Here is a 56723-nt window from a genome sequence, read left to right as displayed (position 1 = left end):
CGCGCCCGCATCGGCGCCGTCGCCTGAGCGCGCCGGCAAGCCCGACCCACCGAGAATTTCGCCAAGCCCGGGCCGCAAGGTCCGGGTTTTTCGCATGGGCTGTCCACAGCGTGGCGCCGCGCCCCTTGGTGGTCGGCTTGGCCGCGCGCTATGGTGGCGGATGGTTCGCCTCTCCCCGCTTGCGGGGAGAGGCCGGATCGCATCGCCAGATGCGATCCGGGTGAGGGGGACTCTCCCCGAGTCCGTCTGCAACCTCCGTTGCGGAGACTCCCCCTCACCCCGACCCTCTCAGGGCGAGCGTAGCTCGTCCCAACCCCGCAGACGGGGAGAGGGACAAGGATAAGGGGGCTGAATGCTGACGCCAGCCGAGCTGGTCGGGTTGATTGAGGCGGTGGCGAAGGGCGATCAGGCCGCGTTCGAGCGCCTCTACGCCGCCACGCGCGCGAAACTCTATGGCGTCGTGCTCCGTATCTTGCGCAGGCAGGATCTCGCAGAGGAGGTCATTCAGGAGACCTACGTCAAGATCTGGAACAACGCAGGCGGGTTCAATCCGGCGCTGTCCTCGCCGATCACGTGGATGGCCTCGATTGCGCGCAACCGCGCCATCGACATCGTGCGCAAGAAGTCGGAGGTCTCGATCGAGGAGGAGCCTCAGGCGATGGAGGTGGCGGCCGACAGCCCCGACCCGCTGGCGCGCCGGGAGATGACCGAGGAGCTGAAGCGGCTATTGGAATGCGTCGGCCGGCTCGAGCCGGACCGTCAGCGGCTCGTGCTGCTCGCCTATTACAACGGCTGGAGCCGCGAGCAATTGGCGGAGAAGTTTTCAGCGCCCGTCAATACGGTGAAGACGTGGCTGCGGCGCAGCATGTTGGATATCCGGGAGTGCCTCGGACTATGAATGCTCGAACTGTGAAGGTTTGGACTGTGAAGGTTTGGACTGCGAGGATGGTGCTGGACCGCAATTGATGGCCTATTCGGAGGACCATATCGCGCTCGCCGCGGAATATGCGCTCGGTACGCTCGATGCCGACGAGCGCGCGCAGGTCGAGACCATGATGGCGGTGGACGAGGCGTTCGCCGACATCGTGCAGGCCTGGGCCTTCCGGCTCGGCGTCCTCAACCAGATGGTCGGCTCGGTCGAGCCGCGCCCGATCGTGTGGGAGAACATCAGGTCCGAGATCGCGCGCACGGCGCTGGCGCAGCAGCCGCCTGTGCTTGCCGAGGCATCGCCGCCACCGCCTCCGCCCGCACCGGAGCTCCCCGCTTCGGAGGCCGTGGAGTCCGCCGGCGATGCGCCGCAGGCTGCCATCGTGCCGCATGCCGAAGCCGCACCGCCGGAGACGCCGCGTCCCGAGCCCGACGTGCTTCCCGACGTCGCGCCGCAATTCATCCCGCAGGTCCACGCGCCGGATCTCGCCGTCGCGCGCGCGCCGCAGGCGGCGGTCGCCGACGACGGCAACGTGATCCGTCTCGAGGGCCGGGTGAAGCGCTGGCGCTCCGTCGCGTCCGCCGCCGGCGCGCTCGCGGCCGCGCTGCTGATCACGCTGTCGCTCCAGATCTTCCTGCCCGACGCGCTGCCGGGGGCCTTGCGTCCCGCGCCGCGCATCCAGACCGTGGAGGTGAAGATTCCGGCCGCGCCGCTCGCGGCCTCGGCGCAATATGTTGCGCTGCTGCAGGGCCAGGCCGGCGGGCCCGCCTTCATTCTCACGGTCGACGGCGCGAGCAAGAACTTCACCGTGCGCAAGGTCGGTGCGTCGCCGGAGCCCGGCAAGAGTTTCGAGCTCTGGCTGATCTCCGACAAGCTGCCGCGTCCCCGCTCGCTCGGCGTGATCGGCGCCGGTGATTTCACCGCGCGTCCGCTGCTCGCCGGCTACGATGCCGACGTCGTCAACGGCGCCACCTACGCCGTCACCGTCGAGCAGGCCGGCGGCTCGCCCGACGGCAATCCGCACTCCGCGCCGGTCTTCACTGGCAAGCTGATCGAGACCGTTCCGCCCGCCCAGCCGCAGGCGCCCGCGAAGAAGTAGGGACCTCTGTTCCCGCATATTGCTGGCGCTCATGCGGGGTACGAAACTGTCGCCACCGTCCATCCCGCCGTCGCATCCGGACAAATCCCCCTGAATCGCCCCCCGATTTGAACCTCGCCGCAGTCCGGGGCGTCAAATTCCCGGAAATTGCAGTCGGCGCCGCCGATCGCGGAGCCGGAAGAGGGGCTGGAAATCAGATGGATGCAGCGAAAACGCCGGGCATCTTCGTTCACCAATATACGGGCCTGCCGCAAGGTGCGGCGTTCGAGCATTGGCGCGAGCGGGCCTTGGGAGCCTGCGGCCTCGATATCGGACCGAGCCGTGGCGACAGCATCGATTGCCGGCTCCAGATCAGCGTGGTCGACAACATCGCGCTCGCCATTCCCGAAGGCGCCTCCGCGCAATATTCCCGCACCCAGAGCCATCTTGCCGACGGCAGCGACGACTTCGTGCTGATCGCGGCACATGCCGGCCTCGTTCGCGTCGGGCAGAACGGTCATACCGTGGAGCTCGCGCCCGCGCAGATGGTGCTCGTCGACATGGGCATCACCGGCAGCGTCGGCCACACCATTGAGGACCGCTTCACCACCATCCGCATGCCGCGCCGGGCGCTGCTGGAGATCAATCCGCGCGCCGAGGACAAGCTGTCGCAAGTGCTCAGCGACGGCGCGGTCGCCGAGACCATCTTCCGCTACCACGCGCTCGCCGCCAATCACGCGCCGCATCTGGACGCCGTCGGCCAGCGCCTGACCGCGCAGCATATGGTCGATCTGGTCGGCCTCCTGCTCGGCACCGACGCCGAGCATGCAAGCCTCGCCCGCGGCCGCGGCCATGCGGCGGCGCGCCTCGACCTCATGCGCGCCGACGTGATGGCCGCCCTCGGCCGCAACGATCTCTGCCTGTCTGAGATCGCGACGCGCTCGGGCCTCAGCCCGCGCCAGGCGCAGCGCCTGTTCGAGCAGGCCGGCACCACCTTCACCGAATTCGTGCTGGAGCAGCGCCTGCTGCAGGCGCGAAAACTGCTCGGCGATCCCCGCGCCAGGACGCGCAAGATCAGCGACATCGCGCATTCCTCGGGCTTTTCCGACCTGTCCTATTTCAACCGCGCCTTCCGCAAGCGTTTTGGCGCGACACCGTCGGAACTGCGCGAGGCGTGAGCAGCATTGCGCTTCGGCTTTACGATTTCGCCCGGCGGTCGTTGCCGCCGCGGTTGGTCCGTTCTCCCTGATAGGTTATATTGACCCCTACGGGCAGGCTGCTCGATCGCCTGTCGTTGTCTCGGGAAATGCAGTCAACGGACATGGCGCGTATCGTCGTGCTCGGCGCCGGATTTGCAGGCCTGTGGGCGGCCATCGGTGCCGCGCGCAAGCGCGACGAGATCGGCGCGAACGGCGACATCGAGATCCATCTCGTCGACCGCAATCCCTATCACAACATCCGCGTGCGCAATTACGAGGCCGACCTCGACGAGGTCGCGCTTCCGCTTGGTCGATTGCTCGATCCGATCGGTGTCAGCCACGGCCTCGGCGAGGTCGAGGCCATCGACCCCTTGCATCGCCGGATATCGCTTCTCACGAGCGGCGGCGAGGAGGTGCTGGCCTATGACCGCCTCGTGCTGGCGCTCGGCAGCGAAGTGATGCGGCCCGATATTCCCGGGCTCGCCGCGCACGCCTTCGATGTCGATACCTATGCCGCGGCGCTTCGGCTCGAGGACCATCTCGCCTCGCTCGGACGCAGCGCGCCGTCGCCGGGGCGTTCGACGGTCGTGGTGGTCGGCGCCGGATTCACCGGCATCGAGGTCGCGGCCGAGATGGCGGACAGGCTGGCGCGTGCCGGCATCACCGGCAGCCGGCGCGTCGTTCTGGTGGATTCCAATCCGGCGGTGGGCGCGACCATCGGTGCGCACGCGCGCCCCGTCATCGAGACGGCACTGGCGTCACTGGAGGTCGAGACACGGCTGGGCGTGCGCGTCGCCTCCGTCGAGGCGGCCGGCGTGCATTTGAGCTCGGGCGAATTCGTCGCGGCGCAGACCGTGATCTGGTGTGCCGGAATGCGCGCGAGCCCTCTGGCGGCAAGCTTTCCGGACGCGCGCGACCGGCTCGGGCGCCTCCTGGTCGATCCCTTCATGCGGGTTGCCGATGTCGGCGGCGTGTTCGCGGCCGGTGACGTCGCCTCGAGCGTGGTCGACGGCCTGCATCCGACGGTGATGTCGTGCCAGTTCGCGCGCCCCATGGGCCGCTTTGCCGGTCACAACGTCGTTGCAGATCTCGTCGGCCTGCCGATGCTGCCGCTGCGGATCGACTGGTACGTGACCGTGCTCGATCTCGGCGGCTGGGGCGCGCTCTATACGGAGGGCTGGGACCGCGAGGTCAAGACGACCGGCGCGGCCGCGAAGGCGACCAAGCAGACCATCAACCGCCAGCGCATCTATCCGCCGCTCTCCGGGCGCAAGGACGAGCTGTTCGCGGCGGCCGCGCCGACGGTGCAGGCGCCGCCGCCGACCTATGGGGCAAGGTAGTCGCCGGGTATTCAGTGTGATCGTCCGCCTTGTGCGCAATTGCGCACGGGAGCGGACGATCCAGGTTTCCAGAGACAGTCGTGAGTCCGGAGAAGCCGCGGCGTGCTGGATTCCCCGCCTTCAGGGAATGGCGACGGCCATCGCGTGGGACAATCCCGCGACCCAACCACAAGCCCTTGCGTTGCCTGACGGGCAAAACACCCAAATGCTCGGTCAATCCGGGCGATCAAAAATATTCAACTTTACCGAAATTCGGAAAGGGCGTATCCATCGCGGCAACCCGGCCCAAGGAAGAGGGGCGTATCGCGATCGTCACGAACGCGGGCCGGGCGGCGGTGGACGCAGGTCACGTCGGCGCAAAGGATTTTGCAGGGCGGGCAACCGTGAGCGAAACACCTGGCGCATACGACCGGTGTGATTGGCGTACGGCAAAATCGTGTGGTCCTGGCGCCCGGGGTCTGTGCGCCAAGTTTTGTGGTGATGCATGTCGTTCAACCGGACGCACGCATCAGCCATCCGCAAGGCGACGGGGGCAATAGTGCAACGCTCCCCGGGGAGATCACGACATAAGCCGTAAAGCCACTGCGCAGGGAAGGCCGGGATGTCCTGGCTACACCTGTATGCCGCTGTGCAGCTTCTTGTCACGCAGGATTCGCACAGTGGACCGCGGGTGCCAGCCGGCGCCCGGTCTTCCCTGCGCCCTCGTTCAGGAGGGTGAAGAGGACGAAGCAAAGCTCGGGCGAGATGCGCCGCGAGGATGCGAAGGTGTGTCTGGACGTCGAAAGCGAATACCGAATGCGGCCGCAAGCATCATCTAAGACCGTCACCCTTCGAGGCTCCCCGTGGGACGCGTTGCGTCCCACGGCTCGCGCCTCAGGATGACGGAACGGATACTGTCATGCGGAAAGATTGTGGATGGCTTGACTTCGCGCGCCCAACCACCGCTCGTGCCCCGGACGCGCTGCAACGCCTTTCGCGTTGCTGCGCAGAGCCGGGGCCCATGTTACAGCGCGTGCTGTGGCCTGCCGGGTCCCGGCTCTGCGCAGCAGCGTAAGAACGCTGCAGCGTGTCCGGGACGCGAGAGGGAAGACCGTCGTCACCGCGCCCGCATCGGGCTCACTCGCCCTGGATCCATTCCGCCACCCCGCGCCACAGCGTGTCGCGGTGATCGGGACGGAAGAAGCCGAAATGACCGATCGCCTTGGCGCCGACGTCGGACGGCCTCACCGTCAGCACCTCCGGCTTGACCCCGGTGAATCCGCTCGCGAGCAGCTCGACCGCCGGTCGCGTCGCCCAGGGATCGTCGGAGAAGCACAGCGCCCGCAACTCGCCCTTGAACTTTGTGAAATTCTCCAGCGCCGGCAGTTTTGAATCGAACAGATAACGCGGGCTCGAAACCCACTCGGCCCATTGCAGGAAGACGCCCTTGGGCAGATCCTCGCCGACCCCGGCCCAGCCCGGCGCATAGCCGAGCGCATGGACCAGTGGCACGCCGACAAAATTCATGAAGGCGAAGACGCGATATTTTTCCGGCGAGGTCATCAGTCGCCAGGTCGCCGCCTGCGAGGCCACCAGGGCCGCGCGCGAGATGTCGGTATTGTTTTCGATCAGCCCGAGCGCCTGGCCGCCGAAGGAATGGCCGATATAGGCCAGCGGCAGACCCTGATAGCGCTCGCGCATCCAGCGCACTGCCGCGGTGACGTCCTGCGCGGCCCAGTCCGACATCGAGGCCTTGAAGCCGACCAGCGATTTCGGCTGGTTGTAGCCCACCATGGCCGGAAGCCGGCTGTCACCAATGCCGCGATAGTCGTAAGTCAGCACGGCGCAGCCGCGATGGGCGAGGTAGGAGGCAAAGCCGCGATAGATCTTGCGCGGGACGGCGGTCGCCGAATTGATCAGCACCGCATGGCGCTTGGTGCCGCGCGGCAGGAACAGGGTGCCGCTCAGCCCATACCCGTCGGTCGCCGGGAAGCTGATTTCGTCGATGAAAACGTCGTCCAGTGCCACGTCCATGGCAGAAGGTATCCCTGCCGGTTTCCTCGCCGTTTCCTAGCAAATGCGAATTTGGCTTTGCCCGCAAGGGTTTGCGATCCGAAGCGGATTTACAACTGGCGATGTCGTGCCAGCCTGTGTATAAGGCGGCCCTCGCAACCCCCAGATCAGGTTGCACTTTTTTGCTTCACGGAGAGATTGCGATGTCCGAGCGGTGGACGCCCGAGTCCTGGCGCAGCAAGCCGGTGCTACAGGTGCCCGACTATCCCGACGCCAAGGCTCTGGCTGACGTCGAGGCGCAGCTTGCGACCTTTCCGCCGCTGGTGTTCGCGGGCGAGGCGCGCAATCTGAAGAAGGCGCTGGCGCGGGTTGCGGCCGGCGAGGCCTTCCTGCTCCAGGGCGGCGACTGCGCCGAGAGCTTCGCCGAGCACGGTGCCAACAACATCCGCGATTTCTTCCGCGTGCTGCTGCAGATGGCGGTGGTGCTGACCTATGCCGGCGCGGTGCCGGTGGTGAAGGTCGGCCGCGTCGCCGGCCAGTTCGCCAAGCCGCGCTCCTCGCCGACTGAGAAGCTGAACGGCGTCGAGCTGCCGAGCTATCGCGGCGACATCGTCAACGACATCGCCTTCACCAAGGAAGCGCGAATCCCCGATCCGCAGCGCCAGCTGATGGCCTATCGCCAGTCGGCCGCGACGCTCAACCTGCTGCGCGCCTTCGCCACCGGCGGTTACGCCAATCTCGGCAGCGTGCATCAATGGATGCTCGGCTTCCTCAAGGACTCGCCGCAGTCCCGCCGCTACAAGGAGCTGGCCGACCGCATCTCGGACGCGCTCAACTTCATGCGCGCCTGCGGCCTCGACCTCGAAGCCCATCCCGAGCTGCGCGCCACCGATTTCTACACCAGCCACGAGGCGCTGCTGCTCGGCTACGAGCAGGCGTTGACCCGCGTCGATTCCACGACGGGCGACTGGTATGCGACCTCGGGCCACATGATCTGGATCGGCGATCGCACCCGCCAGCTCGATCACGGTCATATCGAATATTTCCGCGGCATCAAGAACCCGATCGGCCTGAAGTGCGGCCCGTCGCTCAAGCCCGACGAGCTGCTGAAGCTGATCGACGTGCTCAACCCCGACAACGAACCGGGCCGGTTGACGCTGATCGGCCGCTTCGGCTCGGACAAGATCGGCGAGCATCTGCCGAACATGATCCGCGCCGTGAAGCGCGAGGGCAAGGTGGTGGTCTGGTCGTGCGATCCCATGCACGGCAACACCATCACCTCCACGTCGGGCTACAAGACGCGGCCGTTCGACCGCATCCTGTCCGAGGTGAAGTCGTTCTTCGCGATCCATGCCGCCGAAGGCACCCATGCCGGCGGCGTGCATCTGGAGATGACGGGCCAGGACGTCACCGAATGCCTCGGCGGCGCCCGCGCGATCACCGACGAGGACCTCAACGACCGCTACCACACGGTCTGCGATCCCCGCCTCAACGCCGAGCAATCCATCGACATGGCCTTCCTGATCGCAGAGCTCCTCAAGCAGGAGCGCGCGGGCAAGGCCCAGCCGATGCCGGTCGCAGCGGGGCTCTAGGATCTTGCTGCGGATCTGGAAGGCCACGATCAATTCCCGTAACGGTCTGGCCTTTGCGATTGGTTCGGAGCAGGCCGTCCGCGAGGAAATCTTTGCGCTCCTCGTGTCAGTGCCGCTTGCCTGGTTGATCGGCGCGACCGCGATGCGGGCCGTCGAGCTGGTCTGTGCCGTCGCGTTCGTGCTGGTCGTCGAGCTGCTCAACACCGCGATCGAAAAGCTCGCCGACCGCCTGACCATGGACCACGACAAGCAGATCGGCCGGGTCAAGGACATGGGCTCGGCGGCAGTCGGCGTGGCGCTGCTGATGGCCGGCGCGTTCTGGATCTTCGCCATCGTCGAGCGGTTGGGATTCATCTGATCGGAGCGCGGCGGCCATGACCGAACGTCTCAACGCATTCGCGGTCACGCTCGCCCAGCTCAATCCTGTCATGGGCGACATCGAGGGCAATGCCGCCAAGGTGCGCTCTGCGCGCGCGCGAGCCGTTGCCGACGGCGCCGATCTCGTGCTGTTTCCGGAACTGTTCATCGCCGGCTATCCGCCGGAAGACCTGGTGCAGAAGCCGGCGTTCCAGGCGGCCTGCCGCGCCGCGATCGAAGCGTTGGCGCGCGAGACCGCCGACGGCGGGCCGGCCATGCTGGTGGGCACGCCCTGGGTCGAGGACGGCAGGCTCTACAATGCCTGCGCGCTGCTCGACGGCGGCCGCATCGCCGCACTGCGCTTCAAGTGCAATTTGCCGAATTACGGCGTGTTCGACGAGAAGCGGCTGTTTGCGCGCGGGCCCGCCGCGGGTCCCGTGACCGTGCGCGGCGTGCGGATCGGCGTGCCGATCTGCGAGGACATCTGGCTGGAGGAGTCCGAGGATTACGAGAACGTGGTCGAGACGCTGGCCGAGACCGGTGCCGAGATCATCCTGGTCCCCAACGGCTCGCCTTACGCCCGCGACAAGAACGACGTGCGTCTGTCGGTCGCTGTCGCGCGCGTGACCGAGAGCGGGCTGCCGCTGGTCTATCTCAACCAGGTTTGCGGCCAGGACGAGCTGGTGTTCGACGGCGCTTCCTTCGCGCTCAACGGCGATCTCTCGCTCGCCGCGCAACTACCGGCGTTCGAGGACAGCGTCGTCACGCTGCGCTTCACCCGCAACGGCGACGACTGGCGCTGTACGGGACCGATCGCCGAGCTTATCGAGGGCGACAAGGCCGATTACGCCGCCTGCGTGCTGGGTCTGCGCGACTATGTTGCCAAGAACGGCTTTCCCGGCGTGCTGCTCGGCATCTCCGGCGGCATCGATTCCGCGCTGTGCGCGGCGATCGCGGTCGATGCGCTCGGCGCCGACCAGGTGCATGGCGTCATGCTGCCATATCGCTATACGGCCGCGCATTCGATCGCCGACGCCGGCGAGCTCGCCGGCCATCTCGGCATCCGCTACGAGGTGCTGCCGATCGCCGAAGCCGTGACCGGCTTCGAGACCATCCTCTCGGGCCTTTTCAAGAATCTGCCGCCCGATATCACCGAAGAGAATCTTCAGGCCCGCACCCGCGGCACGCTCTTGATGGCGATCTCCAACAAGACCGGCCTGATGGTGATGACGACGGGCAACAAGTCGGAAATGTCAGTCGGATACGCCACGCTCTATGGCGACATGAACGGCGGCTTCAATCCGATCAAGGACATCTACAAGACGCAGGTGTTCCGGATGGCGCGCTTGCGCAACGGCTGGAAGCCGGACGGGGCGCTCGGACCCGCCGGCGAGGTGATCCCGCCCGACATCATCACGCGGCCGCCGACCGCGGAGCTGCGCGAGAACCAACGCGATGAGGATTCATTGCCGCCTTACGAGGTGCTCGACGGAATCCTGGAACGGCTGATCGAACGCGAGGAGCCGCTCGGTCAGATCATCGCGGCCGGCTTCGATCGCGAGATCGTCAGCCGCATCGACCATCTGCTCAACGTCGCCGAATACAAGCGCCGGCAGGCCGCGCCCGGCGTGAAGGTGACGGCCAGGAATTTCGGCCGCGACCGTCGCTACCCCATCACCAACCGCTTTCGCGACAAGGGCGAGAAGCTGCCCGCACCGGATGACACGCTGGTGTCGCGCGGCAGCAAGGCCTCGATCGACGCGTTCGAGGGGTGAGCGACTTCACTTCCGTGGCCGCAAGCGAGATGAGCGTTGTTGTGCCCTCGCCCCTTGTGGGAGAGGGCAGCTCCGCAGCTGCAACAAGCTCACTCGCGTGAGGGGTTGTCTCCGCATTCACACATGTGCGCACGGATAGAACCCCTCATCCGGCGCTTCGCGCCACCTTCTCCCGCAAGGGGAGAAGGAAGATCTCCTATTTCTGCTGCTGCGGCAGGAAGGTCGGGCCGACCGAGCGGATCGGCTTGTTCTCGGAGTTCGCAGCGGTACCCGTGTCTGCGGGCGGCGTCGCCGCCGGTGCCGTCGCCGTGGTCGGCGCGGGTGCCGCGCCTTTCTTGGCGTTCGCAGGCGTGCCCTTGTTGAGCCGCTGCTGCTGCATTTTCTTGGCGCTCTCCTCGGTGACGATGATGTCGCCCTGCTGCTCGGCGGTCGCCTTGTCGTCGGCGGATTTCAGCGCGTCCGCCCAGGTCTGTCCTGCGGCCTTGCAGGAGCAGGACGGGTTGAACTCGCTGCGGAATTTGAAAGCGGTGGGCAGCGCCGTGTAGGGCTGGCCGCTGATGGAGACCGCCGAGTTCATGTCTTCGCCGGGATTGCGATGGGTGTAGAGCACGGCCTCCGCGGCCGGGCAGAGCGCCTTGCAGGTCTTCTCGTCGTCGGGGAAGCGCGCCGGCACCGTGGCGAACGAGATCGGGAAATAAGCGCCGTCGCAGGTGCGCACGCACACGGTGCGGTAGGTACCGGACTGCGGTCCGAGATCGGAGGGCGGCGCGCCTTGCGGATTGCCGGCATTGTTGCCGCCGAACAGATTGCTCAGGAAATTGCCGCCGCCTTGCTGCTGGGCCGCAGCGGCATATTGCGGGCCGCAATTGTTCTGTGCCAGCGCCGCCAGCACCGAGCGGCGCTGGTTGTCGCGCTCCGGGCTGTAGCCGCCGCCGGCACCGCCGCGCAGGCGCTCGAGATTGCCGGTGATCTGATCCAGATTGGCGCGCATCTGCTGGATCTGGGTGTTGACCGGGCCGCACTGGGCTGACTGGCCGTTGAACAGCGAGAAGAAGCCGGAGGAGTCGCAGCCCATGCGCTTGGCCTGCATGGTGACGCGATCGAGCTCGGCCTGCTGCTTGGCCTGGGAATCCTGGTAACGGCGGATCTGCTCCTCACGCGCGGGGTCGCCACCGCCGCCACCACGATCCAGCGCGACAAGCTGGCCCTCCAGCCGGACGCACATCGGGTTCGGCCCGAGGCCGTTCTGGCCAGGCTGCGGCGGCGGTCCGGGCGGGCCGGCCTGGGCGAAGGCGCCGGTGGCGAGCACGGCCGTGCTCAAGAGCACGGTGCAGGCAAGGAGAAAGCGAGCACGGGAGAGGAAGGGGAATTCAGGCATATCCGCCATTCTAGCGAGGTCACGGCCCCATGTGACTTTCGACGTGACTTTGCAGGGCCGAAGCGCGCCCTCCAATAGCCGCTTCCCGCGGCATCGTCACGTCGTTTCCGGGGCCAAAGGACCGGCCTAAGCTGCGCCAGCTCCGAGCAAATTCAGCGCTGGCAGGTGATTGCGACATATTCGTCGCAATGGCCATGGGAGCAATTTGTGCCGGATTTGGGGACGGAGCCGGTAATTTCGTCGGGATCGACCCGACGATAGGCCGAAGCCTGGGCAAATTCGCGTGACTGGCAATAGGTGCGTGCCGCGGAGGCGCCGCATTTGTCACCCTTGGCCAGGCAATGGTCGACCGCCTGATTGGCGATGATGAAGACGCGGCTCTCGGCGAAGGCGCTGGAGGCTGCAAGGATGAGGGCGCTGGAAATGAGCGCGGGCAAGAATCGCATGAAAAGCACCAGGGGCAAAAAAGGGGAACTGCCGGTTCCAGAATGGGCTCAAATGGTTAGGGGATCATGAACCGGCATGGCCGGCCGCGCGCTTTGACCGGGCATAACGCGTTGTTTTCGCGGCTCCCTTGACGGAGGGGCGCCTTATAGCCCATATGTTCCGCATGAACGGTCTCCTCGCCATTTGCGCCATTTGCCGCGAGATTACGAGCTAGCGATTCGCTGGCTGGAGCCGTCTTTTCTCAAACATTGAGAGCCTCGGACGCCCGGCCGCAAGGGATGGGTTTGTCATGGAATTGCGCCTCTACGATACGCTGAGCCGGGAAAAGCGCACCTTTGTGCCGCTCGATCCGAACAATGTCCGCATGTATGTCTGCGGACCGACCGTCTATGACTTCGCCCATATCGGCAATGCGCGGCCGGTGATCGTGTTCGACGTGCTGTTTCGCTTGCTGCGTCATCTCTATGGCGAGGCGCACGTCAAATATGTCCGCAACATCACCGACGTCGACGACAAGATCAACGACCGCGCCGCGCGCGATTTTCCCGGGCTGCCGCTGAACGAAGCGATCCGGAAAGTCACCGAGCAGACCGGCAAGCAGTTTCACGCCGACGTCGATGCGCTCCGCGCCCTGCGGCCGAGCGTCGAACCACGCGCGACCGAGCATATCGCGGAGATGCGCGAGATCATCGAGCGGCTGGTCAAGGGCGGCTTTGCCTATGTCGCCGAGGATCACGTGCTGTTCTCGCCGCAGGCGATGAACGCGGCCAACGATGGACTGCCGCGCTATGGCGCGCTGTCCAACCGCTCGCTGGACGAGATGGTGGCCGGCGCGCGCGTCGATGTCGCGCCCTACAAGAAGGGCAACACCGATTTCGTGCTGTGGAAACCGTCGAAGCCCGGCGAGCCGTCATGGCCGTCGCCATCAGGCATCAAGGCCGAGGGCCGTCCCGGCTGGCACATCGAGTGCTCGGCGATGGCCTGGAAGCATCTCGGCGAGCATTTCGACATCCACGGTGGCGGCATCGATCTCGTGTTTCCGCATCACGAGAACGAAGTCGCGCAGACCTGCTGCGCCTTCCATCAGCAGCGCATGGCGAACTACTGGATGCACAACGGCTTCCTGCAGGTCGAGAGTGAGAAGATGTCGAAGAGCCTCGGCAACTTCATCACCATTCACGAACTGCTCAGGGATTGGCCGGGCGAGGTGCTGCGCCTGAACATGCTGAAGACGCACTACCGCTCGCCGATCGACTGGACCATGAAGTCGCTGGAGGAGAGCGCCAAGACGCTCGACGACTGGTATCGCGTTGCTGCGGATGCCGAGCCCGGTAAGCCGGCCGCATCCGTGGTCGAGCCGCTGCTCGACGACCTCAACACGCCGCTGGCGATCGCGGCGCTGCATGGCCTGCGCGGCGGCGACGTGAGTGCGCTGGCGGGCTCGTTGCAGCTGCTGGGCTTCCTGTCCGAGAGCGCCGCGCAGTGGGAAGGCCGCAAGCAGCAGGCGAGCGGCGTCGATGCCAACGAGGTCGAGCGCCTCATCGCCGAGCGCACGGCGGCTCGTGGCCGCAAGGACTTCAAGGAGTCCGATCGCATCCGTGATCTGCTTGCGGCAATGGGCGTTGCGATCAAGGATTCCAAGGACGGAACGACGTGGGAGATTGCGCGATGAAGCGGCCCGACACGCCTTTCCCGCGTCACTGGCTCTATTACATCGCCCTGAAGGTCCTGCTGCTTGGAGCCGCCGTGGCGATCGTGCTGAAACTCTACGGGATGTGGTGAAGACGATGGGACAGACTTTGCCAAAGGCCGGCCTGCGGCCGTTCCTGCCCGATGACGTGCCGGTGCTCGCCGCGATCTTCACGGCCAGCATCGAGGAGCTGACCGGTGACGATTACAGCGAGGCGCAACAGCAGGCCTGGATGGAGGCGGCCGAGGACGAGGAGTTCGGCAAGCGGCTCGCCTCCGACCTGACGCTGATCGCGACGATCGAAGGCTCGCCCGTCGGCTTCGCCTCGTTGCGCGGCACCGATCACATCCGCATGCTCTATGTCCATCCGGCCGTGAGCGGGCAGGGCATCGCCACCATGCTGGTCGACGCGCTGGAGAAGCTTGCCGGCGGCCGCGGCGCGTCCAGCCTCTCGGTCGATGCCAGCGACACCGCGCAGGGCTTTTTCACCAAGCGCGGCTACACCGCCCAGCAACGCAACAGCGTCACCATCAACGACGAGTGGCTCGCCAACACCACCATGAAGAAGACGCTCGGAGCGGGGCAATGAGCAAGGAGCGCCTTGGCCGCACGCGATCCTCTCTCCGCTCCCTCGCCCCTTGTGGGGGAGGGTTGGGGAGGGGGGTAGCCCCGCACTCGGACCACCCGTGTGGCACCCCCCTCCCGACGATGCTGCGCATCATCGACCTCCCCCACAAGGGGGGAGGTAACAAGAACGGACGCTCGCGATGAATTCGGTCAAGAAAGAGCGCCTTTATCTGTTCGACACCACGCTGCGCGACGGCGCGCAGACCAACGGCGTCGATTTCACGCTTGCCGACAAGCAGGTCATCGCCGCGATGCTCGACGATCTCGGCATCGACTACGTCGAGGGCGGCTATCCCGGCGCCAATCCGGCCGACACCGAATTCTTCGGCACCAAGCCGACATTCAAGCACGCGCGCTTCACGGCCTTCGGCATGACACGCCGGGCCGGGCGCTCGGTCTCGAACGATCCCGGCGTGGCCGGGCTTTTGGAAGCGAAGGCGGATGCGATCTGCTTCGTGGCGAAGTCCTCGGCCTATCAGGTGCGCGTCGCGCTGGAGACCACCAAGGAGGAGAACCTCGCCTCGATCCGCGACAGCGTCGCGGCCGCGAAGGCTGCCGGCCGCGAGGTCATGCTCGACTGCGAGCATTTCTTCGACGGCTACAAGGAGGATGCCAGCTTCGCGCTTGCCTGCGCCAAGGCTGCTTACGAGGCCGGTGCGCGGTGGGTGGTGCTCTGCGACACCAATGGCGGCACCATGCCTGATGAGGTCGAGGCCATCGTCACCGAGGTGACGAAGCACATCCCCGGCGATCATATCGGCATCCACGCCCATAACGACACCGAGCAGGCGGTGGCCAATTCACTCGCCGCGGTGCGCGCGGGCGCGCGGCAGATCCAGGGCACGCTGAACGGCCTTGGCGAGCGCTGCGGCAATGCCAATCTGTGCTCGCTGATCCCGACGCTGAAACTGAAGAAGGGCTTTGCCGACGCTTTCGAGATCGGCGTCACGCCGGAAAAGCTGGCAACGCTGGTCAAAGTTTCGCGCACGCTCGACGACATGCTCAATCGCGCGCCGAACCGGCATGCGGCCTATGTCGGCGAGAGCGCCTTCGTCACCAAGACCGGCATTCATGCGTCCGCAGTGTTGAAGGACCCGCAGACCTACGAGCACGTGCTGCCGGATCTGGTCGGCAATCACCGCAAGGTGCTGGTCTCCGACCAGGCCGGCCGCTCCAACGTCATCGCCGAGCTCGATCGTGCCGGCATCCCTTACGAGAAGAGCGACCCGAAGCTGACGCGTCTCGTCGAGGAGCTGAAGGAGCGCGAGGCGGCCGGCTACGCCTATGAGTCCGCCAACGCCTCGTTCGAGCTGCTGGCGCGCCGCACGCTCGGCAAGGTGCCGCATTATTTCGAGGTCGAGCAGTTCGATGTCAATGTCGAGCAGCGCTACAATGCGCTCGGCGAGCGCGTCACCGTGGCGCTCGCGGTGGTGAAGGTCGACGTCGCCGGCGAGCATTTGATTTCGGCCGCCGAGGGCAACGGCCCCGTCAACGCACTCGACGTCGCCATGCGCAAGGACCTCGGCAAATACCAGAAATACATCGAGGGCTTGAAGCTGATCGACTACCGGGTGCGTATCCTCAACGGCGGCACCGGCGCGGTCACGCGCGTGCTGATCGAGAGCGAGGACGAGAACGGCGACAGCTGGACCACGGTCGGCGTGTCCCCGAACATCATCGACGCCTCGTTCCAGGCACTGATGGATTCGGTAATCTACAAGCTCGTGAAGTCGGGCGCGCCGGCGTAGGAGGATTTGGGCGACGGCGGTGCCACAAACACCGTCATTGCGAGCGCAGCGAAGCAATCCAGACTGTCTCCGCGGATGCATTTCTGGATTGCTTCGCTGCGCTCGAAATGACGAGGAGGAGAGGGCAAGGGCATGATCGATCACATCTCCGTCGGCGTCAGCGATCTCGATCGCTCCGCGAAATTCTACGAGGCCACGCTTGCAGCGCTCGGCCTCACGCGCCTCGTGACGCGGCCACGGACGGTGGGCTTCGGCAAGGCCTATCCCGAGTTCTGGATCAATCTGCGCGAGAGCATGCCGCGTGTAGCCCCGGAGAGCGGCGTGCACATCTGCCTGCGGGCGAAGACGACGGGCGAGGTCGATGCATTTCATGCCGCGGCTCTCGCGACGGGCGGCGCCTCCGACGGCGCGCCCGGCATCCGGCCGCATGACCGCGTGCGCTACTATGCGGCTTTCGTGACCGATCCCGACGGCAACCGCATCGAGGCGGTGACGTTTCCCAGCGCTTAGCGGACTTCACCGCCGCGGGCGCTTCGCCTGCCTGGCCAGATGCCGGCGCAGGAAGTCGATCGTCCGCCGGACCTTGACAGGCAGGAACGCCCGGTTCGGGTAGAGCACGTAGGCTGCGGTATCGAACGTCGTCGCTGTCACCTGCCAGTCGGGAAACAGATCGACCAGCCGTTTGTCGGCGAGATCGTCGTTGATCAGCCAGTCCGGCAGGAGCGCCGGACCGAGGCCTGCGCGTGCGCAATCGCGCAAGCCGAGTGCATTCGAGAGCAGGAGGTCGCCATGGACGGCGACCTCGGTGATGTCGCCGCGCCGGTCGCGGAACAGCCAGCGGGACCGGAAGTCGGGGAAAGTGAAGAGAAGGCAGGGCGTCGCCGAGAGATCGACGGGCCGTTTCGGCCGGGCTCTCCCGCGCAGCCAGGCCGGGCTGGCGCAGACCCGGTAACGCGTATCGAACAACTTGGCGCCGACGAGGTCGCCGCTGAATCCGGGGCCGAGCCGGATCGCGAGGTCGATACCTTCGCTGACCAGATCGAGATTGCTGTCCGTCAGGATGAGCTCGAGCTGGAGCTGGGGAAACTCCGTCCTGAATTCCGGCAGCAGCGGCACCAGGCAGCGATTGCCGAAGGCGACCGAGGCCGTCGCGCGCAAGCGTCCGCGGGGAATCGTGCTCAGGGCGGTCGCCTCCTCGGCGGCGGCATCGAGCTCCTGCAGAACGAGTTCAGCCCTGCGCAAATAGCGTTCGCCAGCCTCGGTCAGCGACATGCTGCGCGTGGTGCGCTGGAAGATGCGAAACCCGAGCTCTTCCTCGACCTGGGCGATCATCCGCGAGACCGACGAAGGGTCGACGTCGCGTTGCCGGGCCGCCCCGGCAAAGCTAGCCTGGCGCGCGACCTCGATCACCAATCGAATTGAATCGATATCCATTCGTGCAAAATAAGCACGAGTGTGGTGCAGCGCCAGCCGTTTTTGCCGCGCGCCGCGGCGGATAGCGTCCGGGCATCATTTCGACATCCCGGAGAGCCCAATGCCCGTTCTGCTTCGTATCGATTCCAGCGCCCGTCTTCAGGGCTCCGTCTCCCGCGATCTTGGCGACGGGTTCGAGGCGGCATGGCGCGCACGCGGACGGGAGTTCGTGGTGACGCGGCGCGATCTCGCCACGGATCCGGTCGCGCAGATCACGCAGGCGACGATCGCGGGCTTCTACACCGCCGACCATGATATGACGACCGAGCTGCGCGCGGCGACTGCGCTGTCGGACAGGCTGATCGCCGAGCTCAAATCGGCCGACGAAATCCTCATCACCGCGCCAATGTACAATTTCACCATTCCGGCCGCCCTCAAGGCCTGGATCGACCAGGTCGTCCGCATCAACCAGACGTTCTCCTATGACGGCACCAGCTTCAAGGGACTGCTGACGGCGCGGCGCGCCACCGTGGCCAGCGCTTACGGCGCCGGCGGCTATCTCGCGGGCGGACCGCTGGGCGGGGCAGACTTTTGCTTCAACTATCTGAAGTTCGTGCTGGGCTTCCTGGGCGTCGGCGAGATTCAGCAGATCGGCGTCGAAGCCACGACGGGCGATCCTGTCGACCTTGCCCGGCAGGTCGAGCAGGCGAAGGCCGGTATTGCCGCCAAGGCGGCCTGACGAGCCGAAGCCCGGACCTCGCGCGTGATGGACCGCGACGTCGGCGCGAGCCGCGTCGCGGACATCGTTCAGCCCGATCCGGATCGATAGGGCGCAATCCTCTAAAGCTTGCGCGCCACTTCCGGCGCAAGATCGCGCTGGCTGTCGGGAATCTGCGCAGCCGCGGCGCGCAGCCGCGGGACGATCTCCTCGACCTTGTCAGCCTTCAGGATATCGACGGAGAGGCCGGCGCGGATGAACTGGGTCTGGCGCATGTGGGACACCAGAGAGAACAGCGGCTCCCAGAAATTGTCGATGTTGGCCAGCAGCACCGGCTTGGCGTGACGGCCGAGTTGCTGCCAGGTCAGTTGCTCGACCAGTTCCTCGAGCGTGCCGAGCCCGCCGGGCAGGGCGACGAACGCGTCGGAGCGCTCGAACATCAGCCGCTTGCGCTCGTGCATGTCGGGCGTGACGACCATCTCCTGCACGCGCGTGAGCGCGTTCTCGCGCATGCGGAGGAAGTCAGGGATGATGCCGGTGACGGTGCCGCCGTGATCAAGCACCGAGGTTGCGACCGCCCCCATCAAGCCGAGCGAGCCGCCGCCATAGACGAGGCGGATCTTGTTGTCCGCCAGCGATTTGCCAAGCGCCTTCGCCGCTTCGATGAAGTTGGGGTTGGTTCCGGGGCCGGAGCCGCAATAGACGCAGACGGTTTTGATTGTGCTCATTGGTGCCATGATGCATTGCAGCGAAGAGGCGTCAAGCCCAATCGGTGATTCGATGCTCCCGGAAATCTACCGGTAAATGGCGGCAAACAATCGAAGATTCGCCATCTGGCGGGGTGCGCTCGCTTCCGGAAGCTTCTATATGGACGGGCGAAAGCAGTCATCGCAGCGCGCCCGCGCCCGGCGGGCCTTCCAGGTTTATTGATGAGCCCACCTCATTCGTCCCACGTTCCCGACGTGCCTGATCCCTCAGGCGGGCCGCTCGAGCGGGCCACGTTGATGGGCACGCTGGCGCATCTATGGCCCTATATCTGGCCGGGCGACCGCTTCGACCTGAAGATGCGGGTGGTCTGGTCCATGGTGCTGCTGCTCGCCGCCAAGCTGATCACGCTGACGGTGCCGTTCAGCTTCAAATGGGCGACGGACGCGCTGACCGGCGCCAACACGGCGCCGGTGCAGGCCGACAATTGGCATCTCTGGGTGATCGCCTCGCCGCTGTTGCTGACCGCGAGCTACGGCGTGATGCGCATCCTGATGGCGGTGCTGACGCAATGGCGCGACGGTATCTTCGCACGCGTCGCCATGCATGCCGTGCGCAAGCTTGCCACCATCACCTTCATCCACATGCACGAGCTCTCGCTGCGTTTTCATCTCGAGCGCAAGACCGGCGGCCTGACGCGCGTGCTCGAGCGTGGCCGCGAGGGCATCGAGGTCATCGTACGCATGGTGATCCTGCAGCTGATCCCGACCATCGTCGAGGTCTCGCTGCTGATGGCCGTGCTGCTCTGGCAGTTCGACTGGCGCTACGTGGTCGCGACCCTGATCACGGTCACGGTCTATATGTACTACACCTACGTCGCGACCGAGTGGCGGATCGGCATCCGCCGCAGGATGAACGATTCCGACACCGAGGCGAACACCAAGGCGATCGACTCGCTGCTCAACTACGAGACCGTGAAGTATTTCAGCGCCGAGGCGCGCGAGGCGCAGCGCTACGACCGCTCGGTGGCACGCTACGAGGAGTCGAGCATCCAGGCCTACACCTCGCTCGCCGTGCTCAACACCGGCCAGGCCGTGATCTTCACGCTGGGCCTGACCGCGACCATGCTGATGTGCGCGATCGGCGTGCGCAACGGCACCAACACGGTCGGTGATTTCGTGCTGGTCAACGCCATGATGATCCAGCTCTACCAGCCCTTGAACTTCATGGGCATGGTCTATCGCGAGATCAAGCAGGCGATCATCGACATCGAGAAGATGTTCAACGTGCTGGGCCGCGAGGCCGAGATCAAGGACATGCCCGATGCCAAGCCGCTGGCCGTCTCCGCCGGCACGGTGCGTTTCGAGGACGTGCGCTTTGCCTATGAGCCGACGCGCCCGATCCTCAAGGGCATCAGCTTCGAAGTGCCGGCCGGCAAGACGGTCGCCATCGTCGGCCCGTCGGGCGCAGGCAAGTCGACCATCTCGCGCCTTCTGTTCCGTCTCTATGACGTCTCCGGCGGCAAGATCCTGATCGACGGCCAGGACATCCGTGCGGTGACGCAGGATTCGCTGCGCGCGTCCATCGGCATGGTCCCGCAGGACACGGTGCTGTTCAACGACACCATCCGCTACAACATCCGTTACGGCCGTTGGGACGCCAGCGATGCCGAAGTCGAGGAGGCGGCGAGCCTCGCGCAGATCGACCATTTCATCCGTATGGCGCCGAAGGGCTACGAGACCCAGGTCGGCGAGCGCGGGCTGAAATTGTCGGGCGGCGAGAAGCAGCGCGTCGCGATCGCGCGCACCGTGCTGAAGGCGCCGCCGATTCTGGTGCTGGACGAGGCGACCTCGGCGCTCGACACCCATACCGAGCACGAGATCCAGGGCGCGCTCGATCGCGTCGCCAAGAACCGCACCTCGCTGGTGATCGCGCACCGGCTGTCGACCATCGTCGGGGCCGACGAGATCATCGTGCTGGACCAGGGCCGGATCGCCGAGCGGGGGACCCACGCCAAACTCCTCGCACATGGCGGTCTCTATGCCAGCATGTGGAACAGGCAGCGCGAGGCCGAGGAGGCGCGCGAGAAACTGGCCAAGATGGCCGACACCAGCGAGGCGCCCAACCGGGAGCCGCCTCCGGTCGATGACGCCCTGACGGCGCCTGCGGCGGTGTGACCTTGTCTCCGGTCCCAACTCTGGCCTAAACATCCCCACCGCACGGGGCGACCCGCGCGCCGTCAACCCCATCAGCGGCAGATAGCGATGTCCATTCTCGATTCGATCCAGCGTCAGATCCCGCCGATCCACAAGGAGGGCTATCCCTTCATCGGCGCCTTTGCGCTGGCAAGCCTGATCCTGTTCTGGCTGTGGTCGCCTCTGGGCTGGATCGGCACGATCCTGACCGTGTGGTGCGCGCTGTTCTTCCGCGATCCCGTGCGCGTGACGCCGGTGCGCGAGGGGCTGGTGGTATCGCCGGCCGATGGCCGGGTCTCGATGATCACCATGGCGCTGCCGCCGGCCGAGCTCGGGCTCGGGGACCGGCCATTGCCGCGCATCTCGGTGTTCATGAGCGTGTTCAATTGCCACGTGAACCGCGCGCCCGTCGCAGGCAGGGTTGATCGCATCGCCTACCGTCCCGGCCTCTTCATCAATGCCGAACTCGACAAGGCCAGCGAAGACAACGAGCGCAACTCGCTGGTCATTTCGACGCCGACCGCTCGCATCGGCGTGGTTCAGATCGCAGGTCTCGTCGCCAAGCGCATCGTCTGTTTCGTCAGGGAGGGGCAGGCGATCGGCGCCGGCGAGCGTTTCGGTCTGATCCGCTTTGGCTCGCGGCTCGACGTCTATCTGCCTGTGGGCACCAAGGCGCTGGTCTCGGAAGGGCAGACCGCCATCGCCGGCGAGACGATCCTGGCCGATCTTGCCGGGGACGACCCCAGCCGCGCCTTCCGCGCTAATTAACCAATAGTCGCGCCAAGGGGGCCTTCCGCCGCAATGGCGGAGGGGAAGGCGGCTTGCTATATCTCGCCTTGAGGTGAGGACCAGCCATGACGCCCTATGACTTCAAATACCCCGATACGCGCCGCCGGCGGTTCCGCCCGATTCCGGTGCGGATGCTGGTGCCCAACGTCATTACGCTGCTGGCGATCTGCGCCGGCCTGACCTCGATCCGGCTGTCGATCGAGGGGCGGATGTCGCTCGCGGTCTACGCCATCGTGTTTGCGGCCGCGCTCGACGGCATCGATGGCCGTATCGCGCGCATGATCAAGGGCCAGTCCAAGTTCGGCGCTGAGCTCGACAGTCTCGCCGATTTCGTCAATTTCGGCGTGGCGCCCGGGTTGATGCTGTATTTCTGGCAGCTTCACGAGCTCGGCAATGCCGGCTGGATCGCCGCGATGGTGTTCGCGATTTCCGGCGGTCTGCGCCTGGCCCGCTTCAATGCCACCATGGACGATCCGAACAAGCCGGCCTTCGCCGCCAATTTCTTCACCGGCGTGCCAGCGCCGGCCGGCGCGATCACCGTGCTGCTGCCGATCTATGTCGCCTTCCTCGATCTCGGCCGCGCGCCTGCGGCGGTGACGGCGGCCTATACGCTGCTGATCGCCTTCCTGATGGTATCGCGGCTGCCGGTGTTCTCCGGCAAGACCAAGCGCATGCGCGTGGCACCCGAGCTGGTGCTGCCGGCCTTCGTTGCCGTGATCGTCTTCATCGCGCTGTTGATCGCCTATCCCTGGCACGTGCTGTCGATCGGCACGGTGCTGTATCTTCTGGCTTTGCCGCTCGGCTACAAATCCTATCGCGATCAGGCACGCGCGATGGAGGCCGCTGCGCCATCGGGAGGCGAGGTCTCCTCGCCACCCTCGGCGCCGACGCTGGCGAATTTGTCGGAGCCGCCGCACGACGACGACCGGCCCGGACGGTTGCACTGAACGGCGACACGCGGATATCTGCCATGATGGCGTGCTGAGTTGGGTCGAGACCCGATCTCGGCTATATCGCCCTGATGCCGGCGGCATCGCACAATCAACCGCCGCCAATCTGGGAGAGAACGCCGTGACCAATTCCGCGACCGGGCCGCTGCCCGCTTCCGTCCTCGAAGCGCTGGGCCGCTATGACACGCCGACGATCTGCAATGCCATGGAGATCGTGGCGCCCGAGCGCCGGCTGATCGGCTACACCACCAAGCAGCTGGTCTGCCCGTTCCCCGATTTGCCGCCGATGGTCGGCTATGCCCGCACGGTTGCGATCCGCTCCGTGCTTAAGTCCTCGCTGCCGGCGGAGGAGCAGTCGAAGCGCCGCATCGAGTATTACGAATATGTCGGCACCGGCCACGGTCCGCGCATCTCGGTGATCCAGGACATCGACGGTCCCGACGTCGGCTACGGTGCGTTCTGGGGTGAGGTGCAGAGCAACGTCCACAAGGCGCTCGGCTGCCTCGGTGTCATCACCGACGGCTCGATCCGCGACATCCCGCAATGGGCGCCGGGCTTCCAGGCGCTGGCCGGCTCGATCGGTCCCTCGCATGCCTGGGTGCATGCGGAGAGCTTCGGCGGCGAGGTGCGCGTCGCCGGCATGACCGTGAGGTCGGACGACCTGATTCACGCCGACCAGCACGGCGCCATCGTGATCCCGCACGACATCGCGGCCAAGCTGCCCGAGGCCGCCGAACTCTGCGGCCGCCGCGAGACGCCGATCCTCGAGATCGCCCGCAGTCCCGACTTCTCGCTGGAGAAGCTGAAGGCCGCGCTGAAGCGCTCGGCGGAGATCCACTGACGCTTACGGCGATGACGCCGGTTGCGAGCTGCCTTGTTCGGTCAGGAACAGGGCAGCCTGATCCGGTTCTCCGAACATCGCGGCGGCGCATCCGATCAGGGTGAAGCCGCCGGCAAGATCCCACAGGGTAATGTCATCAGGGCGGTCGGCGCTGTGGATCAACCGCGCTGCGATCGCGGCGAAAGCGGCCTCGACGAAGAGCAGGGCGCTGAACGCCGGCAGGACGAGCTGCGGCTCGAGCAGATGGAGCGCCAGCACCGCCGGCAACGCGGTGAGAAGACTGAATAGCGTCAGCATTGGGATGGCTCCCGTCATGGGCAAGCCGCATGGGCGACAGGATAGCAGCTCGTCCATCGTTTCGCCCGTGGCGCAGGGCCGCAGTCGCTTGCTGGCTTGTGGCCTCGAGACTCGTCAGCTTCGAAAGCTCTGCTCCAACAATCAACGAGTGGCGCTTACGCTTCCGTCGCCGGTTCTGGGCTGAATTGTCCGAACCTCGGTTCCGTTCCCGCCAGCAGCCGCTGAATGTTGGCACGATGACGCACGATCACGTAGATGCCGCCGGCAATCACCAGCAACCGATAAGGCAATGGTTGCTCGAGGATGCAGACGAGGGCAATCGCCGTCAGTGCGGCCAGGATCGAGCCCAGCGAAACAATGCGAGAAATGGCGAGTGCAATGGCAAAAGCGAGTGCGGCGCCGAGGCCGACCGGCCACGACATCGCCAGTAGAACACCGAGCCCGGCCGCCGCAGACTTGCCGCCCGTGAAGTTCAGCCAGATCGAGACGGCGTGCCCGAGCAATGCGGCAAGTCCGGAAAGGCACACGGCCCAGTCGATCCAGCTTTGTGGATCGAGCGCGGCCGGCGGCGCGCCCGATGGCAATGTGAAGACCCAACCAAAGAACCAGCGCGCGAACACGATTGCCGCAGCACCCTTCATCACATCGATCAGAAGCACCACCAGCGCGGGCCATTTTCCCAGAGTGCGCAACACGTTCGTCGCGCCGGTGGATCGCGAGCCGTGCTCACGGATATCGATGCCGCGGAGCAGCTTCCCGGCCAGATAGCCTGTTGGCACAGAGCCGAAGAGATAAGCGACGGCCAATCCAATCGCGCTCGCTGACCAGAAAATCATGGAGACCACCTCGGCGTCATTCTATCAGGCGTCATCGTCCGGTGCCCCCAATCATGGTTAGCAAAGCGTTGAAATTCCAGTCGGCCGTCGGCAAAGCCGGCATCCTCCGGGCACGCCGCGCCGGTCTTGTGGGCCGGCTCAACTTAACCTTTACGCGGCTTTAAGGGCGGCGCTCTAGGGTTTCCGATGCGGTTCGGGGTTGGGCCGCGCCAGCGGCCAGGACGGCCGTTGCTGCGTACGCGTTGGAGTATCCCATGGATATCATGACGGGCGTTGGGCTCACGGCCGGCATCATCGTCATCACGGCGATGATCTTCATGGGCGGCGACCTTCACATGTTCATCTCCGAACATGCGATGATCATCATCTTCGGCGGCTCGATCTCCGCCACCATGATCCGCTTTCCGCTCTCGGCGCTGCTGCACGGCCTTCCGCTCGGCGCCAAGTTCGCCTTCACCATGAGCCGGCTGTCGGCGCACGACCTCGTCGACGAGCTCGCGCGCATCGCCGAGATCGCCCGCAAGCAGGGCCCGGTCGGCCTCGAAAAGGTCGAGACCGACGAGCCGTTCCTCGCCAAGGGCATCCGCTACGTCGCCGACGGTTACGACCTCGACTTCATCCGCGACAATCTCGAGCGCGATCGCGACAACTTCCTGATGCATCTCGACGAGGGCAGCAAGATCTACCGCGCCATCGGCGACTGCGCCCCGGCGTTCGGCATGATCGGCACCCTGATCGGCATGGTGCAGATGTTCGCCAACATGACCGACCCCTCCAAGCTCGGCCCGTTCATGGCGACCGCGCTGCTCGCCACGCTCTACGGCGCGCTGGTCGCGAACCTGTTCTGTCTGCCGATCGCCGACAAGCTGCACGGCAAGCTGCTCGACGAGGAGACCAACCGCACCCTGATCATCGACGGCATCCTGATGATCCGCGACTCCAAGAGCCCGACGCTCGTGCGCGAAATGCTGCTGGCCTACCTGCCGGAGAAGCATCGTCACGCCGAGGGCGAGCCGGTGCCGGCGTAAGCCCGCCCGCCGGGATCATCAGACATGGCCAAGAAGAAACGCGGCGATGCGCACGGTGGCGGTCACGGCTGGTTCGTGACCTTCGCCGACCTCATGGGCCTGATGATGAGCTTTTTCGTCATGCTCGTGGCGTTCTCGACCCAGGACGCCAACAAGCTGAAGATCGTCGCCGGCTCGATGCGCGACGCCTTCGGCGTGCAGAGCGAAGCGCGCTATGCCGGCATCGTGGAATCCGACGGTCTGCCGACCCGCCCGCGGCTGAAGAACGTCGACCATATCCAGCCCGAAGACGCCTCCAACACGCCGACCCCGGACCAGGAAGACCGCGACAAGACGTCGGGCGCGAAGATCAAGGTCGATCGCAATTTCGCGCTCGCCGCAGCCTCGCTGCGCCAGGCGTTGCAGGACATGCCGGAGCTCACCGAGATGTCCAAGCACATCATGTTCGAGGAGACCAAGCAGGGGCTCAACCTGGAGATCGTCGACCAGGACGGCCGCTCGATGTTCGCCGATGGCTCCAAGGTGCCCTATGACCGCACCCGCCGCCTGGTCGAGAAGCTCGCGATCCCGCTCAAGGCCACGCCGCTGCGCGTCTCCATCGCCGGCCACACCGCGGCCGGCTTCGTGCCGAACCGCAGCGACTACGGCGCCTTCGATCTGTCGGCCGACCGCGCCAACGCCGTGCGTCAGATCCTCGAACGCGAGGGCCTGCCGCCGTCGCACATCTTCGCCGTCTCGGGCAAGGCGGACACCCAGCCGCTGTTTCCGGACGATCCCTCGCTCGCGGCCAATCGGCGGGTGACCATCACCCTGATGCGCGAGGATCCGCCGCTGCCGCCGAATCTGAAGCCGTGAGCCTGATCCGGCCCCGGTGAGCTCCGGCTTTTCCGGCGAGGTGATGCTCCGGACATGAGCCCCCTTGCGCTACCATTCTACCTGAGGCATGTCGTCGCGCTGGCGATGAGCGTGGCTGCAGCGTCACAGCGGCCGGCTCTGCGCCTGCTATGGTGGTGCGCCGATTGACAGGCGCGCCGGAAGCGTCAAAAGGCGCCGGATCAATTCCAGGGAAGAAGCGTTTTCCATCTTCATGACGGCGAGCATCACACAGGCCGAGACCCAGGACGGGCCGGCCAAATCGAGTTTTTGGGCCCTTACGCTCGGGAGCATCGGCGTCGTCTTCGGCGATATCGGCACCTCGCCGCTCTACGCATTCCACGAGGCGGTCAAGGGCGCGGCCCATGGCGCGCCGGTCTCGCGGGTCATCGTGCTCGGCGTGCTCTCGCTGATCCTGTGGGCGCTGCTGATCGTGGTCACGGCCAAATACGTCCTGCTGCTGCTGCGCGCCGACAATAACGGGGAGGGCGGCACGCTCTCGCTGATGGCGCTCGGCCAGCGCGCGCTCGGGCGGCGAAGCTGGGTTCTGCTGGCGCTGGGCGTGGTCGGCGCCTCGATGTTCATCGGCGATTCCATGATCACGCCGGCGATCTCGGTGCTCTCGGCGGTGGAAGGCTTGAAGCTCGCAACCCCCGCGTTCGAGCATTATGTCGTGCCGCTGACCGTCTTCATCCTGGCACTGCTGTTCGCAGTCCAGAGCAAGGGCACGGCGCTGGTGGCCTCGGCCTTCGGGCCGGTGATGGTGGTCTGGTTCACCGTCATCGCCGCGATGGGGGCCGTCCACATCGCCGACGATCCCTCGGTGCTGGCGGCGATCAATCCCTACTATGCGGTGCAGTTCGTGCTGTCCCACGGCACGATCGGTCTCGTGACGCTCGGTGCCGTGTTCCTGGCGGTGACGGGGGGCGAGGCGCTCTACGCCGATCTCGGCCATTTCGGCCGCAGGCCGATCCAGTCGGCCTGGATGTTCTTCGTGCTGCCCGCGCTCCTGATCAACTATTTCGGGCAGGGCGCGCTGGTGCTGTCCGACCCCAGCGCGATCGAGCATTCGTTCTACCGCATGGTGCCGGAGAGTCTGGTGCTGCCGCTGGTCGGGCTGGCGACGGCAGCCACCGTGATCGCGAGCCAGGCGGTGATCACCGGTGCCTATTCGCTGGTCTATCAGGCGGTGCAGCTCGGCCTCTTGCCGCGCTTCGAGGTGCGTTACACCTCCGAGACCCACGCCGGCCAGATCTATCTGCCGCGCGTGAACCGCCTGCTGTTGATCGGCGTGATGCTGCTGGTGCTGCTGTTTCACACCCCCAGCAACCTGGCCTCGGCTTACGGCATTGCGGTCTCCACCACCATGGTCGCCGACGGCATCATGGGCTTCGTCGTGATCTGGAAGCTGTGGAACTGGCGGGCCGCCACCGCCGCAGCCGTGATCGTGCCCTTCGTCGTCGTCGACCTCAGTTTCTTCAGCGCCAATCTGCTCAAGTTGCTCGAGGGCGCCTGGGTGCCGCTGCTGTTCGGCGTGGCCATGGCGGGGACGATCTGGACCTGGCGGAAGGGCTCCGGAATCCTGATCCAGAAGACGCGCCGGATCGAGGTGCCGCTGGACGACCTGATCCGGAGCCTCGAGAAGCGGCCCCCGCATATCGTCAAGGGCACCGCGGTATTCCTGACCAGCGATCCCTCCTTCGTGCCGACCGCGCTGCTGCACAACCTCAAGCACAACAAGGTGCTGCACGAGCACAACGTGATCCTGACCATCGAGACCGCGCACACGCCGCGGGTCGATCTCGCGGAACGATTCCGCATGGAGAAGATCAGCGACAAGTTCTCCAAGGTCCGTCTGCGCTTCGGCTTCATGGAGCAGCCGAATGTGCCCAAGGCGCTCGCGATCGCACGCAAGCAGGGCTGGCAGTTCGACATCATGTCGACGTCGTTCTTCGTGTCACGCCGGTCGCTGAAGGCGTCCGCGCAGTCGGGCATGCCGCTCTGGCAGGATCATCTGTTCATCGCGCTCAGCCGGTCCGCCAACGATGCGACGGACTATTTCCAGATCCCCACGGGGCGCGTGGTTGAAGTCGGAACCCAGGTGACTATCTAAAACGCAACTGGCACACCCATGCGGAAATTGCATGGCAAAGGCCCAGAATCGGGCTAGGCTATGCCGGCAGCGCAGGACTATAAGCCGCGCGCTCTTCCGCCGTTGTGCAGTGAAGCATTTTTAGAGGCCACTGGGCTCTCCCATGACAAGTGACGTAGCGATTTCCGCCCCGGAAACGGCGGCGGCCAATGGGCATGGCGACGCCCACACGACGGCTGGCTTTGGTGCACTGACGCTCGGCAGCATCGGGGTCGTCTATGGCGATATCGGCACCAGCCCGCTCTACGCGTTCCGCGAGGCGGTGATGGCCGCCTCGGGCGCAGAGGGGGTGCCGACGCCGGCCGCGGTGCTCGGCGTGCTCTCCCTGATCCTGTGGGCCCTGATCGTCGTGGTGACGCTCAAATACGTCGTGATCCTGCTCCGGGCCGACAACAACGGCGAGGGCGGCACCCTGGCGCTGATGGCGCTGGCCCAGCGCGCGGTCGGCACTGGCGGGGCGACCATCGTCCTGCTCGGCATCATCTCCGGCGCGCTGTTCTACGGCGATGCCGTGATCACGCCGGCGCTCTCGGTGCTGTCGGCGATCGAGGGCATGAAGGACGTCACGCTCAGGTTCGAGCCCTACATCGTGCCGCTGACGGTGGTGATCCTGGTCGGCCTGTTCGCGGTGCAGTCGCGCGGAACCGCCCGCGTCGCCGCCTTCTTCGGCCCGATCATGTGCGTCTGGTTTGCGGTGCTTGCGGCGGCGGCGATCCATCCGATCATCCAGCAGCCGCAAGTCCTTTATGCGCTGAACCCGCTCTACGCCGTGTCCTTCATGGTCCACCACGGCGTCATCGGCTTCGTCACGCTGGGCGCGGTGTTCCTGGCGGTCACCGGCGCCGAGGCGCTTTATGCCGATCTCGGCCATTTCGGCAAACGGCCGATCCAGTTTGCCTGGCTGTCGATCGTGCTGCCCTCGCTGGCGCTGAACTATCTCGGGCAGGGCGCGCTCGTGCTCGGCGACCCCGGCGCCATCGTGAGCCCGTTCTTCCAGCTGTTCCCGCAAGGCTTCTTCCGCGGCTGCATGGTCGTGCTCGCCACTATGGCGACCGTCATCGCCAGCCAGGCGGTGATCACCGGCGCCTATTCGCTGACGCGCCAGGCGATCCAGCTCGGCCTGCTGCCGCGCTTCGAAATTCGCCATACGTCGGAAGCCCATTCGGGCCAGATCTTCATCCCGCGCATCAACCAGCTGTTGCTGGTTGCGGTGGTGCTGCTGGTGCTCTTGTTCCGCTCTTCCAGCGCGCTCGCTTCGGCCTACGGCATCTCCGTCACCGGCACCATGGTGGTCACGGCTATGATGGGCTTTGTGGTGATCTGGAAGGGCTGGAGGTGGTCGCCGCTCGCCGCCGGCGCGCTGATTGCGCCGTTCCTGTTCCTCGACCTGACCTTCCTGACCGCGAACCTGCTCAAGGTGTTCGAGGGCGGCTGGGTGCCGCTGGCGCTCGGCGCGCTCATGATCATCCTGATGTACACGTGGCGGCGCGGCAGCCGGCTGCTGTTCGAGAAGTCGCGCAAGCTCGAGTTCCCGCTCGCCGACCTCGTGGCGATGCTGGAGAAGCGGCCGCCGCAGCGCGTGCCTGGCACTGCCGTGTTCCTGACCTCGGACCCGCTCAGCGCTCCGACCGCGCTGATGCACAGTCTGAAGCACTACAAGGTGCTCCACGAGAAGAATGTCATCCTCACCATCGAGACCGCGCAGACCCCGCGGATCGATCCGGCCGAGCGCGTCAAGCTGGAGCAAATCTCGCCGACCTTCTCCAAGGTGACCCTCAAGTTCGGCTTCATGGAATCGCCCAACGTGCCGAAGGCGCTGGCGATCGCCCGCAAGCTCGGCTGGCAGTTCGACATCATGTCGACCTCGTTCTTCCTGTCGCGCAGAGCGCTCAAGCCCGCCGCCCATTCAGGCATGCCGCGCTGGCAGGACCGGCTGTTCATCTCGCTCAGCCGCTCCGCCAACGACGCCACGGACTATTTCCAGATCCCGAGCGGCCGGGTGGTCGAGGTTGGCACCCAGGTGGCGATCTGATCCTCCATATGAAGGTCGCGCTTCAAGTCGCTGCGGTTTAGCCTTAACTTGCAGCGTATCCGTCAAGCCTTTGTAGCGCTTGATTTTCGCCGCCCGAGAGGCGAGGTTGCCGCCGGCCGGGGGACCCCGGCATGCGGCCCCGCGACGTTGGAGGATGATGTGGCAAACCAGGTGCAGGATCTGACCCCGGACGAGGTCTCCAAGGGTGTCGCGGAAGGGCGCTATCTGCTGGTCGACGTGCGCGAGCCGAACGAGGTGCAGGCCGAAGCCTATCCTTACGGCGTCGTGGTGCCGCTCTCGACCTTCGATCCCAAGGCGATCCCCGATCCCGCCGGCAAGCAGGTCGTGTTCGCCTGCCGCTCCGGCAAGCGCTCGGTGACGGCCTCGCTCGCGGCGCAGGCGGCGGGCCTGCCTTACGACAAGCATCTGGCCGGCGGCATGCTCGGCTGGAAGGCGGCGGGTCTGCCCAGCAAGGTCGGCGGCTAACCGCGCGATGACGACGAAAAGCTCTTCGCTGAACAAGGTCTTCGCCGACCTTCCCGTCACCATCTTCGAGGCGATGTCGCAGGCCGCCCGTGACAATGCCGCCATCAATCTCGGCCAGGGCTTTCCTGACGATCCCGGCCCCGAGGACATCCGCCGCGCCGCGGCCGAGGCCTCGCTGAACGGCTACAACCAGTACCCCTCGATGATGGGCCTGCCGGAGCTGCGCCAGGCGATCGCGACTCATTACGGCCATTGGCACGGCCTCAAGCTCGATCCGATGAGTGAGGTGATGGTCACCTCCGGCGGCACCGAGGCCCTGACCTCCGCGATCCTCGCCGTGGTCCAGCCCGGCGACGAAGTGGTCTGCTTCCAGCCGGTCTATGATTCCTATCTGCCGATCATCCGCCAGGCCGGCGGCATTCCGCGCCTCGTGCGGCTTGAGCCGCCGCACTGGCGGTTGAATGAGGACATGCTGAAAAGCGTCTTCAATTCAAGGACCAAGGCGGTGCTCTTCAACAACCCCTTGAATCCGTCCGCGGTGGTCTATCCGCGCGAGGACCTCGAGCTCTTGGCGCGCTACTGCCAGGAGTTCGACGTCATCGCGATCTGCGACGAGGTCTGGGAGCACGTCACCTTCGACGAGCACAAGCACATCCCGCTGATCACCATCCCCGGCATGCGCGAGCGCACCATCAAGGTCGGCTCGGCCGGCAAGATCTTCTCGCTGACGGGCTGGAAGATCGGCTTCGTCTGCGCCGCGCCGCCGCTGCTGCGGGTTGCCGCCAAGGTGCACCAATTCCTGACCTTCACCACCGCGCCGAACCTGCAGGCCGCCGTCGCCTACGGCCTCGGCAAGTCCGATGACTACTTCCTGACGATGCGGAAAGACCTGGCTCGGAGCAGGGACCGTCTGACCAGGGGGCTGGAGAGCCTCGGCTTTCCCGTGCTGAAGTCGCAAGGCACCTACTTCCTGACCGTGGACCTGTCGCCGCTCGGGCTCAACGAGAGCGACACCGAGTTCTGCTGGCGGATCGTGAAAGACTACAAGGTCGCGGCCATCCCGGTGTCGGCGTTCTACGAGCAGGACCCGGTGACCTCGGTGGTGCGGTTCTGCTTCGCCAAGAAGGACGAGACGCTGGACACCGCTTTGGAGCGGTTGTCGGACGCGGTGCGCGGACGCAAGAGGTAGACTGGGATGACGAACGTCGGCCGCTCCGGATTTGGCTTTGGTCTCGCAATCGCCGCAGCGCTGACGTTTCTCTCGACCCCAGCAGGGGCCGAGGAGCGGGTCGTCAACTTCTACAACTGGTCCAACTACATGGCGCCGGACGTCCTTGAGGCCTTCACCAAGGAGACCGGCATCAAGGTGGTCTACGACACCTTCGATGCCAACGAGACGCTGGAGACGCGCCTGATGGCCGGCAAGTCCGGCTACGACGTCGTGGTGCCCACGGCCTATTTCCTGCAGCGCCAGATCAAGGCGAACATCTTCCAGAAGCTCGACAAGTCGAAGCTGCCGAACCTCGGCAATGCCTGGCCGATGGTGACGAAGAACCTCGCGACCTACGATCCCGGCAACAACTTCGCCGCCAACTACATGTGGGGCACCACGGGCATCGGCTACAACGTCGCCAAGGTGAAGCAGATCCTAGGGCCCGACGCCAAGATCGACAGCTGGGACATCGTCTTCAAGCCGGAGAACCTCGCCAAGTTCAAGGACTGCGGCGTGCACATGCTCGACTCCGCCGACGACATCTTTCCGGCGGCGCTGAGCTGGCTCGGGCTCGATCCGAATTCGACCAAGCAGGCCGACCTCGAGAAGGCCGCCGAGGCCGTCGCCAAGGTCCGCCCGTCCGTGCGCAAGTTTCACTCGTCCGAATATCTCAGCGCGCTCGCGACGGGCGAAATCTGCTTCGTGGTCGGCTGGTCCGGCGACATCATGCAGGCCCGCGCCCGCGCGGCCGAAGCCAAGAGTGGTGTCGAGATCGGCTACGCCATTCCGAAGGAGGGCGCGCAGATGTTCTTCGACAATCTAGCGATCCCTGCGGACGCGAAGAATGTCAAGGAAGCCTACGAGCTGATCAACTATCTCTACCGCCCTGATGTCGCCGCCAAGAACTCGGATTTCCTGTCCTACGCCAACGGCAATCTCGCCAGCCAGAAGCTGGTCGATCCGAAGATTCTGAACGACAAGAACATCTATCCGGACGAGGCGACGCTCGCAAAGCTGTTCGTCATCACGGCGCGTGAGCCGGCGACCCAGCGGATCATCAACCGGCTCTGGATCAAGGTGAAGACGGGGCGGTAGTAGCGCCCGTCATTGCGAGGAGCGCAGCGACGAAGCAATCCAGACTGCTCCTGTAACGACGCTGGATTGCTTAGCCGCGCTCGCAATGGCGGAGCAAGATCAGCGCCACCTGCGATGCAGCCACAGCCACTGCTCGGGATGCTCGCGCACCCAGCTTTCCACCACGTTGGTGACGGCCTGGGTCGTACCCTGGATGTCGATCTTGCCCTCGGCGTCGCGCACGGGGGGGATCTCTTCAGTCAGCTCGGCGGCGAAGCGGCCGCCGGGCTTGCGGATGATGCGAACGCCGTGGATCGGGCATTCGACCTGGCGCAGAAGGCGCGCCAGCATCGGATTGGCGCGTGTCTTGCGGCCGAAGAAGGTGACCTCGACGCCGCCGGTCAGATACTGGTCGATCAGCATGGCGACGTGCTTGCCGTCCTTGAGCGCCTGCGCGAGGCGCAACGGCGCGTCGCGGCCTGCGGGGATCAGCGTGCCCATGTTGACCTGACGCATCTCCTGGATGATGCGGTCGGCAGAGGCGATGTTCGGCCGGCGGTAGAGGATCGCGGCATCCAGGCCGTGCGCGACGGCGGCGAGCGCCGGCAATTCCCAATTGGCCAGATGGGCCGCGAAGATCAGCGCCGGCTTGCCGTCGTCGCGGATGCGGTCGAACCGCTCGATGCTGGCCTTTGGCAACTCGATGCGGCTGCGTTCCGGATGGTCACGGTCGTAATCCCAGACGTGGTCCATATGGGCGAATTCGGCGCCGACGCGGCCGAGATTGTCCCACACGCCCATCAGGATGGCTTCAATCTCTTCCGGCGATTTCTCGGGAAAGGCCGCGGTGAGGTTGGCGCGGCCGATGCGATGCTCGCGCAGCCGCGGGCCGATCGTCTTCACGACGCGCGCGAAAAAGTCCGAGGTCTTGACCGGATCGAAATAGCGCGTGGTGCGCAGCATGCCGACGGTGGCGGCGCCGATCAGGCTGCCGCCGATCGATTTGGCAGCATTGCGCGCGCGGATCTTCGCGCCTAGAGAAATCAGCGCCATGCTGCGTCCGGTCAGGCCGGTTCGCGGGTCAGGATCAGCGAGGCGTTCTGGCCGCCGAAGCCGAACGAGTTCGACATGACAGCGGTGACGCGGGCGTCGCGGGCCTTGTTGCCGACGACGTCGAACAGGATCGTGGGATCCGGATTGTCGTAGTTGATCGTCGGCGGAATGCGCTGATGCTCGAGCGTGAGCAGCGAGAAGATCGCCTCAACCGCGCCGGCGGCCGAGATGGTGTGGCCGACCATCGACTTGTTGGAGGTGACCGGAATCTTCTGCAGGAGCTCGCCAAACACGGCCGATGTCGTGTTGTACTCCATCTTGTCGTTCTCGGGCGTCGCGGTGCCGTGCGCGTTGATGTGGTCGATCTGGTCCGGCGTCATGCCAGCGTCAGCCAGCGTCTTGTTCATGCAGCCGATGATCGGCTTGCCGTCCGGAGACGAGCGGGTGCGATGGAAGGAATCGGTGAGCTCGCCGCAGCCGGCAATCACGCCGAGGATTTTTGCCCCACGCGCGACAGCGGCTTCATAGCTTTCGAGCACCAGGGCACCGGCGCCCTCGGCCATGACGAAGCCGTCGCGGTTCTTGGAGAAGGGGCGGGAAGCCGCCTGCGGCGGATCGTTCTGGGTCGACAACGCGGAGAGCAGCGAGAAGCGCACCATGGCTTCGGGATTGACCGTGCCGTCCGTCGCGACGCACAGCGCGGCATCGGTCTCGCCGCGGCGGATCGCCTCGACGCCGAGCTGGATCGAGGTGGCGCCCGACGCACACGCCGTCGACAGCGAGATCGGCGAGCCCTTGGTGCCGAAGGTCTCGGCGAGGTGGGCCGCGACCGAGCCGAACATGAAGCGGTGGTGATAGGCGCTGTATTTGCCGCCGCCGGAGATGCGCAGGAGATCGTCATAGGTGAAGTCGGGCTTGCCGACCGCGCGGCCGAGCTCGCGGCGCTGCGGCCATTCCACCTCGACCGGCGCCACCGCAAGGAAGAGGGGACCGGGGAAGTCGGCCTTCGCGCCGATACCGGCCTGCTCGAGCGCTTCCTGCGTGACGAGCTCAGCCATCCGTTCGGACAGCCCAGTGGAGGAGAACGGATCGACGCTGACGAAATCGACCGTGCCGGCCATCGTGGTCTTGAGGCCGTCGACCGGAAAGCGCGTGATGGTGCGGATGCCGGATTCGCCGGCCACGAGCTTCGCCCAATTGTCGGCCTTGCCGGCGCCGAGCGAGGTCATGATGCCCATGCCGGTGACGACGACGACGGGACGCCCGAGTTTGTCGCGTGGTGCAGTCATGTCGATCCCCCGATAGAGCTAAAGCGTCATCCGGCCAAAGCGCGCCGCGCGTCAGCCGACAGCTTCGACCAGCGCCATGCCTTCGCCGCGCCAGTGTCCGGCCCCCACCACCACAATCTGGGTGGGCGCGCCCTGCATTTCAATCTCGGTCCCGGTCGAATCGTTCGGCGGGAACAGCGCGCCGCGCGAGATCGACAGCGCGGCGAGCGCGATGCCGAGCGGGAATTGCGTTTCCATGGTGTGCCCGAACATCGTACCGGTGGAGCGCACCGGGACGTCGGCGTGGCCCTTCAGGAAGCCGCGCTCTTCCGAGGTCGCCGGCTCGGCGCCGGTGGCACCCGTGATGATCGCGCCCTTGCCTTCGCGCCTGGGCAGCTTGTCCCAGAGCTTTTCCAGCGTCGCGGCCATGTCGCCTGGCTGCTTGCGGCGGGCGAGGTCGGCGACGACGCTCGACAGCTTTGCGAACGGCTTTGCGCCGCGCGCCTCGGCGTGGGCCTTCGATTCCAGCACCAGGAACGCGCCGGCCGAGCCGAGCGCGAAGCCGGCGTGGTCCTTGCGCGCCCACACCGGCGCGAACTTGTCCTTCAGGTTGAAGTCGCCGAATTCGTAGAGGACCATCAGGTCCTTGCGCTCGCCATTGTGCGAACCGCCGACGAGGGCAATGTCGCTCTCGCCCGAGGCGATGCGTGCGAGCGCAATGCGTGCGGCGTCCGCGCCGGCGACTTCCTCGCCCATGAAGGTGCGCGAGGTGCCGCCAAGGCCGTGCACGATGGCGATGTTGCCGGCGAGCAAGTTGGAGAGCTGCGCCAGGAACAGCGTGGGGCGCAGATCGCTCATCAGCCGTTCGTTGAGGAAGCCGGGCGCGTTCGCCCCCTTGGCCTCGGCCGTGAGAACGCCGGTGTCGACGTTGAGATCGCGCTCGCCGCCGCCGGCGGCCACCACCATGTCGATCTTCGACAGGATGTCCTTGTTGCCCTTGATGCCGGCGGAATCGAGCGCAAGGCCGGCAGCGTAGGTGCCGATGCGCTGCCAGGCTTCCATCTGGCGCTGATCGCCCTTCTTCGGGATCTGGGCGTCGAAGCTGACCGGCATCAGGGGATGCACGATGTAGGGCGCAAAGCCCTTCTCGTCGACATTGATGCGCTTCTCGGAAAGCGCGGCCCAGTTGGCGTCGAGGCCCTCGCCGAGCGAAGTCGCGAGTCCAATGCCGGTGATCCAGACTTCCGTCTGGCCGGGCTTCGAAGCAGTGTCAGTCATGGCGATACGACCTGTTGCGGAAAGCCGACGCGCTCGGCGACCTTCGCCATGTATCCGCGCATATCCGCATTGGGGAAGGGGATCAGCGTGAAAGTGAGCGCGGAATTGGCGCGCAGCTTGCCGCCGACCCTGATCTTGGCTTCGGTCATGGCATAGCCCGAGCCTTCATAGGTGAGGCTCGCCTCGAGCGTCATGAGGTCGCCCGGGAACACCGAGCCACGGACCTTGGCTTCCTTCACGGCGGCGAGAATCGGCATGCGCTCGAATTTCAGGACGCCGAGCAGGAGAAAGCCCGAGGCCTGCGCCATCGATTCGATCAGGAGCACGCCGGGCATCAGGGGATAGCCCGGGAAGTGCCCCTCGAAGACGGTGCTCTCCTTGGGAACCTGGGCTTCGACGACGATCGTCTTCTCGTCGACCTTGAGGTCGACGATGCGATCGATCATGTGGAAGTATTCGAGTTGCATGACGGCGCGCTTAGGCGCTCGCGCCCTTGGCCGCAACCAGTTCGTCGATGCGGGCGCACAGGTTCTTCAGCACGAAATACTGTTCGGTGGTCGCTTTGCCGTCGTTGACCTCCTGGGTCCACTTTTCCAGCGGCAGCTTGATGCCGAATTGCTTGTCGATCGCGAACGCGATGTCCAGGAAATCGAGGCTGTCGATGCCGAGATCGTCGATGGCATGGCTATCCGGCGTGATCGTGTCGCGCGGGATGTCGCAGGTTTCAGCGATGATCGTGGCGACCTGATCGAATGTGGAAGACATCACTAAGCCTTTGATATATTGCGGATATTTGTCAGATTATCCAGAGTGGCACGGTGGGTGGGCATCGCGCCCCTGATGACGCCCTCAAACCCCCTCTGGCCGGGTCGAAAGCCCGTATATCGGAGCGCCGCCCCGAGTTCAATGGAGCCGGGCAGGTGGGAAGACAGGGCTGGGGATGCGCGCCGGAGCCTCTTCCGCCGGACCGGTCGGCCGGATCGGGCCTAGATATGCGGTGTCGTGATCTTGACGCAGTCGCGGCGGCCCATCAGCACGCAATCCTGGGTCCGGCGCAGGTCGGCGATGCTGACCGCGAGCCAAATTCCGATCGCTGTCAGCGCGATGGTGAAGGCCAGCGCGGCGATATTGGCGAGCATGCGATGACGGAAATCGTCCGGCTCGGCGCGCGGTTGCTCGTAGCGTGAGAGGTCGAGCGGTTCGGGCGCGACGCGCAATGGCTGTACGGTGCCGCTGCCGCGGTGGACCGCGGGGGAAGGCGAGGTGCGCGGCCTGAACTGGAGCACCCGGTGCTCGTCGTCAGAGCTTATGGGCCGCTGGTTGTTCATGGGGCGGGGATCACTCCAAAGCAGCGATTTTTAATTAGCATAGCGGACGAGCACGTTGCAGAAAATCTTTTCAATGCAGGCGTGTATTCGCTGCCCCGCACTATTTGTACATGGATCGGCGCGCAGCGTCGCGGAACCGGCCGCGACGTCGGCGGGCGTTGCGCTGCAATAACCGGCAGAGCAACAGCAACGAAGTTCACGTCTTCGTTTGCGCTTACATCGGCTTGTGATCTGCGCGTCCCTCCGAGCACGTTTTGCCGCCGCGGGCCCCATGTCATAGTCAGGGAACCTGAGCCGTCAGCTGCATCCATCCGAGGGGCCTTCGACCATGACCACCACCAACGCGCGCGAGCCGAGAGTGCATCCGGTCCCGATCCTGTCGCTCCGGCCGACGCAGATGACGGTCGGCATGCGCGAGGTCAAGGAGAAGCGCAAGCGCTGGCGTGAGCATGACAAGAAGAAGCAGGCCGATCTGCTCGGCAAGCATATGATCCCGGTCGTCTATGGCCCCGACGCGCGCTATTACGTGATCGACCATCATCATCTCGGCCGCGCGCTGCACGACGAAGGTGTCAAGGAGGTGCTGGTGACCGTCGTCGGCGACCTCCGCATGGTCGAGCGCGAGGCGTTCTGGGGCGTGATGGATAACAAGCGCTGGGTCTACCCTTACGACGCCAAGGGTGAGCGGCGGTCGTTCCGCGATCTGCCGAAATCGATCGCCGATCTCAAGGACGATCCGTTCCGCAGCCTCGCCGGCGAATTGCGCCGCATGGGCGGCTTCGCCAAGGACACCACGCCGTTCTCCGAATTCCTGTGGGCCGACTTCCTGCGCCGCAAAGTCTCGCGCAAGGTGATCGAGGCCGATTTCGACAAGGCGCTCGAGAAGGCGATGTCCGCGGCCAAGAGCAAGGATGCGATCTATCTGCCCGGCTGGTGCGGTCCGGAGGACGTCGATTAGGAGCGATCGTTCGTCAGTCGCGCTGGAAGATCCTGGCGCCAGGATAGGCGCGGCGGGCGTAAGTGACCACCAGCGCGCGGTCCTGGGTGTCCAGGAAGGGCGTTCGGATCTGGTACGATCCGACGATGAGGTGCCACAGGCCATTGAGCTTCTGGATCACGATCTTCATTTGAGTAGTCCTCGGTGTCTCCACGTTCCAGCGTGTGCTGCTTGTCACGTTGCTTGGGATCGCTGCCGCGGGTAGAAAATTCCCGACTCGACTGGCGCTCCGCTGCAAAACGCGTCGATCATTATTTAGTTGGTGATCGCTTGTGCCCAGATAAGCCGAATCTCATCACAGGCGCTTGAGCGAAATCAATTTCCGCGCCCATGAAACTGTCCTGAAACAGAGCCGTCCCAATCTCTATGCGTGGAGGGCTCACACGGGAGGCGAACATGCGCCGTCTGGTTTTCGTCATTGCCTTGCTCGCGGTCGCTTCGGCGGGAATCTCGGCCTCGTTTGCCGCGGTTCACCACGCCAAGTCGTTGACGTTCGCGGAGCGCTTTGCGCCGGCGCTGGAGTTGATGGCGAAGCGCTAGCGGCCTGACGCATCTGCCCAGATGGTGCGGTCCGGCGGACGACGACTGAGTGCGCCAGCGTCGTGGTGTCGAGGCTGTGCGCGGGCTGATGGCTTCAGCCCGCCAGGTCCCGATCGATGTTTCGCAACCGCACGAAGGCGGCCCAAGCCTGCGGATACCGCTTGTCTGCGGGATCGATTGCAAGCAGTGCGCAGTGCGCTTTCTTGATCTCTTCCGACAACAGACGCTTCGTCGGCACCTCCGATGGCCTCAATTGTTGCCAACGAGCCTCGATGTCCTTCGCAAGAACCAAGGCTTCAGCGGCCGTCGGCAACTGCGTCGATTTTGTCGGGCATCGATCCAAGGATGACGCCGGCCATGCGGCCGGTGGCCGGTCGGCCTCCCAGGTGGAATCGCTTTCTGCTACGGTCTTCTCTTCGGAGCCTGAAGGCGGCCGTGCCAGCGCTGGTCCCGTCCCGGCCGGGCTCAAGGAGAGCTCCGCTTGTGGTGCGACGGCAGCCGTCTGCGCGGCCAGTTGGCCAAGCTGCTGCTCCATTGTCCCGCCGCCGGACCGAGGGATGGTCTTTCCGACCATCTTGGCCACGGCCAGCGCGCCGGGAGCAATCGGCGCCTGCCGTTCGGCAATGTGGTCGTCGGTCGCGGTCGGGCACGGCGTGTAGGGTGAGTGCTCGGTCGTTATGTGGCCGTCGTCATCGACCCGGGCGAAGTCGCTGACTACGGTGTAGACAAACGCGGCAACGACGTAGTGGCCGCCCTTGTTCATCGCTTTCACTGCGCCGCAGACGTATCTCGCAGCGTCGACTTCGACCGTTCGCAGGCCGTTGAAGTGCGCCGAGTGCGGCTCGATGAGGAGGCGAGAAACCGCCGCGCGGGCCTTGCGATGCTCGGATTGAAACGCGCTCCAGACTTCGTCGGGATCGATGACGTCGGGCTGGTAGTTCCAGGCGTAGCCAACCCCGAAAAATGCCGCGCCAACGCACGTCGCGATGATGGCTGCTCGCAGATTCATGTGAGGGCGCCCCTGAGCAGGCACGACTCGTCCGGCATCTCCGTCCTGGGTGACGGAAACTTGCGGAGGTTGCGCCGAGATGTTTGCGCTAGTTAGGAGCGAGGCTCTTAACAATACGTAATCGATTGTGGAATCTCTCGGGTTCCCGTCAGGCGGGAACTTGAGTTCCTGCGGTCCGGCAAGTCTCGCTCGCCAGCCACACGCCGATCGTCTCGAGCGTATGTGTCGTGGACGGTTCTGCTGCAGGCAAGAGGCGGCGAAGTTCACAGCGCAGCGACACCGGGTCAGGCTCGGCTTGACATGCCGCAAGCCTGTGTCGGCGCTGGTCGTTATTCTCCGCCTGCATGATTGCCAAAGCACATTGCCTCGTGTCGAGGGCGAGCTGGCTCCAAGTCATGCAGGACTGGAGGCATGGCCATGAGCATCATCTTTCGCATCGTCTTCATCATCGCCGGCGCGGTCACGGCGCTGTTCGTCGCGCGTGATGCGCTGAACTTCACCATCATTCAGACCTTCGTTGCTGTCCTGCTTGTGACGGCCGTCGTCGGGACGGGGAGTCTCTGGAGCCTGCGGCGGAAGACGTGAACAAGGAAGAACGCGCGGGTTCGGCCGGGCTGAGCGAAGCCGAGGCCCGGCTGCGGCTGCAACAGCACGGGTTCAACGAACTGCCTCGGGCCGAACGGCGCACGCCGCTGCGCATCGTATTCGAAGTGCTGCGCGAGCCGATGCTCGCGCTGCTCCTGTGCGGCGGGCTGGTGTACCTGCTGCTCGGCGACCTCAGCGAAGCGCTGCTGCTCCTGGCCTTCGGCGCCATGTCCGTCCTCATCACCATCGTGCAGGAGACCCGCACCGAGCGCGTGCTGGAAGCCCTGCGGGAGCTGACCAGTCCGCGCGCGCTCGTGGTCAGGGACGGCGAGCGGCGGCGGATCGCGGGCCGCGACGTCGTTCGTGGCGATCTGCTGGTCCTGGCCGAAGGCGACCGAATTCCGGCGGACGCTGTGCTCGTCAGCGCGCATGATCTGGCGGTCGACGAGTCGCTGCTGACCGGAGAGTCGGTCCCGGTCCGCAAGCAGGCCATCGAGACGCCGGTCGCCGAAGCTTCCTTGACTGAAAAAACTGCCTTGGCCGAACATCGTCCGGGCGGCGATGATCTGCCCTTCGTCTATTCGGGCTCGCTGGTGGTGCGAGGCGAGGGCCTTGCCGAGGTCGAGGCCACCGGCCCTCGCAGCGAGATCGGGAAGATCGGCCTGTCGCTGCATGGCCTGCAGGCCGAGCCGCCGCGGCTGCAACAGCAGACGGCGCGGCTCGTGCGGCTTTGCTTTCTCGGCGGGGTGGCGATCAGCCTGGCGGCGGTCGTGCTTTACGGCACATTGCGCGGGGATTGGCTGCAGGCGCTGCTCGGCGGCATCGCGATCGGCATGTCCATGCTTCCCGAGGAGTTCGCCGTCGTCCTCACGGTGTTCATGGCCATGGGTGCCTGGCGCATCTCGAAGGCGCGCGTGCTGACGCGGCGTGCGGCCGCGATCGAAGTGCTCGGCTCTGCGACCGTGCTGTGCACCGACAAGACCGGCACGCTCACGCAGAACCGGATGTCGGTTGCGGAACTGAGGCTGCCCGACGGGACGGGTTCGTACCGCGCAGCGTCACAGCCCGCGCCAATGGGCGCGGAATTTTTCGAGCTGGCTCGCTGCAGCGCGATGGCGAGCTCGCCTGAACCGTTCGATCCCATGGAAAGGGCGCTGCACGGCTTCGCGCAGGCGGGCCTGCCAGCGGAAGGTGAGGCCGAAAGCGCCCGAACCCTGATCCGCACCTACGGTCTACGCCCCGAGCTGCTGGCGATGAGCCAGGTCTGGCGATCACCACATCGCGAGGATGTCCTCGTCGCGGCGAAAGGCGCGCCCGAGGCGATTGCTCGCCTCTGCAAGCTGGACGATGCGGCGCAGGCGGCGATGCGGGACGCGGTCGCCGCGATGGCCAAGGATGGCCTTCGCGTGCTCGGCGTGGCCACAGCAACCTGCGACGGCGAGGCTCTTCCGGCCTCGCAGGACGGCTTTGCGTTCCGCTTCCTCGGTCTCGTCGGGCTGGCCGATCCGCTTCGCCTTGGCGTCCCCGAGGCCGTGGCTGAATGCCGCTCGGCCGGCATTCGCGTCGTCATGATCACGGGCGACTATCCGGCGACCGCCATGGCCATCGCAGAGCAGGCCGGGCTCGACGTCAACGAAGTCGTGACCGGAGAGCAGATCAAGCGCGCGGACGACGGCGAGCTGGAGGCACTCGTCCGGAACGTGAACGTGTTCGCGCGGATCCTGCCGGAGCAGAAGCTGCGGATCGTCCAGGCCCTCAAGCGCAACGGCGAGATCGCTGCGATGACCGGCGACGGCGTCAACGATGCGCCGTCGCTGAAGGCTGCCCATATCGGGATCGCGATGGGCGGCCGCGGCACCGATGTCGCCCGCGAGGCATCCTCGATCGTCCTGCTCGACGACGATTTCAGCTCCATCGTTGCATCCATCCGGCTTGGGCGCCGGATCTACGACAATCTGCGCAAGGCGATGGCCTTCATTTTCGCCGTCCACGTTCCGATCGCGGGACTTGCGCTGCTTCCCCTGGTGTTCGGGCTTCCCGTGATTCTCGGTCCCGTTCACATCGCGTTTCTGGAGCTGATCATCGACCCCATTTGCTCACTCGTGTTCGAAGCCGAGCGGGAGGAACGCGATGTCATGGCGCGACCGCCGCGACGTGCGGATGCGGAACTGTTCTCGTGGGCCCTGGTCGGCTGGAGCGTTCTCCAGGGGGCCATGGCATTTGCCTTGATCGCCGCGATCTTCGTCGGCGCGCTTCGCTCCGGCGTTCCGCCCGACGAGGCGCGCACGCTCGCCTTCATCGCGCTCGTCACTTGCGTCATCGGGCTGGTGCTGGCCAACAGGTCCTTCAGCGCATCGTTCCTGTCCGCATTCTTCCGTCCGAACCCGGCGCTGCTCTGGATCTTCGTATCGATCGCATCCATTCTGGCGGCTGCGCTGTTCTGGCCGCCTGCGTCCAGCCTGTTTCGGTTCGGTCCCCTGCATCTGGACGATCTGATGGTCACGCTCGGTGCCGGATTCCTGTTGTTGACGGTGCTCGAGCTGCTGAAGCCGATATGGGCACGGCGGCTGCGTTTCTAGCCGCGGTCCTGACTCTTCGGTGAAGCCTCCGCCTGGTGCGGATCATCCTTGCCGCCAAGCATCCGGTGCAGCCAGCGTTCGACGCGGCGGCCGATTGTGAGCAGAACAAAGGTGAAGACCAGTGCGACCAGGACGATCTTCCATTCGCCGGCGCCGCAGGTAATTCCGAGACAAGCGGCGAGAAAGGTGCACGCCGCGCTGGTCAGGCCCCGTACGCGGAAACGGTCGCTCTCATGGACGATGACGCCGGCCCCGAGAAAGCCGATGCCGGTCAGAATGCCCTGGATCACACGGCTTGCCGCATCGGTGATCTTGCCGGGCTCGGCGAACTGGACCGCGAGCAGCACCACGGTCGCGGTGGAGAGGCCGACGATGCCGAGCGTCTTCAGCCCGATCGGCTTGCCGTGCAGATCGCGGTTCAGGCCGATCGCGCTGCCGGCGAGCGCTGCGCTTCCGAGGCGCAGCAGAATTTCGGGCCAATCCAGTTGGGTCATGTCCTGTCCGTCGCTTCGCCGGCATGGGCCGGAAAGCCGGCTTCGAGCCGGCAATACTTAGTCCATGCGGGCGAGCCGCTCCAGAGGCATGGCAAGGCCCCGCTGACGAGAAAGGTGATTGCGGTGTTGGTCCCGGCTGTGCGCGGCAGCGTTGCACGCTGCGGCGCGTCCGGGATCGGTCGGCGGGCTACCGCAGCGGCTTCTTCAAGAGCGAGAAGCGGTCGGGATCGAGCCCCATCGAGGGCTGCAGCATCGGGGCTTCGACGCTGGACATCGTCTTGGCGGGCGGGGCCGAGAACACCGGATCGTTCGGCACGTCGCGCTGCGAGGTGGCGCCGCGCCAGCGCTCGAGCACCGCGCCGACGAAATGCATGTCGTGGCCGGAGGTCACGGACGGCACGCTCGAGATGGTCGCTTCGCCGCGCGGCAATTGATGCGGCGGCACCTCCTTGAAGCGCAGGCGCGTCGGCAGCGCGACGCCTTCGCCGAAGGCCAGCACTTCGCGCGTGCCGAGCGAGGGCACGAAGGAGAGCAGGTTCGCGGCCGCATCCGAGACCGCGGCGCGCAGCAGCGCCTGGTCGCGGTCGTTGGCGAGGCGCATCGTGAACAGCGTGTTGCACTGGGAGATGATGGTGGCGTCGAGCTCGGCCGGGCGCTGGGTGATGAGGCCGAGATAGACGCCGTATTTGCGGCCTTCCTTGGCGATGCGCGACACTGCCTTGCGGGTCGGGCCGAAGCCGATGTTGCGATCGGCGGAAGCGTAACGGTGCGCTTCCTCGCAGACGAACAGCATCGGCGAGACGCCGTCGCTCCACAGGCCGAAATCGAAGGCCATGCGGCACAGCACCGAGACGACGGAATCGATCACCTCGGCCGGGAAGCCGGCGAGCTGCATCACCGTCATCGGCTTGCCGTTGGCGGGCAGGCGGAACAGATGGCTGATGACCTCGGCCATGGTGTCGCCGCCGACATTGGCATTGTCGAACATGAAAGCGTAGCGCGGATCGTTGCGCACCGCTTCGATCCGCGAGATCAGCTTGTGATAGATGATGCGCGAGGAGCGGTTTTCGAGCTTGCCCATGCGCTCATCGATCAGCGACATCAGGTCGACCAGGCGATAGGGTACCGGCGTGTCGACGGTGTAGCCGATCTGCTTGGGATCGATGCGCTTGAGGCCGATGCGGTCGGCGTTCTGGTACTGGGTGTAGACGCCCTTGGCGAGCGGGATCACCTCGGCGAGGATGTCGAGCTCCTCGGGCACGCCGGCGCGGCCGCCGAACAGCACGTCGACGATTTCCTCGAAGTTGAACAGCCAGAACGGCAGCTTCAGGTTCCGCGGGTTCAGCACCAGCGCGCGGTCGCCGAAGCAGCGGCCGTATTCGTTGTGCACGTCGAGCAGGAAGATGCGCAGGTTCGGCCGCGCCTTCAGGATCTCGTTCAGCAGCAGCGAAACGCCGGTCGATTTGCCGACGCCGGTCGATCCCAGCACCGCAAAATGCTTGGACAGCATTTCCTCGATGTCGACATAGGCGACAACCGAGCGGTCCTGCTGGAGGAAGCCGACATTGATCTGGTCCGAGCCGGTCGGCGCGTAGATGGTGCGCAGCTCCTGGCTCGTGATCAGGTCGACGGCATCTCCGATGGTCGGATAGTTGGTGACGCCGCGCTGGAATTTCGGCTTGTCGCTGGCGTTGAGGATCTCGCCGAGCAGGTCGACCGAGGCGACCGCGATGTAATTGTCGCCGCTCGACAAATTCTCGCAGGACACTTCGGTGATCATCGCAACGATGACCGAGCTGGAGCTGCGAATGCTGACGAAGCGGCCGACGGTCGCCCGAACCTCCGAAATCGGCATATGGCTTTCCGCCAGTAGCCCGACCCGGGCGAGCGATCCGCGAACCGAAATCACGCGTCCAAAGGATGTCACGATCAATGAACCTGGCAAGAGCAAGCGATTTGTCCCGAACTATGCGCGGCCGTCGCTGGACAAACGGTTAAGCGGCAGGCGCGGCGGCTTCGTTAAATCCGCGACAATTCGGCCAATAGCTTTGTTCCGATGGCACGGTTTTGGGCAGAAAATGCAGGAAAATGCTGCAATTCCAGGTCATTGGAGCCGACGGCAGTTAAGGAATATTTTACCATCCGGCGAGCCAAGACCCTCCGTTCGCAGGACATTGGTCTCCCGCGCAGACTCGTGCAATTGAGGCCGAGTGTTTGATTTGTTGACGGGACCTAATCATTTGTACATTAGTACAAATGAACGGGCGGCCTCGGCGCCGCCTTCGGATGTGTGAGCGCGTTGCGGCTCGGCGTCCGATGACGCGATCCGGCCCGGCGGATCGTCATGCCCGGAGGAAAACATGCAGCCCGAACCGATCCTCGATCTTGCTCATCTCGGTCATATGGAGCTGCTGACGCCCAAGCCCGACGAGAGCCTGAAATTCTTCGTCGACGTCATGGGCATGACCGTCAGCGGCCAGAAGGGCGAGTCAGTTTACTTGCGTGGCTGGGACGATTACGAGCGCTATTCGCTGAAGCTGACCGCGTCGAAGACGTCAGGCATGGAGCACATGGCGCTACGTGCCCGCAGCCAGCAGGCGCTGGAGCGCCGTGTCGCCGCGCTGAAAGGTTCCGGCTTCGACATCGGCTGGATCGACGGCGACATGGGGCAGGGCCCGACCTTCCGCTGCAGGGATCCCGACGGTCACATCGTCGAGCTCTATTACGAGACCGAATGGTATCAGGCGCCGCCCGAGCTGAAGCCCGCGTTGAAGAACCAGGCCCAGCGTTTCCCCGCGCGCGGCGTCAACGTCCGCCGTCTCGACCATCTCAACTGTCTCGCAGTCGACATCAAGGCCAACCGCGAGTTCTTCGAGAACTATCTCGGCTGCCGCCTCACCGAGCAGATCGTGCTCAACGACGGCCGAGAGGCCGCGATGTGGCTGACGATGTCCAACAAGAGCTACGACTTCGCCTATTCGCTCGACCATTCCGGCGTACCCGGCCGCTTCCACCACGTCACCTACGCGCTCGACAGCCGCGAGGAAATTTTGCGCGCGGCCGATATCTTCCTGGAGAACGGGATCCATATCGAGACCGGGCCGCACAAGCACGCGATCCAGCAGACCTTCTTCCTCTACGTCTACGAGCCCGGCGGCAACCGCGTCGAAGTCGCCAATGCCGGCGCGCGCCTGATCCTCGCACCTGACTGGAAGCCGATCGTGTGGACCGAGGAGGAGCGCAAGAAGGGCCAGGCGTGGGGACTAAAGACGATCGAGTCCTTCCACACCCACGGCACGCCGCCGGTGGAAGCGAAGAAGCACGCCTAATTTGCCGACGATCGCACCCGTGCGATCGTCTCGCGCACGCCGGTCCACGCGGGCTTATCCGGCGCGAACTGCCGACGCAGGAAATTCACGAGCTCCTCGATCTGCGAGTCGCTCATGCTGTTCCTGAACGCGGGCATGTAGCCGAGATCGCTGGAGACCGGTTCAGTGATGCCGTGCAGGATCACCTGCACGAGATTGTCCGCCTTGATGCTGTGAATGTTGCTGTTGAGCGCGAGCGAGGGACGGCTGCCGAACAGCGGCAGGCCTCCAACCTCATGACAGACCGCGCAGGCGCCCTGATAGAGGCGTGCGCCGGTGGAGGGGGCGACGGCGACTCGCGTTGCACTCTCGAGCGTCGCTGCCAGTGCAGGCGCATCGACGGCGGTGTCGTTGAATGAATTGAGGTAGACCGCCATCGCGCGGATGTCCTGATCGGGCAGGGCCTTGAGATCCCTGACGACAGGTGCCATCGGGCCGGCGGCGACGCCGTGGTAGCGCGAATGGCCGGTGCGCAAATAGGCGAACAGTTCGTCCTCGCTCCAGGGGATCGGCGCGTGTGAGAGCGAGGTCAATGGCGGCGCCTCCCAGCCCTCGGCAAAGCCGCCGGCAAGATAGGCATTGCGCTGCTCGGCGCCGAGCGCGTTGCGTGGCGAATGGCAACCGCTGCAATGGCCGAGACCCTCGACGAGATACGCCCCGCGATTCCAGGCTTCCGACTTCGTGGGATCCGGCTTGAACGCCTTCGTGTCATGGAACAGCGCGTTCCAGCCTGCGAGAAGGGGACGCAGGTTGAAGGGGAATGCGAGTTCGTTCGCCGGCGACGTCGCGCGCACCGCGGGCTGCGCTATCAGATAGGCATAGAGCGCCTGCATGTCGGCATCGCTGGTCTTGGCGAAATGCGGGTAGGGGAAGGCAGGGTAGAGCTGCCGCCCGTCGCGATGCAGGCCGTCGCGCATCGCGCGCTCGAAGGCGGGATAGGACCAGGCGCCGATGCCGGTCTCGACGTCGGGCGTGATGTTGGTCGAATAGATCGTGCCGAACGGCGTCTCCAATGCGCGACCGCCGGCGTTGAGTACGCCGCCTATGTTGGTGTGGCACTCCGCGCAATTGCCGAGCGCGGCAAGCTGCTGGCCGCGGGCAATCGTTGCGGCCGAATAGACCGAGGCATCGGGACGCGCGATCGGTGCGATGGCACGCCCCGGGAGCAGCGCGGCGCCTACGCCGATCGCGGCGGTGCAGACGGCTGCAATCGTCGCAAAGACGCTGGCACGCTTGACGAATGGATTCGCCCAGATGCGGGACGGCGGCGGCGGAGCAGGCGCGGGCAACGCCTCCGGCACCGGCGATGTCTCACCGTGCAGGCCTTTCAGGATCCGCTCGGGCGTAAACGGCGGCTCGCGAAAACGCACGCCGGTGGCATCGAAGATTGCATTCGCGATGGCCGCCGCGCTCGGCACCGAGGCGGACTCGCCGACGCCGAGCGGTGGCTGGTTCTGCCGCGGCAGCATCAAGACGTCGATCTTGGGCACGTCGGGGAAGGGGATGATTGGATAGGCACCCCATTCGCGCGCGGCGACCGCGCCGCGCTCGAACGAGACCTCCTCCATCAGCGCGCGGCTGGTGGACTGGATGACGTTGCCGTGGATCTGTTGGCGTACGCCGTCCGGATTGATCATCAGGCCGGAGTCCTGGCCCGCAACGACGCGCGTGACGCTGACATCGCCGGTGGCCTTGTTCACCGCGACGTCCGTGACCCACGCCGACCAGGCCGCGCCGTAGCCTGGAAACTTGCTGTGGACGTAGAGCGCATAGGCGAAGCCGCGGCCATGCACGACCTCGCCATCCTTTTCCTCGCGGACCGGGCGCGGCGTCCAGCCTGCGCGCTCGGCGACTGCGTTGACGAGATCGACGGCGCGCTGGTCCTTCAGATAGCGCAGGCGATATTCGATGGGATCGACGCCGGCCTCGGTTGCGGCCTCGTCGATGTAGGATTCATGCGCAAAGGTGTTCGGCAGCGCCGAGACACCCCGGAACCAGGAGGCGCGTACGATCGGCGCCATGTCGTGGGCGACGACGCGCATGTTGTCGTAATCGTAGGGCGGGATCGCGGTGCGGTCGCCCATCTGGAGCACGGCGGGATTGGGTGAGATGCGACCTGTCAGTAGCAGCGCCAGCGTCGGCGCGGCGTTCGAGGGATAGCGCGTGGCGAGATCGTAACCGGCAATGCCGCCATTGGCATCGAGCCCACCGTTGACGTCGATGAGCTGGGCGGTGCCCTTCGGCTCCCAGGCGTGCTCCTGTTCCCGCGTGAGCTGCACGCGCACGGGACGGCCGACCGCGCGCGACAGCAGCAGCGCGTCCGCAGTGACGTCGTCGGCGCAGTTGCGGCCGTAGCAGCCGGCGGCCTCGAGCCGGATGACTTCCACCTCGCTCTCGGGACGCTCCACGAGCAGCGCGAGATCGCTGCGCAGCACATGCGGGTTCTGCGTGCCCGACCAGACGCGGATATTGCCGTCCTGGAAGTCGGCGACCGCGCAGGACGGGCCGATGGAGGCGTGCATCTGGTATGGCCAGACATACGTGCGCTGCATCGGCTTGGCCGCGCCCGAGATCGCCGCATCGACGTCACCCTTGTCGATCAGCGTACGCGGGGTCGACGGATTGGCGCGCAGCGCGGTCTCGACATCGGAAAGATCGGTCAGATCAGGCGTCGGCTTCCAGCTGACCTCGAGCTGTTCGGCAGCCCGGATCGCATTCTCCTCGCGCTCTGCGACAACACCGACGAAGTCGCCGATGCGCACCACGGCTTTGATGCCGGGAATGTCGCGCACCGAGGATTCATCGACTGAAATCAGGCTGGTGCCGACGAACGGGCCGGCATCGACGCCGGAATAGGGTGGTCGCACCACGCGGCCGTGCAGCATGCCTGATACGCGCACGTCGTGAACGAAGGTCAACTCGCCCGTGGCCTTGGCCGGCAGGTCGACGCGCGGCATCGACTGGCCGACGATGGCGTAGTCGCCGACCGCCTTGACGGTGACATCGTCGGCAAGCTCGAGCCGGATGTCTTCGTCGCCGATCAGCTCGCCATAGCTGACGCTGCGGTTGTCGTGGCCGCGCACGAGGCCGTCCTCGATCTTGAGCTCGGCCGCCGGCAACTCCAGCCGCTCCGCGGCGCGCGCAATGAGGAACTGCCGCGCCTGCGCTGCGGCCTTGCGCAAGGGGACGGCTGTGATCTGGATGGTTTCGCTGGCGATGGTCGCGCCCTGGTTTGGCACCAGGGCGGTATCGCCGAGCACGACGACGATTCGCGCAAAGGACACGTCCAGCTCTTCGGCGACGATCTGACCCAGCGCCGTGCGGATGCCGGTGCCGAGATCGACATGGCCGTTATAGGCGGTGACCGCACCGTCCGCGGTGATGCGGATGAAGGTCTCGGATGTGACCTCGTCCACGGTGCGGACGACGACGAGCGAACCGGATTGGCGCTCAGCTCCGTTCGAAACAGGGGAGGCCATCAGTCCGCGGCCTCGGCGAGCTGGCCCGATGCCCGCATCACGGCACGCAGGATTTCGACATGGGTGCCGCAGCGGCAGAGATTGTAGCGCAGCGCCGACAGTGCCTCCTGTTCGGTCGGCTGCGGGTTGATCGCAAGCAGCGCCTTGGTGGTCATGATCATGCCGTTGAGACAGTAGCCGCATTGCGCGGCCTGCTCGTCGATGAAGGCCTGCTGCACCACGTCGGGCTTGTCGCGCGTGCCGAGCCCTTCGAGCGTCACGATGTCGCGGCCGGCGCAACCGCCGACCGGGATCACGCAGGAGCGCGCCGCGGCGCCGTCGATCAGGACAGTACAGGTGCCGCATTCGCCAAGACCGCAGCCGTATTTCGGGCCGTTGAGCGCGAGATCGTTACGCAGCACGTAGAGCAGCGGCGTCTGATGCTCCGCCGTGACCTCGCGGATCCTGCCGTTCACGGTGAAGCGGATCGATGTTTGCGTCATCCCTCGTCCCAAGCCCGCATAAAATTCGACGTCGCGACGATACCGTTTGTACACAAACGTGCAAGCCGCGCATGCCGCACTGCAGCGCGGCTGCCTTCTTTGTGGACAGCACGGATAGGCAAATGAGGTTTTATGCGGCAGCAGTATCTTTTGCACTGCACCGCCGCTTGACAGCCGGAGGGGACCGCGCGCAACATCGTTCGTATACGAATGATAACCGCAAGCCCGCTGGCTCCGACATGACGACTGAAACGACGAGCGCCGTCATCGACAAGATCCGCTGCGATGCTTGCCCGGTGATGTGCTACATCAAGCCAGGCGCGGCGGGGGCCTGTGATCGCTACGCCAATCACGACGGCAAGCTCGTCCGCGTCGATCCGCATGTGATTCTGGAGCGCACCGTCGAGCATGGCGGCAAGCTGGTCCCGTTCAGCCGCACCGAAGACTGGGACGGCAAGATCGTCCACGAGCCCTCGACCTTCGTGACCGCGATCGGGGCGGGCACGACCTATCCCGACTACAAGCCGGCGCCGTTCATCGTCTCTGCCGAGGTCGACGGCGTCGACATGGTGACCGTCGTCACCGAGGGCATCTTCTCCTATTGCGGCATCAAGGTGAAGATCGACACCGACCGCTATCTTGGGCCCGAGACTGCAACGGTCTGCGCGCAGGGCGAAGCCGTCGGCCACGTCACGACGAGCGAATATGGCTCGCAGATGCTGTCGCTCGGCGGCGTGCATCATCTCACCGGCGGCTCCAAGAAAGAGGGCCGCGTCACCTGCGACACGCTGATGGACCTCGCCAATTGCAAGGCGGTCGAGCTCACCATCGATGGCGGCGCCACGGTGGTGGTGCAGGCCGGCCAGCCGCCGATCGTCAACGGCATGAAAGAAGAGCGCATGCGGGTCGGCTGCGGCTCGGCGACGATCGGGATGTTCGCCAAGCAATGGCACGGCAAGGTCGATGAAGTCGTCGTGGTCGACGACCATATCACCGGCGTGCTCTCGGAGCACCAGGCCGGCAAGCTGCTCGACATCGCCGACACCGGCATCAAGATGAAGGGGCGTCGCTCGACGCCCGGCCGCTATTTCCAGGTCGCCGATCCCGGCACGGGCTGGGGCGGCACCAACATCTCCGATCCGCTGGCAATTCTTGGCCCGTTCGACAAGAAGGAGGCTAAGGCCGGCCTGACCATGTTGATGGTCTCCACCACTGGCGAGCATTCGTCCTATTACGTGCTCGACGAGGCCTTGACGCCGGTCGAAACCGAGATGCCGGCCGACCTGAAATTCTCGGTCGAGCGCATCCAGGAAAATTGCGAGCCGGCGCTGTGCACGGTGCTGTTCATGGCCGGCGCCGGCGGTTCCTTGCGCGCCGGCGTCACCGACAATCCGGTGCGGTTGACGCGCTCGGTGAAGGACGCATTGACTCGTGTCACCAGCGGCGGCGCACCGGTCTATGTCTGGCCGGGCGGCGGCATCACCTACATGGTCGACGTCACGCAGATGCCGGCGGGTGCGTTCGGCTATGTGCCGACGCCGGCGCTGGTCGCGCCGATCGAGTTCACGATGAAGCTGTCCGACTATGCCGCGCTCGGCGGGCACATGGATTACGTCAAGCCGCTCTCCGAAGTGCAGAACGGTGAGGATATCAGGCAGTTGCCTTGGCAGAATCCGATCCCGGGACCTCGGGCATGACACGGCCCCCGCAAATCGCATTGCTGTCTGATGGCCGGCGGCTGCATTTGCAGGATGGACCGATCGATCTCATCATCGAGGCCACGGGACGTGCGGAGGCGGTGCGTGCGGCTTACGAAGCGGCGGCGCAACGTTTCACAGGGTTGCTCGATGAGCTCTGTGCGGAACTGCCGGAGCTGCGCGCCGCTGCCGAAGAGCGGACCTCGCTGACGGGCGTGGTGGCGCGCCGGATGCACGCCGCGGTCGCGCCCTTTGTCGCTGAGGGCTTCATCACGCCGATGGCCGCCGTCGCCGGCAGCGTGGCGGAGGAGATTCTCGGTGCCATGCTGGGCGCCGCGGCGCTCGACCGGGCCTATATCAACAATGGCGGCGACATCGCGCTTCATCTGGGCAGAGGCGAGCATTTTTCGATCGGCCTGATGGATCGTCCCGATCGTGATGGCGTGATGCGTGCCATGAGGATCGATGCGCATGACCCGGTGCGCGGCGTTGCGACCAGTGGGCGCCACGGCCGCAGCTTTTCGCTCGGCATCGCCGATGCCGTGACGGTGCTGGCCGCGACCGCCTCACAGGCCGATGCGGCTGCGACCGTCATCGCCAATGCCGTCGATCTGCCGGGGCATCCCGCCATCGTCAGGCAGCCGGCTTGCGAGCTTCAGCCCGACAGCGATCTCGGCGCGCGTCCTGTCACCCGAAATGTCGGTCAATTGTCACCGAATGAGATCGCTACCGCTCTGGAATCTGGCGCGGAACGTGCACGGCAATTGTTCGATCGCGGATTGATCGAGGGTGCCGTGGTGCGGCTTTGTGGTGATATGCTTGTCATCGGACCTAAGGATATAGAAGAGCAACGAACGCGTCCGCTTGTGCTGGAGAACGCGGTTCATGCCTGAACGGGGAAGCGAAACATGAGCGCGATCATCCGCAAGATCGTCACCGTCGTCGAAGAGACCCAGATGGAGATGGGCCGCCAGGTGTCGCCGCCGACCCGGCGCGCGGCAGCGATCGCAGTCATCGAAAATCCCTTTGCCGGAAAATATGTCGAGGACCTGTCGCCGTTGATCGCGATCGGGGAGGAGCTCGGCGAGCTCTTGTCGAAGCGCGCCGTGGCGGCGCTCGGCATCGATGGTGCCAAGGCGCAGAGCTACGGCAAGGCGGCGGCCGTCGGCGAGAATGGCGAGCTGGAGCATGCGGCTGCGATTCTTCATCCGAAAATGGGCGCGCCAGTGCGCAAGGTTCTGAGCAAGGGCGCGGCGTTGATCCCGTCGTCGAAGAAGCGCAGCGGGCCGGGTACAACGCTCGACATTCCGCTGGGGCACAAGGACGCGGCCTTCGTTCGCAGCCATTTCGACGGCATGGAGGTGCAGATCAACGACGCGCCGCGCGCCAACGAGATCATGGTCGCGGTCGCCGTCACCGACAGCGGCCGGCCGCTGCCGCGCGTCGGCGGGTTGACGGTTGCGGAGGTCAAGGGCGAGGACGGTCTGAGATAGGGTTTGGACCGGGGCGGCGGACACAGCTTCCCCGACAAGACACGCTGAAGACGTAGAGTTCAAAACTGGAGGTTGGGATGCGAGCGAAGAACTATTTTGTGGGCGCGGCCTTCGCGCTTCTGGCGGGCGGCATGGGTCATTCGGCCCTGGCGCAGGACATCAAGATCGGCGAGATCAACAGCTACTCGCTGCTGCCGGCCTTCACCGAGCCCTATCGCAAGGGCTGGCAACTCGCGGTCGAGGAGGTCAACGCGGCCGGCGGCATCAACGGCAAGAAGCTCGTCGTCATCTCCAAGGACGACGGCGGCAAGCCGGCGGACGCGCAGACCGCGGCCAACGAACTCGTCTCGAGCGAGGGCGTCGCGATGCTCGCGGGCACGTTCCTGTCGAACATCGGTCTGGCCGTCAGCGACTTCGCCAACCAGAAGAAGGTGTTCTTCCTCGCGGCCGAGCCGCTGACGGACGCCATCACCTGGTCGAAGGGCAACAAATACACCTTCCGCCTGCGTCCCTCCAACTACATGCAGGCGGCGATGCTGGTCGAGGCGGCCTCGAAGCTGCCCGCCAAGCGGTGGGCGACGATCGCCCCGAACTACGAATACGGCCAGTCGGCGGTTGCGGTGTTCAAGAAGCTGATGTCCGAGAAGCGCCCTGACATCCAGTGGGTTGACGAGCAGTGGCCGCCCCAGGGCAAGATCGATGCGGGTCCGGTGGTGCAGGCCGTTGCCGCCGCCAATCCCGAGGCGATCCTCAACGTCACCTTCGGTGCCGATCTCGTCAAGCTGGTGCGTGAAGGCAACACCCGCGGCCTGTTCAAGGGACGCGAGGTCGTCTCGTTCCTGACCGGCGAGCCCGAATATCTCGATCCGCTCAAGGACGAGACGCCCGAGGGCTGGATCGTCACCGGCTATCCCTGGTACTCGATCAAGACCCCCGAGCATGATGCGTTCCTGAAGGCCTACCAGGCCAAGTACCACGACTATCCGCGCCTCGGCTCGATCGTCGGCTACCAGACCATCAAGTCGGCGGCGGCGATCCTCGCCAAGGCCGGCTCGACCGATCCGGAGAAGCTGATCGCTGCGGCCGAAGGCCTCTCCGTGCCGTCGCCGTTCGGCGAGATCACCTTCCGCAAGATCGATCACCAGTCGACGCTTGGCGCGTACGTCGGCAAGACCGCGCTGAAGGACGGCAAGGGCGTGATGGTGGACTCGTCCTACAAGAAGGGCGCGGACTACCTGCCGAGTGATGCCGAAGTTCAGAAGCTGCGGCCGAAGGATTGATGTCTTTCTTCTCCCTCGCCCCGCTTGCGGGGAGAGGGTC

At 65.4% G+C, this 56723-nt stretch carries 51 protein-coding genes and 1 pseudogene (1 of these 52 running past the window's edge); 33 read left to right on the top strand and 19 right to left on the bottom strand.

Features of this window, described 5'->3' with window-relative positions; genetic code table 11:
• The 5 genes from fliJ to Q0743_RS05525 all read left to right on the top strand — a co-directional run.
• Nucleotides 1–27, top strand: partial view of a flagellar export protein FliJ gene (fliJ, locus tag Q0743_RS05545; RefSeq protein WP_011084990.1) — the end only. 393 nt of this gene lie to the left of the window's left edge; 27 of the gene's 420 nt are visible here — the last part of the coding sequence; the start codon falls outside the window, past its left edge; it ends in the stop codon at nucleotides 25–27.
• Between the two features lie 325 nt (nucleotides 28–352).
• Entirely contained in the window at nucleotides 353–898 is a 546-nt protein-coding gene (locus tag Q0743_RS05540; protein WP_298240576.1) for a sigma-70 family RNA polymerase sigma factor, read from the top strand.
• Nucleotides 899–965: 67 nt separating this feature from the next.
• Nucleotides 966–2027: an anti-sigma factor gene (locus Q0743_RS05535; RefSeq protein WP_298240575.1), complete on the top strand. Its 1062-nt coding sequence runs from the start codon at nucleotides 966–968 to the stop codon at nucleotides 2025–2027.
• 197 nt (nucleotides 2028–2224) lie between these two features.
• Nucleotides 2225–3184: an AraC family transcriptional regulator gene (locus Q0743_RS05530; protein WP_298240574.1), complete on the top strand. Its 960-nt coding sequence runs from the start codon at nucleotides 2225–2227 to the stop codon at nucleotides 3182–3184.
• A gap of 143 nt (nucleotides 3185–3327) precedes the next feature.
• The gene (locus tag Q0743_RS05525) at nucleotides 3328–4545 is read left to right on the top strand and encodes an NAD(P)/FAD-dependent oxidoreductase (protein ID WP_298240573.1); all 1218 of its coding nucleotides are present in this window, start codon (nucleotides 3328–3330) and stop codon (nucleotides 4543–4545) included.
• A gap of 1116 nt (nucleotides 4546–5661) precedes the next feature.
• Here the strand turns inward: Q0743_RS05525 and Q0743_RS05520 are convergent.
• Nucleotides 5662–6558, bottom strand: a complete 897-nt coding sequence (locus tag Q0743_RS05520) for an alpha/beta fold hydrolase (RefSeq protein ID WP_298240572.1) — start codon at nucleotides 6556–6558, stop codon at nucleotides 5662–5664.
• 182 nt (nucleotides 6559–6740) lie between these two features.
• On the opposite strand from Q0743_RS05520, the gene Q0743_RS05515 reads away from it, so the two are divergent.
• Genes Q0743_RS05515 through Q0743_RS05505 form a run of 3 tightly spaced genes read left to right on the top strand, consistent with a single transcriptional unit; the run spans nucleotide 6741 to nucleotide 10261 of the window.
• On the top strand, nucleotides 6741–8129 hold the full coding sequence (locus Q0743_RS05515; protein ID WP_298240571.1) for a class II 3-deoxy-7-phosphoheptulonate synthase: 1389 nt from the start codon (nucleotides 6741–6743) through the stop codon (nucleotides 8127–8129).
• A 4-nt stretch (nucleotides 8130–8133) separates the two neighbouring features.
• Nucleotides 8134–8487, top strand: a complete 354-nt coding sequence (locus Q0743_RS05510; protein WP_298240570.1) for a diacylglycerol kinase — start codon at nucleotides 8134–8136, stop codon at nucleotides 8485–8487.
• A gap of 16 nt (nucleotides 8488–8503) precedes the next feature.
• Nucleotides 8504–10261 (top strand): NAD+ synthase, encoded by a 1758-nt coding sequence (locus Q0743_RS05505; protein ID WP_298240569.1) that lies wholly within the window; start codon nucleotides 8504–8506, stop codon nucleotides 10259–10261.
• Between the two features lie 196 nt (nucleotides 10262–10457).
• On the opposite strand, the gene Q0743_RS05500 is transcribed toward Q0743_RS05505, so the two are convergent.
• Nucleotides 10458–11648: a DUF2865 domain-containing protein gene (locus Q0743_RS05500; protein WP_298240568.1), complete on the bottom strand. Its 1191-nt coding sequence runs from the start codon at nucleotides 11646–11648 to the stop codon at nucleotides 10458–10460.
• A 143-nt stretch (nucleotides 11649–11791) separates the two neighbouring features.
• Complete coding sequence (locus Q0743_RS05495; RefSeq protein ID WP_298240567.1) at nucleotides 11792–12085, bottom strand: hypothetical protein; 294 nt, start codon at nucleotides 12083–12085, stop codon at nucleotides 11792–11794.
• 290 nt (nucleotides 12086–12375) lie between these two features.
• Between Q0743_RS05495 and cysS the strand changes: the two genes are divergently transcribed.
• The 4 genes from cysS (at nucleotide 12376) to Q0743_RS05475 (ending at nucleotide 16661) form a co-directional block, all read left to right on the top strand.
• Entirely contained in the window at nucleotides 12376–13758 is a 1383-nt protein-coding gene (gene cysS, locus Q0743_RS05490; protein ID WP_298240566.1) for a cysteine--tRNA ligase, read from the top strand.
• A 115-nt stretch (nucleotides 13759–13873) separates the two neighbouring features.
• Nucleotides 13874–14365 (top strand): GNAT family N-acetyltransferase, encoded by a 492-nt coding sequence (locus tag Q0743_RS05485; RefSeq protein ID WP_298240565.1) that lies wholly within the window; start codon nucleotides 13874–13876, stop codon nucleotides 14363–14365.
• Nucleotides 14366–14543: 178 nt separating this feature from the next.
• Nucleotides 14544–16151 carry a citramalate synthase gene (gene cimA, locus Q0743_RS05480; protein ID WP_298240564.1) on the top strand — a complete coding sequence of 536 codons (1608 nt, stop codon included), beginning with the start codon at nucleotides 14544–14546 and terminating at the stop codon, nucleotides 16149–16151.
• A 132-nt stretch (nucleotides 16152–16283) separates the two neighbouring features.
• Nucleotides 16284–16661 (top strand): VOC family protein, encoded by a 378-nt coding sequence (locus tag Q0743_RS05475; RefSeq protein ID WP_298240563.1) that lies wholly within the window; start codon nucleotides 16284–16286, stop codon nucleotides 16659–16661.
• A gap of 6 nt (nucleotides 16662–16667) precedes the next feature.
• Here the strand turns inward: Q0743_RS05475 and Q0743_RS05470 are convergent, their stop codons facing one another.
• Entirely contained in the window at nucleotides 16668–17585 is a 918-nt protein-coding gene (locus Q0743_RS05470; RefSeq protein WP_298240562.1) for a LysR family transcriptional regulator, read from the bottom strand.
• A 100-nt stretch (nucleotides 17586–17685) separates the two neighbouring features.
• Here Q0743_RS05470 and Q0743_RS05465 point away from each other — a divergent pair, with 100 nt between their 5' ends.
• Nucleotides 17686–18303 (top strand): NAD(P)H-dependent oxidoreductase, encoded by a 618-nt coding sequence (locus Q0743_RS05465; protein ID WP_298240561.1) that lies wholly within the window; start codon nucleotides 17686–17688, stop codon nucleotides 18301–18303.
• 101 nt (nucleotides 18304–18404) lie between these two features.
• Here Q0743_RS05465 and Q0743_RS05460 read toward each other — a convergent pair whose 3' ends face one another.
• Complete coding sequence (locus tag Q0743_RS05460) at nucleotides 18405–19010, bottom strand: TIGR00730 family Rossman fold protein (protein WP_298240560.1); 606 nt, start codon at nucleotides 19008–19010, stop codon at nucleotides 18405–18407.
• A gap of 201 nt (nucleotides 19011–19211) precedes the next feature.
• Here Q0743_RS05460 and Q0743_RS05455 point away from each other — a divergent pair, with 201 nt between their 5' ends.
• The 4 genes and pseudogenes from Q0743_RS05455 to Q0743_RS05440 all read left to right on the top strand — a co-directional run bounded on the left by Q0743_RS05455 (nucleotide 19212) and on the right by Q0743_RS05440 (nucleotide 23762).
• Complete coding sequence (locus Q0743_RS05455) at nucleotides 19212–21164, top strand: ABC transporter ATP-binding protein/permease (protein WP_298240559.1); 1953 nt, start codon at nucleotides 19212–19214, stop codon at nucleotides 21162–21164.
• 75 nt (nucleotides 21165–21239) lie between these two features.
• Nucleotides 21240–21950, top strand: a pseudogene (locus Q0743_RS05450) (phosphatidylserine decarboxylase); the annotation flags it as partial.
• An 86-nt stretch (nucleotides 21951–22036) separates the two neighbouring features.
• Complete coding sequence (locus Q0743_RS05445; RefSeq protein ID WP_298240558.1) at nucleotides 22037–22918, top strand: phosphatidylcholine/phosphatidylserine synthase; 882 nt, start codon at nucleotides 22037–22039, stop codon at nucleotides 22916–22918.
• A gap of 124 nt (nucleotides 22919–23042) precedes the next feature.
• Nucleotides 23043–23762, top strand: coding sequence for an RraA family protein (locus Q0743_RS05440; protein ID WP_298240557.1), 720 nt, complete (start codon nucleotides 23043–23045; stop codon nucleotides 23760–23762).
• A gap of 3 nt (nucleotides 23763–23765) precedes the next feature.
• On the opposite strand, the gene Q0743_RS05435 is transcribed toward Q0743_RS05440, so the two are convergent.
• Together Q0743_RS05435 and plsY are read right to left on the bottom strand one after the other, a co-directional pair.
• The gene (locus Q0743_RS05435; RefSeq protein ID WP_298240556.1) at nucleotides 23766–24059 is read right to left on the bottom strand and encodes a hypothetical protein; all 294 of its coding nucleotides are present in this window, start codon (nucleotides 24057–24059) and stop codon (nucleotides 23766–23768) included.
• A 155-nt stretch (nucleotides 24060–24214) separates the two neighbouring features.
• Nucleotides 24215–24895: a glycerol-3-phosphate 1-O-acyltransferase PlsY gene (plsY, locus tag Q0743_RS05430; RefSeq protein ID WP_298240555.1), complete on the bottom strand. Its 681-nt coding sequence runs from the start codon at nucleotides 24893–24895 to the stop codon at nucleotides 24215–24217.
• Between the two features lie 254 nt (nucleotides 24896–25149).
• On the opposite strand from plsY, the gene Q0743_RS05425 reads away from it, so the two are divergent.
• The 7 genes from Q0743_RS05425 to Q0743_RS05395 all read left to right on the top strand — a co-directional run bounded on the left by Q0743_RS05425 (nucleotide 25150) and on the right by Q0743_RS05395 (nucleotide 33774).
• Nucleotides 25150–25923, top strand: coding sequence for a MotA/TolQ/ExbB proton channel family protein (locus Q0743_RS05425; RefSeq protein ID WP_018645542.1), 774 nt, complete (start codon nucleotides 25150–25152; stop codon nucleotides 25921–25923).
• A gap of 24 nt (nucleotides 25924–25947) precedes the next feature.
• Nucleotides 25948–26778: a flagellar motor protein MotB gene (locus tag Q0743_RS05420; RefSeq protein ID WP_063195488.1), complete on the top strand. Its 831-nt coding sequence runs from the start codon at nucleotides 25948–25950 to the stop codon at nucleotides 26776–26778.
• Nucleotides 26779–27010: 232 nt separating this feature from the next.
• Complete coding sequence (locus Q0743_RS05415; RefSeq protein ID WP_298240554.1) at nucleotides 27011–28909, top strand: potassium transporter Kup; 1899 nt, start codon at nucleotides 27011–27013, stop codon at nucleotides 28907–28909.
• 142 nt (nucleotides 28910–29051) lie between these two features.
• A complete protein-coding gene (locus Q0743_RS05410) occupies nucleotides 29052–30980 on the top strand; it encodes a potassium transporter Kup (protein WP_298240553.1) in 1929 nt (642 codons plus the stop codon).
• A 159-nt stretch (nucleotides 30981–31139) separates the two neighbouring features.
• Nucleotides 31140–31466 (top strand): rhodanese-like domain-containing protein, encoded by a 327-nt coding sequence (locus Q0743_RS05405; RefSeq protein ID WP_298240552.1) that lies wholly within the window; start codon nucleotides 31140–31142, stop codon nucleotides 31464–31466.
• Nucleotides 31467–31473: 7 nt separating this feature from the next.
• Complete coding sequence (locus tag Q0743_RS05400) at nucleotides 31474–32655, top strand: aminotransferase (RefSeq protein WP_298240551.1); 1182 nt, start codon at nucleotides 31474–31476, stop codon at nucleotides 32653–32655.
• A 6-nt stretch (nucleotides 32656–32661) separates the two neighbouring features.
• Nucleotides 32662–33774, top strand: a complete 1113-nt coding sequence (locus tag Q0743_RS05395) for a polyamine ABC transporter substrate-binding protein (RefSeq protein ID WP_298240550.1) — start codon at nucleotides 32662–32664, stop codon at nucleotides 33772–33774.
• 99 nt (nucleotides 33775–33873) lie between these two features.
• On the opposite strand, the gene Q0743_RS05390 is transcribed toward Q0743_RS05395, so the two are convergent.
• The 6 genes from Q0743_RS05390 to Q0743_RS05365 form a co-directional block, all read right to left on the bottom strand.
• On the bottom strand, nucleotides 33874–34806 hold the full coding sequence (locus tag Q0743_RS05390; protein ID WP_298240549.1) for a lipid A biosynthesis lauroyl acyltransferase: 933 nt from the start codon (nucleotides 34804–34806) through the stop codon (nucleotides 33874–33876).
• 11 nt (nucleotides 34807–34817) lie between these two features.
• Nucleotides 34818–36095 (bottom strand): beta-ketoacyl-ACP synthase, encoded by a 1278-nt coding sequence (locus tag Q0743_RS05385; RefSeq protein WP_298240548.1) that lies wholly within the window; start codon nucleotides 36093–36095, stop codon nucleotides 34818–34820.
• 51 nt (nucleotides 36096–36146) lie between these two features.
• Nucleotides 36147–37352 carry a beta-ketoacyl-ACP synthase gene (locus Q0743_RS05380; RefSeq protein WP_298240547.1) on the bottom strand — a complete coding sequence of 402 codons (1206 nt, stop codon included), beginning with the start codon at nucleotides 37350–37352 and terminating at the stop codon, nucleotides 36147–36149.
• Nucleotides 37349–37819, bottom strand: a complete 471-nt coding sequence (locus tag Q0743_RS05375; protein WP_298240546.1) for a 3-hydroxyacyl-ACP dehydratase FabZ family protein — start codon at nucleotides 37817–37819, stop codon at nucleotides 37349–37351. The genes Q0743_RS05380 and Q0743_RS05375 overlap by 4 nt, the downstream gene beginning before the upstream one ends.
• A 10-nt stretch (nucleotides 37820–37829) precedes the next feature.
• A complete protein-coding gene (locus Q0743_RS05370) occupies nucleotides 37830–38117 on the bottom strand; it encodes an acyl carrier protein (RefSeq protein WP_007592476.1) in 288 nt (95 codons plus the stop codon).
• Between the two features lie 221 nt (nucleotides 38118–38338).
• On the bottom strand, nucleotides 38339–38680 hold the full coding sequence (locus tag Q0743_RS05365) for a hypothetical protein (protein WP_298240545.1): 342 nt from the start codon (nucleotides 38678–38680) through the stop codon (nucleotides 38339–38341).
• A 328-nt stretch (nucleotides 38681–39008) separates the two neighbouring features.
• On the opposite strand from Q0743_RS05365, the gene Q0743_RS05360 reads away from it, so the two are divergent.
• Nucleotides 39009–39638 (top strand): ParB-like protein, encoded by a 630-nt coding sequence (locus Q0743_RS05360; protein WP_298240544.1) that lies wholly within the window; start codon nucleotides 39009–39011, stop codon nucleotides 39636–39638.
• 13 nt (nucleotides 39639–39651) lie between these two features.
• Here the strand turns inward: Q0743_RS05360 and Q0743_RS05355 are convergent, their stop codons facing one another.
• A complete protein-coding gene (locus Q0743_RS05355) occupies nucleotides 39652–39807 on the bottom strand; it encodes a hypothetical protein (RefSeq protein WP_174719233.1) in 156 nt (51 codons plus the stop codon).
• A gap of 266 nt (nucleotides 39808–40073) precedes the next feature.
• Between Q0743_RS05355 and Q0743_RS05350 the strand changes: the two genes are divergently transcribed.
• Nucleotides 40074–40217 (top strand): hypothetical protein, encoded by a 144-nt coding sequence (locus Q0743_RS05350; RefSeq protein WP_167443344.1) that lies wholly within the window; start codon nucleotides 40074–40076, stop codon nucleotides 40215–40217.
• A 94-nt stretch (nucleotides 40218–40311) separates the two neighbouring features.
• Here Q0743_RS05350 and Q0743_RS05345 read toward each other — a convergent pair whose 3' ends face one another.
• A complete protein-coding gene (locus tag Q0743_RS05345) occupies nucleotides 40312–41226 on the bottom strand; it encodes a hypothetical protein (RefSeq protein WP_298240543.1) in 915 nt (304 codons plus the stop codon).
• A 417-nt stretch (nucleotides 41227–41643) separates the two neighbouring features.
• Between Q0743_RS05345 and Q0743_RS05340 the strand changes: the two genes are divergently transcribed.
• Together Q0743_RS05340 and Q0743_RS05335 are read left to right on the top strand one after the other, a co-directional pair.
• Entirely contained in the window at nucleotides 41644–41811 is a 168-nt protein-coding gene (locus Q0743_RS05340; protein WP_298240542.1) for a hypothetical protein, read from the top strand.
• Nucleotides 41808–44390, top strand: coding sequence for a cation-translocating P-type ATPase (locus Q0743_RS05335; RefSeq protein ID WP_298240541.1), 2583 nt, complete (start codon nucleotides 41808–41810; stop codon nucleotides 44388–44390). Before Q0743_RS05340 ends, Q0743_RS05335 begins: the two co-directional genes overlap by 4 nt.
• On the opposite strand, the gene Q0743_RS05330 is transcribed toward Q0743_RS05335, so the two are convergent.
• Nucleotides 44387–44884, bottom strand: a complete 498-nt coding sequence (locus Q0743_RS05330) for an MgtC/SapB family protein (protein WP_298240540.1) — start codon at nucleotides 44882–44884, stop codon at nucleotides 44387–44389. The two genes, Q0743_RS05335 and Q0743_RS05330, sit on opposite strands and share 4 nt — an antisense overlap.
• A 187-nt stretch (nucleotides 44885–45071) precedes the next feature.
• A complete protein-coding gene (locus Q0743_RS05325; protein ID WP_298240539.1) occupies nucleotides 45072–46811 on the bottom strand; it encodes a DUF87 domain-containing protein in 1740 nt (579 codons plus the stop codon).
• A gap of 433 nt (nucleotides 46812–47244) precedes the next feature.
• Between Q0743_RS05325 and Q0743_RS05320 the strand changes: the two genes are divergently transcribed.
• On the top strand, nucleotides 47245–48213 hold the full coding sequence (locus tag Q0743_RS05320) for a catechol 2,3-dioxygenase (protein WP_298240538.1): 969 nt from the start codon (nucleotides 47245–47247) through the stop codon (nucleotides 48211–48213).
• Here the strand turns inward: Q0743_RS05320 and Q0743_RS05315 are convergent.
• Complete coding sequence (locus Q0743_RS05315; RefSeq protein ID WP_298240537.1) at nucleotides 48210–51731, bottom strand: molybdopterin cofactor-binding domain-containing protein; 3522 nt, start codon at nucleotides 51729–51731, stop codon at nucleotides 48210–48212. The genes Q0743_RS05320 and Q0743_RS05315 overlap by 4 nt on opposite strands.
• Complete coding sequence (locus Q0743_RS05310; protein ID WP_298240536.1) at nucleotides 51731–52213, bottom strand: (2Fe-2S)-binding protein; 483 nt, start codon at nucleotides 52211–52213, stop codon at nucleotides 51731–51733. The genes Q0743_RS05315 and Q0743_RS05310 overlap by 1 nt, the downstream gene beginning before the upstream one ends.
• A gap of 239 nt (nucleotides 52214–52452) precedes the next feature.
• Between Q0743_RS05310 and Q0743_RS05305 the strand changes: the two genes are divergently transcribed.
• The 4 genes from Q0743_RS05305 (at nucleotide 52453) to Q0743_RS05290 (ending at nucleotide 56683) form a co-directional block, all read left to right on the top strand.
• Nucleotides 52453–53910, top strand: coding sequence for a 6-hydroxynicotinate reductase (locus tag Q0743_RS05305; RefSeq protein WP_298240535.1), 1458 nt, complete (start codon nucleotides 52453–52455; stop codon nucleotides 53908–53910).
• Complete coding sequence (locus tag Q0743_RS05300; protein WP_298240534.1) at nucleotides 53907–54803, top strand: UPF0280 family protein; 897 nt, start codon at nucleotides 53907–53909, stop codon at nucleotides 54801–54803. The genes Q0743_RS05305 and Q0743_RS05300 overlap by 4 nt, the downstream gene beginning before the upstream one ends.
• Nucleotides 54804–54818: 15 nt before the next feature.
• Nucleotides 54819–55403: an amino acid synthesis family protein gene (locus tag Q0743_RS05295; protein ID WP_027557295.1), complete on the top strand. Its 585-nt coding sequence runs from the start codon at nucleotides 54819–54821 to the stop codon at nucleotides 55401–55403.
• 77 nt (nucleotides 55404–55480) lie between these two features.
• Entirely contained in the window at nucleotides 55481–56683 is a 1203-nt protein-coding gene (locus tag Q0743_RS05290) for an ABC transporter substrate-binding protein (RefSeq protein WP_298240533.1), read from the top strand.
• Nucleotides 56684–56723 lie beyond the last annotated feature (40 nt).

It is taken from the genome of uncultured Bradyrhizobium sp., assembly GCF_936943645.1.
In the GTDB taxonomy this organism is placed as follows: Bacteria; Pseudomonadota; Alphaproteobacteria; order Rhizobiales; family Xanthobacteraceae; genus Bradyrhizobium.
Note: the sequence above shows the minus strand (reverse complement) of the source record. Positions and strands in the feature narration are given on the sequence as shown.

Coding starts and splice junctions, on each gene's coding strand:
- Q0743_RS05310 (WP_298240536.1), bottom strand. CDS start 52,213: ATGACGCAAACATCGATCCGCTTCACCGTGAACGGCAGGATCCGCGAG.
- Q0743_RS05340 (WP_298240542.1), top strand. CDS start 41,644: ATGAGCATCATCTTTCGCATCGTCTTCATCATCGCCGGCGCGGTCACG.
- Q0743_RS05425 (WP_018645542.1), top strand. CDS start 25,150: ATGGATATCATGACGGGCGTTGGGCTCACGGCCGGCATCATCGTCATC.
- Q0743_RS05345 (WP_298240543.1), bottom strand. CDS start 41,226: ATGAATCTGCGAGCAGCCATCATCGCGACGTGCGTTGGCGCGGCATTT.
- Q0743_RS05350 (WP_167443344.1), top strand. CDS start 40,074: ATGCGCCGTCTGGTTTTCGTCATTGCCTTGCTCGCGGTCGCTTCGGCG.
- Q0743_RS05535 (WP_298240575.1), top strand. CDS start 966: ATGGCCTATTCGGAGGACCATATCGCGCTCGCCGCGGAATATGCGCTC.
- Q0743_RS05300 (WP_298240534.1), top strand. CDS start 53,907: ATGACACGGCCCCCGCAAATCGCATTGCTGTCTGATGGCCGGCGGCTG.
- Q0743_RS05455 (WP_298240559.1), top strand. CDS start 19,212: ATGAGCCCACCTCATTCGTCCCACGTTCCCGACGTGCCTGATCCCTCA.
- Q0743_RS05445 (WP_298240558.1), top strand. CDS start 22,037: ATGACGCCCTATGACTTCAAATACCCCGATACGCGCCGCCGGCGGTTC.
- Q0743_RS05500 (WP_298240568.1), bottom strand. CDS start 11,648: ATGGCGGATATGCCTGAATTCCCCTTCCTCTCCCGTGCTCGCTTTCTC.
- Q0743_RS05385 (WP_298240548.1), bottom strand. CDS start 36,095: ATGACTGCACCACGCGACAAACTCGGGCGTCCCGTCGTCGTCGTCACC.
- Q0743_RS05435 (WP_298240556.1), bottom strand. CDS start 24,059: ATGCTGACGCTATTCAGTCTTCTCACCGCGTTGCCGGCGGTGCTGGCG.
- Q0743_RS05365 (WP_298240545.1), bottom strand. CDS start 38,680: ATGAACAACCAGCGGCCCATAAGCTCTGACGACGAGCACCGGGTGCTC.
- Q0743_RS05410 (WP_298240553.1), top strand. CDS start 29,052: ATGACAAGTGACGTAGCGATTTCCGCCCCGGAAACGGCGGCGGCCAAT.
- Q0743_RS05540 (WP_298240576.1), top strand. CDS start 353: ATGCTGACGCCAGCCGAGCTGGTCGGGTTGATTGAGGCGGTGGCGAAG.
- Q0743_RS05515 (WP_298240571.1), top strand. CDS start 6,741: ATGTCCGAGCGGTGGACGCCCGAGTCCTGGCGCAGCAAGCCGGTGCTA.
- Q0743_RS05525 (WP_298240573.1), top strand. CDS start 3,328: ATGGCGCGTATCGTCGTGCTCGGCGCCGGATTTGCAGGCCTGTGGGCG.
- Q0743_RS05330 (WP_298240540.1), bottom strand. CDS start 44,884: ATGACCCAACTGGATTGGCCCGAAATTCTGCTGCGCCTCGGAAGCGCA.
- Q0743_RS05530 (WP_298240574.1), top strand. CDS start 2,225: ATGGATGCAGCGAAAACGCCGGGCATCTTCGTTCACCAATATACGGGC.
- Q0743_RS05355 (WP_174719233.1), bottom strand. CDS start 39,807: ATGAAGATCGTGATCCAGAAGCTCAATGGCCTGTGGCACCTCATCGTC.
- Q0743_RS05420 (WP_063195488.1), top strand. CDS start 25,948: ATGGCCAAGAAGAAACGCGGCGATGCGCACGGTGGCGGTCACGGCTGG.
- Q0743_RS05475 (WP_298240563.1), top strand. CDS start 16,284: ATGATCGATCACATCTCCGTCGGCGTCAGCGATCTCGATCGCTCCGCG.
- Q0743_RS05315 (WP_298240537.1), bottom strand. CDS start 51,731: ATGGCCTCCCCTGTTTCGAACGGAGCTGAGCGCCAATCCGGTTCGCTC.
- Q0743_RS05375 (WP_298240546.1), bottom strand. CDS start 37,819: ATGCAACTCGAATACTTCCACATGATCGATCGCATCGTCGACCTCAAG.
- Q0743_RS05380 (WP_298240547.1), bottom strand. CDS start 37,352: ATGACTGACACTGCTTCGAAGCCCGGCCAGACGGAAGTCTGGATCACC.
- cysS (WP_298240566.1), top strand. CDS start 12,376: ATGGAATTGCGCCTCTACGATACGCTGAGCCGGGAAAAGCGCACCTTT.
- Q0743_RS05295 (WP_027557295.1), top strand. CDS start 54,819: ATGAGCGCGATCATCCGCAAGATCGTCACCGTCGTCGAAGAGACCCAG.
- Q0743_RS05495 (WP_298240567.1), bottom strand. CDS start 12,085: ATGCGATTCTTGCCCGCGCTCATTTCCAGCGCCCTCATCCTTGCAGCC.
- Q0743_RS05460 (WP_298240560.1), bottom strand. CDS start 19,010: ATGAGCACAATCAAAACCGTCTGCGTCTATTGCGGCTCCGGCCCCGGA.
- Q0743_RS05415 (WP_298240554.1), top strand. CDS start 27,011: ATGACGGCGAGCATCACACAGGCCGAGACCCAGGACGGGCCGGCCAAA.
- Q0743_RS05370 (WP_007592476.1), bottom strand. CDS start 38,117: ATGTCTTCCACATTCGATCAGGTCGCCACGATCATCGCTGAAACCTGC.
- plsY (WP_298240555.1), bottom strand. CDS start 24,895: ATGATTTTCTGGTCAGCGAGCGCGATTGGATTGGCCGTCGCTTATCTC.
- Q0743_RS05505 (WP_298240569.1), top strand. CDS start 8,504: ATGACCGAACGTCTCAACGCATTCGCGGTCACGCTCGCCCAGCTCAAT.
- Q0743_RS05290 (WP_298240533.1), top strand. CDS start 55,481: ATGCGAGCGAAGAACTATTTTGTGGGCGCGGCCTTCGCGCTTCTGGCG.
- Q0743_RS05390 (WP_298240549.1), bottom strand. CDS start 34,806: ATGGCGCTGATTTCTCTAGGCGCGAAGATCCGCGCGCGCAATGCTGCC.
- Q0743_RS05305 (WP_298240535.1), top strand. CDS start 52,453: ATGACGACTGAAACGACGAGCGCCGTCATCGACAAGATCCGCTGCGAT.
- cimA (WP_298240564.1), top strand. CDS start 14,544: ATGAATTCGGTCAAGAAAGAGCGCCTTTATCTGTTCGACACCACGCTG.
- Q0743_RS05360 (WP_298240544.1), top strand. CDS start 39,009: ATGACCACCACCAACGCGCGCGAGCCGAGAGTGCATCCGGTCCCGATC.
- Q0743_RS05465 (WP_298240561.1), top strand. CDS start 17,686: ATGCCCGTTCTGCTTCGTATCGATTCCAGCGCCCGTCTTCAGGGCTCC.
- Q0743_RS05400 (WP_298240551.1), top strand. CDS start 31,474: ATGACGACGAAAAGCTCTTCGCTGAACAAGGTCTTCGCCGACCTTCCC.
- Q0743_RS05320 (WP_298240538.1), top strand. CDS start 47,245: ATGCAGCCCGAACCGATCCTCGATCTTGCTCATCTCGGTCATATGGAG.
- Q0743_RS05520 (WP_298240572.1), bottom strand. CDS start 6,558: ATGGACGTGGCACTGGACGACGTTTTCATCGACGAAATCAGCTTCCCG.
- Q0743_RS05395 (WP_298240550.1), top strand. CDS start 32,662: ATGACGAACGTCGGCCGCTCCGGATTTGGCTTTGGTCTCGCAATCGCC.
- Q0743_RS05485 (WP_298240565.1), top strand. CDS start 13,874: ATGGGACAGACTTTGCCAAAGGCCGGCCTGCGGCCGTTCCTGCCCGAT.
- Q0743_RS05470 (WP_298240562.1), bottom strand. CDS start 17,585: ATGGATATCGATTCAATTCGATTGGTGATCGAGGTCGCGCGCCAGGCT.